This window comes from Nitratidesulfovibrio termitidis HI1 (assembly GCF_000504305.1).
GTDB classification, from domain to species: domain Bacteria; phylum Desulfobacterota; class Desulfovibrionia; order Desulfovibrionales; family Desulfovibrionaceae; genus Cupidesulfovibrio; species Cupidesulfovibrio termitidis.
Window position 1 is genome coordinate 1,650,135 of record NZ_KI632512.1, and the last position, 56,000, is coordinate 1,706,134.

Sequence of the window (56,000 nt, forward strand, 5' to 3'; positions counted from 1 at the left end):
CCGTCATCATGTACAAGGGTTCGCTGCTCACGCTGGCCAGCGTGGGCGGCTACTGGCTGGCCCGCTGGGTGTTTCCCTATGGCCGCCCCGACCAGTGGCTGACCGGTGACCGCGCGGTAACCCTTGCCGCAAGCGCCGGGGCCATGCTGTCGGAGCGCATGGGCGTTTCGCTGCCCGTCGGCCCCGGCACCGTGCTGGCCGTGGCCGTGGGCATGGCCTGCGTGAGCATGATCTGCCGCGCCCTGCTGATGCTGGGGGCCATGCTGGCCGTGGGGCTGGGCCTGTGATGAGGGGACGTTCTTACCCCGCATGCCGCGTCAGGCTTCGTGGCCTGCTTCGGGGCAGGACGGAAGAGTCCAGCCCCGAAGCAGCCCGCTTGCCTTCCTTGCCTGCGCGGCAACTCCGCCCCCTCATCCTGTGCGCGCTGCTTCTGCTCTGCGCACTCCCCGCCATCTCCCACGCCGTTACCATCCCGCCGGATGCCCAGCGCCACCGGGCCACGCTTACCCGTGAAGCCCGGTTCCGCTTCGGCATGGATGCGCCGGTGGCCACCTTTGCCGCGCAGATCCACCAGGAGAGCGAATGGCGCGCCGGGGCGGTTTCGCCCGTAGGCGCGCAGGGGTTGGCCCAGTTCATGCCCGGCACCGCCCGCTGGCTGCCCACCGTCATGCCCGATACGGGCCAGCCAGCGCCGTTCAACCCCGCGTGGGCCATCCGGGCGCTGGTGGCCTACGACTGGTGGATCCTGCAACGGGTGCGCGCCGCCACCCCGTGCGACCGGATGGCCAAGGGGCTGGCCGGGTACAACGGCGGCCCCGGCTGGCTGACGCGCGACGAGCGCAAGGCCGCCGCGCAGGGGCTGAACCCGGATGTGTGGTGGGGCAGCGTGGAAACCGTCAACGCGGGCCGCAGTCGCGCCGCCTTCCGAGAGAACCGGGGCTACCCCCGGCGCATCCTGCTGGTGCTGGAGCCGGTCTACATGGCGGCGGGCTGGGGCGCGGGTTCCTGCCCGGCGCAAGGGGGGCGTTCCTGATGTTCGACGCCATCACCGCCTTCCTTTCGCCAAAGCCCCGCCTGCTCGCGCTGGCCGCCGTGGCCGTGGCCCTGCTGGTGGCGCTGGCCGCCGTGGGGGTGCGTTGCGCCCTGGTGCAGGCCGAACTGCGCACCGAGCAGGTCACGCACGCCACCACAAGGGAACAGCTTGCCGCCGCCGTAACGGAGGGCAACCGCTGGGCCGCCGTGGCCCGGCAGGCCAACGCCACGGCGGACGCGCAGGCGGAATACGCCGCTGCCTGCATCGAACGGGAACAGAAAACCGCCACGGATGCCGCCGCCCGCGCGGCCATCCTTTCCACCGTCAAACCCCGCCCGCGCACCGATGCGGAGCGTCAGGAGGTTGTGGACGATGCCACGCGCATGGCCGCTGCTGATCGCCTCAATCGCCCTTGGTAGCGGCTGCGCGGCCCGGCCCGTGCCCGTGGTGCCCCCGGCCCCGGTGGTGGTGGGCGCAAAGCCCTGCATCGCGCCGCCCCGGCCCGCGCTGCCGCCCGTGGACCGGGCCATGCCCTTTGACGCGCCCGCCAACGTGGACGCGCTGCTGCGGCGCGACGACATCCACCGCACCTATGCCGAAGTGCTGGAAGCCGCGCTTGCCTGTTACAAACGCCAGATTCCGGAGGGTCGATGAACCCCGCAGACATCACCAAACTCGTGCAGGCCCTGCAAGTGATCGCAGGCATCCTGCAACAGCTCGGCGTGCCGGGCCTTGTGGCCATCATGCTTGCCGGGCCTGCCGCCGTGCTGATCACCGTGCTGGTTCTCGACCATTTGCGTGGCCGCAAGCAGGCCGAGCTGCTGGAAACCTACCGCAAGGACGTGGCCGCCATGGTGGCCGCGCTACAGGCCGAATCGGACAACCGGCGCGAAGAAGCGTCCGGCAGACTGGAAACCTACCGGGCCGACATGCAGACCGTGCTGCGCCAACTGGGCGAGCACCAGAAGGAAACGGCCCAGTATTACCGCGACAACGTGGAACTGGTGAAGGTGTACGAGCGCATGGCCAACGACCTGACCGACGTGGTGGTCAGCAACACCCGCACCATGGAGCGCGTGGTGAACCTGATCGAAAACAACATGAGCTGCCCGGCTGCACGGCAGGCCGCACGGGGGAACAAATGAGCGAACGCACCCAGTACATGGGCCAGCGTGTGGAGCTGCGCCAGCAGCGCCAGCGGGTGGCCCTTGATTGCGAGGCCCTGCGCGACCGGCTGCGCCTGGCGCTGCCCCTTGCGGAAGAAGTGTCCGCCATCGACCGCGAGGTGGTGGTGAACGCGGCCATGGCCCTGCACGAGCGCCTGGGCGAATTGCAGGGCATCGACCGCAAGCTGGCCATCCTCAACCGCGAACTGGGCGATTGACCCCGGAGCCACCATGGGCAGGGAGCACGAACCGGAAACCGTCTGGCGCGCGCAGGAGCTGTACTGCTCCGACCGCCTGACCTTCGAGGGCGTGGCGGCGGCCACCGGCGTGGCCGTCTCCACCCTGTGCCGCTGGGCGGACAGGTACGGCTGGCGCGAAAAGCGAGAGGAACTGGCCCGGGCCGAAAGCGAGATCCGCGCCGACAAGGTGCTGGCCCGGTCGAAAACGCTGAAGGCCCTGCTGAACAAGCCGGATGCGCAGAACGCCTTTGCCGTGTCCGCGCTGGAAACGCTGGCCCTGAAAGAGGCGGAGGCCGCCCGGCAGGGGCAGGCCCTGCCGGATGCCGCCACGGGCGAGCTGCCCGCCATCCGCACGCGGGCCGATGCCGTGGCCGCCGTGCGCACCGCCGTGGAGCGCCGCCTGTACATGCTGCTGGCCCGCCCGGAATCGGTGGACCTGCGCGCCCTGCAAGAGGTGCAACGCTGCCTGGACCTGCTGGCCACGCTGGAACGTTCCGTCGCGCCAGACGAGGACACGGCGGAAGCCGCGCGCACGCGGGGCATCCCTGCCGACATCGCCCAAACCCTGCGCGAAGCGTTGGGGCTCAAGTAGGAAACAACCATGTCCGCAGACATCCTGCTGGGCTACCAGCGCGCGTGGATAGACGACAAGCACCCCGTGAAGTGGTGGGAAAAGTCCCGCCGTATCGGCGCAAGCTGGGCAGAGGCGCTGGACGCCGTGCTGGCGGCATCGCTGGCGCGTGAGCACGGCGGGCAATCCACCTACTACCTGGCCTACAACAAGGACATGACCGAACAGTTCATCAAGGACTGTGCATGGTGGGCGCGCGCCCTGAACGTGGTGGCCGGGCAGATAGAGGACGGGCTGTGCCTGCTGGGCGACCCGGACCGCGACGTGCTGGTCTACCGCATCCGCTTCGCCAGCGGGCACGAGGTGGTCACCCTGCCGTCAGAGGCGCGCAGCCTGCGTTCCAAGCAGGGGCGCGTGGTCATCGACGAGGCGGCCTTCGTGGACAACCTGGAGGAGGTGCTGAAGGCGGCCATGGCCCTCTTGATGTGGGGCGGGCAGGTGCGCGTCATCTCCACCCACAATGGCGAGGAAAATCTGTTCAACGAGCGCATTCAGGAAATCCGGGCCGGTAAGTGGGACTATGCCCTGCACCGCACAACCTTGGACGATGCACTGGGCCACGGCCTGTACAGGGCCATCTGCCGCCAGCTCGGCACGCCGTGGTCGCCGCAGGCCGAAACCGCATGGCGCGCGGACATCGTGCATCGGCACGGCGACAACGCGGACGAGGAACTGTTCTGCATCCCCAAACGCAGCGGCGGCGCTTGGCTGCCCGGCGCGCTGATCGAAGGGTGCATGGCCGAGCAGGCGGCGGACGTGCCGGTGCTGCGCTGGCGGCCCCCGGTGGACACCTTTGTGGATGTGCCCCTGCCGCAGGCGGAGGCCATGGTGGCCGCGTGGCTGGAAGAACACGTGGCCCCGCTGCTGGCCCTGCTGCCCAAGGACCGCAACCACTACGTGGGCGGCGACTTTGGGCGTTCGGGCGACCTTTCGGTGTTCTGGCCGCTGACGGAACTGGTGGACCTGACCATGGCCACCCCGTTTCTGCTGGAACTGCGCGACGCCCCGTTCCGCACGCAGGAACAGATCCTGACCTACCTCATCAACGGATTGCCCCGATGGGGCGGCGTCTCCCTGGATGCGCGCGGCAACGGGCAGGCCCTTGCCGAATACGCCCGCCAGACGTGGGGGCCTTCCATGGTGGCCGAGGTGATGTTATCGGAGGGCTGGTATCGTGAGCACATGCCCCGCGTGAAGGCGCGCATGGAAGACCGCACCATCGTCCTGCCCCGCGATGCGGACGTGAAGGACGACCTGCGCAGCCTGCGCATGGTGCGCGGCGTGCCTAGGGTTCCGGAAACCCGCAACCGTGGCGGTAACGGCCAGCGCCACGCGGATTCCGCCGTGGCGCTGGCGCTGGTCCTGCATGCACAGGCCACGCTGGGGGCGGTAGAGCCGTGGGAAGTGGAGACGGTGGGGAGAGCACACATGTCCACTGCGTCTTTTGTATGATTTTCATACACTAAGAAAGGGATTTAGCGTGACTCAAAAATATACGAAAATGCCTTTTTATCGAACTCGTGCTGATTCAATTGGAGACTTGGTTGCAGCAGTGAGTATTTTTATAGCTTTTGTTTTTGTGTATTCGGTGATGTATGGAACATGGCTAATTGTCCTTCTCGGTGGAAGAATTCCATTCGGATACTTCTCTATTCAAGACTACGTTGCTGCAAATTTTTTTAGAGCTATAAATGGAACATTTATTCTTATTGTCTACGCAGTCGTCATATCAATATACATATCAAGCAAAAAACATGCTAGCATATTGAAATCTATAAATGAATTTTGCAGTGGTGGTATGTGGAATTTTTATTTGGCATTTGCATGGGGTATTTTAGGTTTTAGTATATTTGCTGGAAGTGCTTTTCTCACTGCAACATTTGCATCAAATGTAACTGTAGCCATAGCTCTGACGCTGGCTAAGCATATATTAAGACTGACAGGAGGGGGGAGGCGTTGGTTTTCATTCGTTTTTTCATCTCTTACGGTTATTCTTCTCGTTCTAACCACGTCATTCGCTGACGCATACACTATTGCGTTTAGAAGCGGAAAAGATTGCATTGTAAAGCTTGTCACAACCAACATTGAAGATCCAGAAACATTAAAAATTGTCATGTGCGGAGAGCGGTATACTGCCTTTTTTAGGACAAGCAGCATGACTTTAGTTGTTGTTAACAATGACAACATATCAAGCATTGAGATATTAGATCAAGACGGAATCATGTTTCTTGATGACACGTATCGCGAGACTTTAAAGCATTTCTATAAGCTCTTGAACCGTCATGGCGCATAGTAAATAAATACGGAGGTTAAAAATGTTATGCCTTGGAGACCATATACGCGTTTGGAGGGGAGCTTATTGGCATCATGGCATATACTGTGGAAGTGGAAATGTAATACACTACTCTGGAAAGAAATCGAATAATCCAGTAGTATGTCAGGTGAGTATCGAAAATTTTTGCGAGTCAAACCAGTGGTTTAAGGTTAACCATAAAATAAAAAATCAACCTATAGATATCGTAGGGAGAGCTATCAAGAGGCTTGGTGAGCCGCGCTATCATTTGCTATACAATAACTGTGAACATTTTGCGAATTGGTGCGTGACAGGAAAGCATACCAGTAAACAAGTTGCACTCGGTATAGTCGGATTGTTGGGCACATTTGCATTCGTTGTTTTCGTCAAGACAAAGTCTACAGAAAATAGAATTAACTCTGAATATTCATAGCGCGAACAACGATAACTCGTACGGCTTAGCATTGTTAATCAGCACACCGCCCACCACCTCCGGCATCCCCCTCCGCCATCGCATAGCCTCCTGTCCAAGCGACAGGAGGCTTTTTCATGTCCACCAATGAAGGCCCGCGCGGCCTGTACCTGCCGGATGGCTCGTTCCGCCCGTTCGATGCCGAGGCGCTGACCTCGGAACTGGCAACCCGCCAGCGGGCCGGGGATTTCCTTTCCCTTGCCGGGGGCTACCTCGGCATACTGCCGGACCCGGATCCGGTGCTGCGCACCCGCAACGACGACGTGGCCGTGCTGCACGACCTTGCCGCAGACGACCAGGTGACCACGGCCATGCTGGGCCGCAAGAACCGGGTGCTGAACCGGCGCGACTACGCACTGGCCCCCGGCCAGCGCAAGGGCAGCGATGCGGAACCGGACGCCGCCCAGCTGTGCGACCTGCTGACGGAAGACATGGAACGCTGGGACATGGCCGCCGTCATTTCCGGCATCCTCGATGCGCCGTTCTACGGCATGACGCCGCTGGAACTGCGCTGGGAAGCGCACGGTGGCTGGTGGCGGCTGGCAGAGGTCACCCCCCGCCCGCCGGAATGGTTCGGCTACAACGACCGCAACGAGCTGGTCTGGCGCGGGGCCAACATGGCCACGGGCGAACCGCTGCCCGTGGGCAAGTTCGTGGTGGCGCGCCACCACCCCACCTATCGCAACCCCTACGGGCTGCGCCTGCTGTCGCGCTGCCTGTGGCCCGTGGCGTTCAAGAAGGGCGGCATCACCTTCTACACCACCTTCGTGGAACGCTACGGCATGCCGTGGGCCGTGGGCGTGGCACCGGCAAAGGCCACGCGCGAAGACAAGCGGGCCATGGCCCAAGACCTTGCCCGCATGGTGCAGGATGCGGTGGCCGTCATCCCCTACGGGGCAGACGTGCGGCTGGAAACGGTGTCCGGGCAGGTGGGCGACCTGCACGACAGGTTCCTGCGCCGGTGGGACGCCTCCATTTCCAAGGTGCTCATGGGCCAGACCCTGACCGTGGAACTGGATGGCCGCAACGGCTCGCGCGCCGCGTCCGAAACGCACAAGGACGTGGCCGACGACCTTGCCGAGGCAGACCGCCGACTGGTGGAAGCCACCCTGAACGAAATCGCGTGGCTGTACGCGCAGGTCAACAGCCCGGCGGCGCTGGCCCCGGTCTTTGCCTACGACGAGCCGGAAGACCTTCAGGCGCGGGCGCAACTGGACAAGACCCTGTCCGAGGTGGGCGTGGTGTGGAAGAAACCCCACTTCGAGCGGGCCTACAGCCTGGACCCGGAGGAATTCGACGTGCGCGAACCGGCGGAGGATCCGGCCCGGCCCCCGTCCACACCCACGTCCGCGCAAGCAGACTCCCCCCTGTTCGCGTCCGCCCCCGCCGGTGCCCGCCCGTCCGCAACCGCAGCCGCGCAGGCCACCCTTGATGACGCCATCCAGCGGCACCTGCCCGCCGCCATGGCCGCCAACGCCGCCGCCGTCACGCAACTTGAGAAGGCCGCGCACGCCGCCGAAAGCTGGGAAGACCTGCAACTGCTGCTGGCCGAGCACCTTGGCGCGCACATGGGGCCGGACCAGTTGGAAGACCTGCTGGCGGAGATGATGCTGGCGTCCACGGCCTACGGGCGCGCGGCGGTGCAGGGCGAGGAGGCGTAGTATGCCCCGTTCCGCCACCACCGCCGCCCGCATCACCGTCGATCCGCTGCCGCCGCAAGAGGCGCTGTCCTTCTGGCGCGGCAAGGTGCCGGTCACGCCCGAAGCCTTCCGGGCCATGACAGACGCGGCCCGCACGCGGGCCTTTGCCGTTTCCGGCATGGCCCGGCTGGACAGGGTGGCGGCGCTGCAAACGGCGCTGGCCGATGCGCTGGAGAAAGGGGAATCGCTGGCCACGTTCAAGGGCCGCATCGGCCACATCCTGCAAGAGCAGGGCTGGTCCGGCACTGCGTGGCGGGTGGAAAACCTGTTCCGCACCAACGTGCAGCAGGCGTATCAGGCCGGGCGCTACGCCCAGCAACGGGCCACGGTGCAGGACCGCCCCTTCTGGCAGTACGACGCCGTGGGCGACCGGCGCACCCGACCAAGCCATGCCGCGCTGGACGGCATGGTCTACCCGGCGGACCACGAATTCTGGAACGCCAACTACCCGCCCAACGGCTTTCGCTGCCGGTGCGGGGTGCGTTCGCTGTCACGGCGGCAGGTGGAACGCGAAGGGCTGACCGTGCGGCGCGACATGCCCGGCCCCACGGTGTGGACCGACCCGGCCACCGGCATGGAGCACTTCGTGGCCATGCCCGGCGCGGACAGGGGCTTTGCAGTCAACCCCGGTCGGGACTGGCTGGCGGGGCTGGCCCCCGGCCCGCTCGATGACGGCGCGGTTACCTTTCCCCCGGCCCTCGTGCTGTGCAGGCGCGGCGGCCCCGCGTTTGCGGATGGTGACGACCCGTGCCGCCCCCCGCTGGCCAACCTGGACCCCCGCCACATCCTGCCCGTGACCAACGCGGACATCCTGCCGCGCGGCCTTGCCCCGGCGGACTACGTGCTGGCCTTCCTGAAGGAATTCGGCCTGACGGACATCAACGCCAGCACGGCCATCCGCCTGCCGGGCGTGAAGCTGCCCGTGGTCATCGGCAAGGGGCTGTTCATAGACAAGGCCACCGGCGACTGGAAGCTCTCCAAGAACGCCCGCGACCAGCACGTGCTGTTGCTGGCCCGCACCATCAAGTCCCCGTGGGAAATCTGGCAGGTGCCCGCCAAACTGTCGGGCAAGGCATGCACGACGCTCCGGATGATCCGGCTGTTTCGGGACGGCGAGAAGCAGGTGGGGGGATTCGGCGTGTGCAACCTGGTCAACGGGCGGGGCTGGGTGGGCACCACCGCCTTCATGCCCAAGGCCGACAGGTCGGAGCGGAGAATACTGGAATACCTCGAAGCCCAGCGCACCGGGGTGCTGCTGTACCGCGAGCCCTGAAACGAAAACGGCCCGGAAGTCACGCGGCCTTCCGGGCAGGCGGCACCCTTGCTTACGACCCCTGCTCGGTCAGGGCATTCAGGGTACGCCGCCACGACATTTCCACCTTTTCGGTAACGCGCCACGCACAAGGAGTCAACATGCCCACCCCCAACACCGCACAGGACGCCATCCCCCACGCCGCACAGGGCGCCGCCCCCCAAGCCAACCCGTGGATCCGCATCGCCCGCACCGGCACGTGGACCGACAGCCAGGGCACGCCGCGCACGTTCACCAGTGCGGACTTCGACGCCATCGTCCGCAACTACGACCCGCAGCAGGAAGAAGCCCCGCTGGTCATCGGCCACCCGGAAACCGATTCCCCGGCCTACGGCTGGGTGCGGGCGCTGCGCCGCACCGGGGCCGATCTGTTCGCACAGCTCGCACAGGTTCCGGAAACGGTGCGCGAAGCCGTGCACAGTGGCTCCTATCGGTACGTGTCCATGGCCCTGCACCCCGGCGGCAAGCGCCTGCGGCACGTGGGCCTGCTGGGCGGCGTGCCGCCCGCCATCAAGGGGCTGGGGCCGGTGCAGCTTGGCGACGGCTCGGACGCCATCGTCATCCGCTTTGCCGCCCACACCCCCGAACACCCCGCACCCGGAGGAACCCGCATGGATATGGAAGATCTTCAGAAGCGCATCGGCGCGCTGGAACAGCAGGTCAACAGCCTGACCACGGCCAACAACGAACTGAAGGACAAGCTGGCCGCCAGCGACAAGGCCCGCGCCGACGCCGACACGGCCAGAACCGCCGCAGAGGAAGGCAAGGCCAGCGCCGAACAGGAATTCGCCGCCTACAGGGGCGAACAGGCCAAAGCCGCGCGCACGGCCCGGCTGGAACGCCTGACCGCCGATGGCAAGGTCACCCCCGGCGAGCACAAGGACATCCTCCTTCAGGTGGAAGCCCTGTCCAGGGTGCCCGAACCCGTGGAGTTCAGCGACGGCGGCAAGGAAACGCTGGAGGAACGCTTCTGGAAGCAGCTGGAAGGCCGCACCCCCGCGCCGTTCCTGCAACCGGTTGCGCCGCCCGCCGGGGCTGGCCCGGCCTTCTCGGCCCCGACCGCTGCCGCCCCCGCCGACCTTTCCCGCAAGATCTAGCCGCAAGGAGGCACCCCCATGAGCCTGAACGAAGGCGTGCTCGGCACCTTTTCCTTCAAGGGCGACCACGCCCACACCATGGACCACCCGCCGGTGCTGTGCAGCGGCGCGGTGAAGCAGAACAACGGCATCTATCCCGCCGGGCTGGTGCTGATGCGCGACGGCGACGGCAAGCTGGTGCCGTGGGACGGCGCGGCCACCCCCACCGGGGTGTGCGACCTGCCGTGCGACACGGCCACCCTGCCCGCGTGCGTCTATCTGGCCCACGGCACCGTGCGGGCCGCCGTGCTGACCAAGGCTGGCGGCGCGGCGCTGACCGCCACGGAAACCGCCCTGCTCGCGCAGGCCACCATCCATTCCGTCTAGGCCCCCAATCAGGAGATTCCCATGCTGCTTTCGCTCAAGAACATCTTCACCCCGCAGGCCATCGCGGCCACGCTGACCAAACTGCCCGACCTTGCCACCACGGTGCTGGACACCGCCTTTCCCGACCGGCCCACCCACCCCTTTGCCGTGGTGGGCGTGGGCGAGCTGACCCGCATCGTGGGCACCGTGCCCGTGGTGCGGCGCGGCGGCCAGCCCGTGGCCGTGGGCGGCGAAGGGTACGACGTGCAGCTCATCGCGCCCAAGCCCGTCAAGCCGTCCATCGAAGTGACGGCGGCGGAGCTGAACGACCTCAGGCTGATTCTCGGCAACGCCGCCGCGCTGGAAACGTGGCGCACCAGCAAGGTGGATTCGCTGCGCCGCCTGGTGCGCGACACCACGGAGGCCATGGCATCCGTGGTGCTGTACACCGGCAAGGTGAACTGGCCCTCGCGCATCGATGGCGGCGGGCACGAAAGCTACGTCATCGACTACGGCCCGGTGCTCACCCACGCCCCGGCGGCCATGCTGACCGGCGATTCCAGGGCCAGCGCGGCCTACAACCTGCTGCTGGCCATGCGCACGGCCATCCGTCAGGCGGGCATCGGCGGCAAGGTGGCGTTCCATGCCGGGTCCGATGTGTTTTCCGTGCTGCTGGACATCTGCCAGGCGTGGACCAGCACCGCCGACGGCGGGCAGGGCCTGCGCGTGGAAATCGGCCAGGAGCAGGGCAAGCTGGTCATCGGCGGCTTTCCCGTCACCCTCATGGACGAGGCCTACCCCCATCCCGTCACCGGCCAGTGGACCAACAAGCTGGAACCCAAGGCGCTGGTGGCCTACGCCACCGACGTGCCCGGCAAGGTCTGGTACTGCGCCATCGACTCCATCAGCGCGGCCAACGCGGCCACGCCGTTCTACGTGGTGCCGGAGCCGCTGCCCGGCGATTCGGGCTTCCGCCTCATCGCCCAGTCCAAGCCGTTGCCTGCCCGCAACCCCAAAACCATCTGCAAGGCCATCGTGGTGGCTTAGGCGTGCGGGGCTTCCCGCCCGTCGGAAAAGCGGCGACCGCACACAGGCCCGCGCCAAACCCCTCACACTAGTCTGAAACCAGTCTGAAACACCCGGAACGGCCATGGAATACTGCACCCGCGAACACATCACAGACCTGTTGCTGGCCGACTACGTGGCCGTGGCCGAGGCGAAGAACCCCGGCATCGTGGAGCGCACCATCGCCGCCGTGTCCAGAGAGGTAACGGGCATGCTGGTGTGGCGCTATGTCACCCCGCTGCCGGAGGTGCCGGAGCTGCTGCGCTACATCACCTCGGTCATCGCGGCTTACCGCATCGTGCAGGCCATCACCTCGCTGGTGGATACCGAGGGCAGCACGGACAACGAATGGATTCCGCTGCAACGGCAGTGGAAGCACGTGACCACCATGCTGAACGACCTTGTGGACGGGCGGCTGAAGCTGCCGCCCCCGGCGGTGGAACTGAACCCCGACCGCGAGGAAGCCAGCGTGGCCGTGGTCACCCGGCCCCCGCTGTTCGATCTCAGGAGGTTCTGATGGGCAAGACCGGCGTGACCCTGAACTGGGGCGGACTGGACCGGGTGGTGGGCGGCGCGGCGCGCAGCCTTGCCGACCGGCGCGGGCTGCTCCGGTCCGTGGGCGAAACCCTGGTGTCGTCCACGGTCAAGCGGTTCCGGGACGGGGAAAGCCCGGAAGGCGACCCGTGGGATCCTTCCGCGCGGGCGCAGCAGGAAGGCGGCGTGACGCTGGTGGATACCGCCCGGCTGCGCAACTCCATCGGCTACGCCACCACGACCGACGCGGTTCTGGTGGGCACGTCGGTGGAATACGCGGCCATCCACCAGAAAGGCGGCCAGACCGGGCGCAACCATGCCGTGACCATGCCCGCCCGCCCGTTCATCGGCATTTCCGCCGAGGACAGGGCCGAAGTGGGCGACCTGCTGGCCAACCACATCGCCGCCGCGTTCGGAGGAAAGGGATGAGAACGCTGGCGCACGAGGTGATCCGGCAGGCGGCGGAAGCCGCCGGGCTGCCCGCCGACCGGGTGACCGGCCAGAGCGTGAAGGACAATGCCACGCTGCCACGCCCCCGCGTGGAGGTGCAGTACCTGACGGAAACATTCGCCCGCACCGGGCGCGTGCTGGACCGGCGGCGCGAGGTGACAGCCGCCCCGCCGGTCCAGCGCACCAGGCGCGAACTGTACACCGTGCGCCTGCCCGTGGTGGCCCATGTGCTGGCCGACGACGACGCATGGCTGGACGGCTTCTGCCCGGCCTTCGTGGCGGCGCTGCCGCGCGGGCTGGACGATGCGCGGGGGCTGTGGGTGGCGGTGCGCGTGCAGCGGGCGGAATATCAGGGCTACGCCGAGCGCCGCGTGGGCAACGCTGTGGTGGCCCCGTTCATCAAGCGTTCGCGCCTGTTCACCATAGACTTCACATGGCGGGTGGCCACCGAAGAGGAGGTCCGCCTGCTTACCGACATCAACATCGTTCCCCACGTGGGAGGAGGCAACTGACATGGCCAACACCGCGACCAAGAGCGCGACCCAAAGCACGCAGGACAAGACGGACAAGGCAACGACGCAGGACGCGCCCGACACCGCGCAGACGCAGGCAACCGCCAGCGATACGCAGCAGCAGGGCGGCCAGCAGGCCGCCTCCACGGGGCAGGAACAGGCCGCCACCGCCGAAAATGCCACCAGCGCGCCCGATGGCGATGACGCCGCAGCCACCACGGGGCAGGACCAGCCCGCGGCAACCCTGCATTCGCTGGACGAGCTGGCCACGCTGTACCGCGTGCCCAGTTGGCAGCAGGCGGCGCTGGCGCGCATGCAGGGCTGGGAGCCCGGCAAGCGCGTTGCCGCAGAAACCTACGAAGCGGCCCTGACCGCGCTGGGCGCACGTCCGCAGGGCGGGCGTTAGCCGTAAGGAGGCACCATGGGCGATGTACTGGAATATCTTGTGGACGGCACGTCGGGCCTTGCGCCCGGCGGCGTGGACGGCACGGCCATGATCGTGGGCGTGTGCTCCGGGGGCCAGCCCGGCAAGGGCTACCTGCTGGGCAAACGCAGCGACCTTGCGGGCCTGCTGGGCGTGGGGCCGCTGGTGGATGCCCTGCGCGACATCTTTGCCACCGGGGGGCAGAACCCCGTGGTCATCGCCGTGCCGGTGGCCGGGCAGCCCGCCGGGTACATCTCGCCGGTACGGCAAAGCGGCCCCGGCGCAGTTTGCGCCACCAGCGGCGTGCCGCAGGCCAACGCCGACGTGGTGGTGGAAGTGGTGGCCGACGGGGCCGTGGGCCTTGCGCCGGTGCGCATCTCTCCGGATGGGGGCGCGACGTTCGGCAGCCAGCAGGCATCGGCAACGCAGGTCACCATTGCGGCCACCGGCGTTACCCTGACCTTTCCCGAAGACGGCGAGCTGAAGGCGGGCACCGCCTACCGGTTCACCGTGCGCACGGCGGTGGGGCCGGTAACGCGCATCGGCGGCGGCCCGCAGATCACGCTGGCGGGCACCCCCAGGGCAGAGGCGCAGCTGGTGCTGGAAGTGGTCGGCGGCGGCGCGCGCAACGAGGGCACCTACCGCCTGTCGCTGGACGGCGGGGACAACTACGGCGCGGTGCGCACCATTCCGGTGGATGGCGCGGCCACGGCGGGCGACACCGGGGTGGCCATCACCTTTCCGGCTGGCGACTACCAGGGCGGCACCACCTACACGGCCACGTTGCAGGCCCCGGTGCCGTCCATCGTGGACGTGATGACCGCCATCGAACGCCCGCTGGAGCTGTACGACGTGGAGTTCGTACACATCGTCGGCCCGTCCGACCCGGTGGACTGGGCGGCGGCGCAGGCCAAGGCCGACGAGCTGTGGAACCTGCACCGGCCCACCTACTTCAAGATGGAAGGCCGTTTGCCCCGCGACGGCGAGGACATCAACGACTGGGCAGCCGTCATGCTGGCCGAGCGGGCCGCGTTTGCCGGGCGCTTCGTGCAGGTATGCACCCAGTACGGCGAGGTGGCCGATGCCACCGGCCAGCGCAAGCTGCGCAACTGGGGCGGCTTGCAGGCCGGGCGGGTGCTGTCCATCCCCGTGCAGCGGGCCACCGGGCGCGTGCGCGACGGGGGCATTACGCAGGGCACCCTGCCCGAAGGCTGGAACGAGGCGGTGCAGGCCGCGCTGGAAAAGGCGGGTTTTCTTACCGCCAAGATCTACGCCGGGCTGCGCAGCGCCTACTGGGGCGATTCGCGCACCATGGCCGAGGTGACCAGCGACTTCCAGTACGAGGAAGTGCTGCGCGTGGTGTTCAAGGCCGTGCGCAAGCTGCGCATCGCGGCGCTGAAATCCATGTACGACGAACTGGGCGACCCGCTGGTGCCGGAAAACGCGGGCGGGCTGGAATACCTGCGCACCAACCTTGAAACCGCGCTGACCACCATGACCGCCGCCGTGCCGCCGGAGCTGGCCGCCTACGTGGTGGCCATCCCGCCGGGGCAGGACTACGTGAACAACGGGGTGGCCGTGGAAACCACGCTCATCGGCATCCCCATCATCCGGCAGATCAGGCTGTTCGCCAACTACGCCTACGCGGGCAGTTCGTTCGACCCGCGCCTGACGGCAGCAGCCTAGGAGGCATGCATCATGGCCATCAACGGCAAGAACTACGACTGGGAAGACATCACCGTGCGCCTGCCGCAGGGCGAAACGGTGGGCATCACCGACATCAGCTACAAGGACGGCCAGGGCGTGGAGCCGCGCTACGGGCGCGGGGGCACCCCGCGCGGCTATGGCCGCAAGAACTACGAGGCGTCGGGATCGTTCACGCTGGACCGCGACGAATTCGAGCGGCTGAAGAAGGAACTGGCCAGCTCCGGCGCGGGCGGCATCTACGACCACACGCCGTTCCCGGTGGTGGTCAGCTACGCCAACAGCGACCAGCCCACCATTGTAGACACCCTGCCCGCGTGCAAGGTGACCAGCCACGACACCTCGTCCGCCCAGGGCGACGACAACGCCGGGCAGGTGAAGTGCGAGATCACCATCCTTTCGCCCATCCTGTGGAACGGCGTGCCCGCCAAGGTGGACCGGAAAGTGAGCAGTTTGACGGGGTAAGAGGAGGGAAGGACAGAGGGAGAAGAGAAAGGCCGGGGAAACCCGGCCTCGTCGTAACCATCCTCTTTTGTTGAAAATTACCCCTGAGTCATTGCGCATGGCTTTTAATTGCCCGCACTGTTTGATATGTGAAGACAAAATTAACCGGAGTGCGGACATGTCTACCACTATTATATATATTTCACGCCAAACGGATGCTGTATGGATTGATGTATGTGAAAGATTTGTTGAAAACTTCGAAGGGAGCAGTATTTCGTCTATAAGTAGTGGAAGCTATGTATCCATTCCGAAATCAGGGCCAATTTTTGAACTGATAAAAAATTCTGACAGCATGGTGATAAATCATTTGATCCTATTTCATGCTGGCGTATCAATTAACATAACACGAACTCAAGACCAACAATCACCGCATCCTTTTTTTGATAGAATTCATTATGAAATACAACACAACACAAAGCCAAACATTGAATTATTTATTGAAGGGTTAATATTCTTACAAAATGAATTAAAAGCTGTAAAAACTCCTGATATTGGAAAATTACAGAGTTCATCTGGCGGCGATATTCAAGGTGTATATGCTGTTCATTCTGAATCATTGCGTAGATTGGAATTGATGCTTTCTAATTTAACACAGGAAAATATTTCTTTTTTTGATAGATTGCAAAAGGAATTTTCTGAAAAAGAAACAGAGCTCACAGGAGTATTTAAAGACAAATCAATCGAACTTGACAAAGAAAGGAAAAAATTATTTGCTGAATTAGCATCAAGAAATAGAGAACTTGATGCACGAGCCAAAGAGATAAACAGCCTTGATAATACATCAGCACGACGAGAAATACACAAAGGGATTCTTGATGAAATCAAGAACAGATCAGAGAATTTCAATTTAACGACTTCGACGCAAAATAAAAGAATCGCAATTCATGCCCTATGCATATCTGCACTTATTTTTTTAGGAGCGATGCTATTCTACAACAACGCAGCATGGGGTACCGTTCTTTCAAAGTTTTCCGAAGCAGCTGCTATCGAAGGGGGATATTTTAAATCTCCAACTGCTTGGAGCGTTATATTTACATCAATAAAACAATTAACAATGACCGCAGGTGCGGCAGCAATTCTGATTTTTTATTTGCGTTGGATGAACGCATGGTTCTCGCAACATGCTGACGCTGAATTCAAATCCAAGCAATTCCAGCTTGATATGGACAGGGCAAGTTGGCTTGTTGAAACTGCCCTCGAATGGAATCGGTACCAATACGGACAGATACCTGATCTTCTTATGGAAGGATTAACGAGAAACATGTTTTCTGCCGATGTTTCAAAGAAAGAAACTGAAATCCAGCACCCTGCGGACATGCTTGCATCTGCTCTCTTGGGCACTGCTTCAAGAGTAAAACTAAAGACAGAGGGAGCAGAGATAGAGTGCGACGGAAAAAAACTAAGCAAGCAAATGGCAGATACAAAATAACAGAGAAATTTCCGCCGCCCTCCGGGGCGGCTTTTCATTTCCCCGCATATCTCCCACTGCCTCCGGCCCCGCCTTCCGGCCTCCGCTAGGGTAGCGGCGTAGCAGGTTCACCTGCCCAAACGCCAACCCGCATGGAGGCACCATGTCCGACCCCGCCAATACCTCGCAGACCGCTTCCGCCACCCCGGCAGACACCGAAGGGGCCGCCCCTTCCGGTCGTGCCTATGCCGCGTTCGAGCACAGCTGGACCGATCGCTGGGCCGACACGGAAGTGGCCGTGTCCTACCGTTTCGCCAAGCCCTCGCCCACGCACATCAAGCGGTTGCAGTCCACGGCGGCGCGCAACCCCGCGCAGGCGTCGCGCGCGCTGATTCTGGACGTGATCCACCCCGACGACCGCGCCCGGTTTCTCGCCGACGCAGACAGTTACCCCGGCCTTGTCACCACCATGAGCAGTGCGCTCATCAAGGCGGTGGGCCTCGGCGACCTGGGAAACTGATCGACGCCGCCCGCCAGCGGCTCGGCGGGCTCGGACAGTATGACGCCATGATCCGTCACTGGCTGCATGCCGAGCCCGCCGACGACTGGGAAGGCTGGGCCGGGCAGGTCGCGCAGGCCCTGTTTCTGGAAGAACGCCACATCAAGACCCTCGCCCACATCATGGGCGCACGAGCAAAAGCATAGGCCCGCCATGGAAGTGTTCAGCGTCTTCGCCACCATGTCCTTGCAGGACATGATTTCCGGCCCGCTCGGCCTCATCACCACAAGGATGAAGCAGCTTGCGCAGGCCGCAGACGGCCTTGGCGGGCGCATGGGCAAGCTGGCCATTTCCATGGCTCCGGTTGCCGTGGCCGCCGCCGTGCTGCTGGGCACGCTGGGCCTTGCCGCGCGAGAGGCCATCGCCTTCGAGAGTTCCATGGCCGACGTGGCCAAGGTGGTGAACTTCGAGAGTGCGGGCGAGCTGCAATCCATGTCCGACACCATCCTGGACATGAGCACCCGCATTCCCATGGCGGCGGACGGGCTGGCGGCCATCGTGGCCGCCGCCGCGCAAAGCGGCGTGGCCAAGGCCGACCTGACGGAGTTCGCCGAGCAGGCCGCCAAAATGGGCGTGGCCTTCGACCTGACCGGGGACCAGGCGGGCAAGATGATGGCCGACTGGCGGGCGGGCATGAATCTGTCGCTGCCGCGCGTCTACGCGCTGGCGGATTCGGTGAACCACCTTTCCAACAACATGAACGCCACCGCCCCGGCGTTGGGCGAGGTGATCCAGCGCGTGGGCGCGGTGGGCATGGCGTCGGGCCTTGCGGAAACGCAGGTGGCGGCGCTGGGCGCGGCGTTCCTTTCCGCCGGGGCCTCGCCCGAAATCGCGTCCACGGCGCTCAAGAAGTTCACGTCCACGCTGGTCAAGGGCACGGCGCTCAGCAAGGACGCGCAGGCGGCCTTCGGCTCGCTGGGCTTTTCGGTCACGCAGATGGCCAGGGACATGCAGACCGACGCGCAAGGCACGATCTTCAAGGTGTTGCAGGCGCTGGCCGACAAGCCCAGGGAATTGCAGATGTCCTTGCTCACCGAGATGTTCGGTGAAGAGGCGTTGGGGGCCATTGCCCCGCTGCTGGCCAACATGGGCAACCTGACGCAGGCGTTCGAGCTGGTGGGCGATGCCTCGGCCTATGCGGGCAGCATGCAGGCGGAATTCGACACCCGCAGCAAGACCACGGCCAACACGCTGATCCTGCTGGGCAACAAGATGAAGGCGCTGATGATCGTGGCGGGCAGCTACTTTCTGCCGGTCATCGGGCGGGTTGCCGAAGGTGTGGGCGGCTTCGTGGACATGCTGCGCGGCGCGGCGCAGACCGTGGCCGGGGAATTCGCGCTCAAGCTGCTGGCGGGCATCGCCACCGCCGTGGTGGCCGCCACGGCCCTGTCCGGGGCCATCTGGCTGCTGTCCGCCGCCGGTCCCATGCTGGCCAAGGCCCTTGGGCCGCTCAAGGCGGCGCTGCTGGGCCTGTCGTGGCCCATGTGGGCGCTCATCGCCGTGGGCGCGGCGCTGTACGTGGCCTATCGCACCAACTTCGGCGGCATGGCCGACACCATCGACAGCTGGTGGTCGCGCATCTCGCTGGTGTTCCGGGGCGTGGCTGCCGTGTTCGCCACCCTTACCGACGGCGTGGGCGAGATTCGCGGCCAACTGGCCACGGACATCCGCGCCGCCGGGCTGGAAGGACTGGTGACCGCCGTGGCCCGCGTGGTGTTCCGCATCCGCGAGTTCCTCACCGGCATGGTGGATACCGTGGCCCCGGTGGGCCAGCGCATGGCCGACATCCTTGGGCCGTCGTTTTCGGCCATTGCCGCCACGCTGGGGCAGGTTTTCGACGCGCTGGGCAGGATGACCGCCGCCCTGTTCGGGGCCGGTGCCGCCACTGATGCCTCCGGCTGGCAGCGTTTCGGCGAGGTGCTGGGCACCTTCGTGGCCGGTGCCGCCGAAGGGGTGGCCATTGCCGTGCGCGCGCTCATCGCGCCCATCGAAATGGCGGCGGGCGTGGTGCAGTTCTTCCTCGCCCTCATCAACGGAGTGAGCCTGTTCGACGCCGGGGCGGCGCTGCTGGGCACCTTTGCCGACGGCATCAAGTCCATGCTGGCCGTGCCCATGGAAGCCGTGCGCGGGGCCATGGACCTGATTGCCAAGCTGTTGCCGCATTCGGATGCCGACGCGGGGCCGCTGTCCACGCTGACCGCATCCGGTCGGGCCACCCTGACCACCATGGGCGAGGGCATGCAGGCCGCCGCGCCGGATCTTAACGCCGCACTGGATGACGCCCTGGGCGCGGCGGTGCCCCCCGGCACGCTGGAAGCCATGGCCGAGGTGGGCGTAACGCCCGCCAAGGGCCGCGAGGGCCGCACCGGCGGGCGCGGGGTGACCATCCACATCGGCAGCGTGAGCCTGCCGGGCGTGTCCGACGCGCAGGGCTTCGTGTCCGAATTGCAGGCCCTTGTGGCCGAGTACGACGGAGTGCCGGAAGGCGGTGCCGCATGAGCATGCTGACCTTCGAGGATGGCGTGGTGCGCCTTGGCGGGGTGGCCCTGCCGGGCATCCTGCGTGCCCAGCGCGTGGCCTGCGCCGTGCGCTTCGACGAGCAGAAGGTGGACGGCGTATCCGGCAAGCGGAAGACCCCCCTCGGGTGGGAAGACGCCGAGATCACGCTGACCCTCGACCTGCTCACCGACGACGACGCCACCTGCTACGACCGGCTGGAGACCATCAACGGGGCCTTCCGGGGCACGGACAGCCGCACGAACCCCAAGGTGCTGGAGGTGGCAAACCGCCACCTGCTGGCGCGGGGCATCCGGCGGGTGGTCTTCAGCCGCCTTGAAAGCGAGGAGGCGGACGCCGACGACACCCTGCGAGCCACGCTGGCCTTCGTGGAGCATGTGCCGCCCATCGTGCGGGTGGAACAGGCCGGGGCCAAGACCCCGCGCGCGGCAGAGGCCGCTGCACAGGGCAGCAGCGCCGCGCCGCAGCAGGAGGCATCGCTGCTGGTGGACGTGGCGGGCAGGAAAGCGAGAGGCAGCAGGTAATGGACATCACCGGCGTGGACATCATCGTGCGGATGGGCGGGCTGGAAGTGCTGTGCTCCCCACGGGCCGAGGTGGTCAGCCGCCGCCGCGCGGTCATCACGCGGGCCGAGGTGGAACTGCCCGACCCGGACGGCTCGGTACGGGCCGCCCTGGCTGTGGGCCAGCCCGTCTCGCTGAACTTCGGCTACCGGGGCGGCCCCATGCAGCAGTTCACCGGCACGGTGGACGGCTTTCGCCCAGCGGGGCCGGACGCGGTTGCCGTGCTGGCCGCCGGGCAGGAACTGGCCCTGTCGCGCACCACCATCACCGAATCCTTCCACGGCGAACCCGCCGACGCGGTGGCCCGGCGCATCCTGTCCCGCAGCGGGCTGGCGGTGGCCGCCGTGGAAATTCCGGACGTGACCCTGCCGCACATGGTGTTCGCCACCGTGCCCTTGTGGCGCGCTGTGCGGCAACTGGCGGAATCCATCCAGCGCGGGCACGGGCACAACCTTTCGCGCCACGCCCTGTGGCTGGGGGCCGACGGCCTGCGCTGGAGCGCGGGCGACGAACCCGGCCCCCTGTACACGGTGGCCACCGGCGAAAACCTCATCAATCACGAGGTGGCCACCACGCCGGGCGCGCTGGCCGAGGTGGAATCGGTACTGCTGGCGGGCCTTGCCCACTCCATGCCGTTCCGGCTGGAGGATGCGCGGCGCGGCGTCAGCGGGCAGTTTCGCGCACAGGAAGTGCGCCACGTGCTCACGCCCGGCGGCAACAGGACGTTCATCCGGTACGGAGCGGACCATGGCTGGGGGTAACGGCGGCGCGAACAGCGCCAACCTGCTGCAACTCATCCGCCGGGCGGTGGAGCTGTGCATGCCGGACCTGCGCCACTACTACCGCGTGACCCGCAAGGCGCGGGTGGTGGCGGCCTACGCCAGCGACGGGGCCTACTACGCCGACGTGCAGCCCCTGCGCAACGACGAAACCGACGACCAAGCCGAGCCGGTGGTGCCGCGCGTGGAACTGCCGGTGCTGTGGGGCGGCCCGGACCGGGGCGTGGTGTGCCCGCCCGTGGTAGGCACCCTGTGCGACCTTTCCTACTACGACGGCGACCCCAACTACCCGCGCATCAGCAACATCCGCTGGCAGGGGCACGGCGCGCCGCTGGCCGCCGTGGGCGAATTCGTCATTCAACTTGAGAAGGGTGTGGAGATCCGCATCGACACCGGCAAACGCATCGTGTCCACGACCCCGGCGGACTGGCTGGTGCAGGTGGGCGGCAACGCCATCGTGGAAGCGGCGGGCTCCATCACCTTGCAGGCCCCGGAGATCATCCAGCGCGGCAACGTGACGGGTGAAGGGCACGACGGCGGCAAGGGCACGGTGAGCGAGCACGCGGACCGCACGCTAACTGGCAGACTCCTTATCAACGGAAGTCTTGTCGTCAATGGCGACAGCGTTGTCAGCGGTAACAGCTTTTCCGGGAGTAGAAGCGGTGGCGTCATTTGAGTCGTCGAAGAAACACGAAAGTACCCCTAGACCGACACCGACTGCTACTCCAAATGCTGCACCTTTTGCGACCTCTGTGCCAATGTTTTTAGCTATTGCGATTTTCTCTTTGGATTCTTCTTTCTTGATCTCAATAACAGCATTTGCAACATCAGTTGCTGCTTGTCCTTCAACAGTTTCTATAGTCCTCTTTTTTGTAGACCTAGTTTTTCCTTCCGAAGTGAAGGACTCCTCACAAAAAGTTTCTATGGTGTACTTAGAATGTTTTTCATCGTCGCTCATAAAATTCTCCATATCAAGCAATCTTGAAAGGTGCGTTTTGAAATGAGCAGTAACGAAATGTGGGGCCAAGATATCGCCCTCGACGATACAGGCCAAGCGCGAGTTGCCGCCAGTGGAGAATTTATAATGACCGAAGGGGTGGAAACGGGCCTTCAGGACATCCGCCTGCGCCTGTTCACCCGGCTGGGTTCGCTCTTCTATGACCAGGGCTGGGGCAGCCTGATCCACGACTGGATTTTCGAGGAGAACACCGAGGGTGCCCGCATCGCCTTCGAGGCGGAGGTGACCCTGCGGGTGGAACTGGACCCGCGCGTGCAGGTGGGCAGCGTGCGCACCACGGTCTTCACGTGGGACGAGCGCACCGTGCAGGCCGAGGTATCCTGGACGTTCATCGGCGAGGACCAGCCCTCAAACCTCATCCTGCGCGCCGACAAGTCCGTGCGCGAACTGGTGGTGAAGGATGTCGACCCTGCGTCTGTCTAAATCGCTGGAGCAGATCCGCGCGGATATCTACGCCCGCATGGAAGCCGTGCAGGACGAGTACGCCGCGCAGGGCTGGCTGCCGCAGCGCCTGAACCTGAACAAGGGCATCGCGCGTGGCCTCATCGAACTGTTCGCGTGGGGGTTGTGGCAGCTCTACCAACTGCTGGAGCAGGTGTTCCAGCAGGCCGTGCCCGCCAACGCCACCGGCGACTTCCTCGACCTGCACGCGGAACAGATCGAACTGGCCCGCAAGCAGGCCACGCAGGCGCGGGGCACGGTGACCTTCCACCGGGCGGCCACGTCGGCCAGTGGCGGAACGGATACGCCCAACGTGCGCATCCCCGCCGGGCGCATCGTGCGCACGCTGCCGGATGGCCGGGGCATGGTCTACCGCTACGTCACCGAGGCCGACGCGGTGCTGCCCGCCGGGGCCGGTGCGGTGGCCGTCATGGCGCGGGCCGAGGAATACGGCGCGGCGGCCAATGCAGCCCCCGGCCAGATCGTGGAACTGGCCACGCCGGTGCCCGGCATCGGCGCGGTGAGCAACGCGGCGGGCTGGCTGGCCGAGGAAGGGGCCGACGCGGAATCCGACGCCCTGCTGCGCCGCCGGTACGCGCTGGCGTGGCAGGCGCGCGCGGGCATCACCAGCGCCGCGTACAAGGCGGCGGCCCTGTCCATAACCGGCGTGGTGGATGTGTACGTGGACGACCAGCACCCGCGCGGCGAAGGCACCGTGGATGTGGTGGTCAAGGGCGCGGCGGGCCAGCCCACCGAGCAGCTGTTGCAGGCGGTGCGCGCCGCCATCGCCACGCAGATCCGCATCAACCACGACGTGGTGGTGAAGGCCCCCGCGCCGGTGGGCGTGGACGTGACCATGGAACTGGAGCTGCTTTCCGGCGACGCGGACGCCACGGTGCTGGCCGCCCGCGCGTGGGTGGAGGCGCTGTTCGAGGGCGACCAGCGGGAGGTGCCTGCCTTCGGCATCGGGCACGACGTGGTGCGCGACCGCATGGCGGCGGGCATCGTCTCCATCGCCGGGGTGAAGCGCATCGACTGGGCCAGCCCGGTCGGCGACGTGGACATTCCCGCCGACGGGCTGGCCACCCTGAACAGCCTGACCGTGACCGCCCGCTGGGTGACGGAGGCGTGATGCGCAAGCAGCAGGCCGGAGTCAGGGCCGCCAGGACGGCGGCCAGCCGCGCAGCGCGAGCGCCGCAGGGGCTTTGCCCCGCAAGCGAGAGACCGTCCCGCATAGGACATGCGGGCGGACGGCATCTGGAGGACGCGTAAATGGCGGGCCTGTTCTGGTCATACTTCCGCGAGCGGCTGGCGTGGCCGTGGATCTTCCGTCCGGGGCCGCTGGCCGTCATCGCACGCGGGCTGGCCGACTACCTGGACACTGTGCGCGAGGACATCCGCTGGACGCGCGACCAGTGGATCGTGACCACGGCGGAACAGGCGCTGATGCAGGGCTACGGCGCATCGCGCGGCGCGCCGCGCACCCGGCACGATGACGACGAGCGCCACCGCCGCCGGGTGGAACGGGCCTACGCCTGGCACGCCATGGGCGGCACCGTGGAAGGGCTGCCGCGCATCCTTGAGGAATACGGCTACCCCGGCGGCAGGGTGCGCAACCTGCGCGACCACAACGCCGAGCTGTGGGCGCACTTCGACGTGGAGTTGCTGAACCCGCCCGCGCTGTTCGGGCAGGCCGACATCGAGGCCGTGCTGGATCTGGTCAACGAATACAAGCCCGCGCGCTCGGTGGTGGGGCTGGTGCAGTTCACCGGTCAGGGCGCGGCCCCGCTGGCGCTGGGGGCCGTGCTGACCACATCGGTTGTGGTCGAGCACGTGGTGGCCACCGGTTCCGAAGCGCCGTTCCCGCCCGCCCCGCTGCAAGCCGGGGTGGTGGCCGTGCAATACATTTTCGTCCGACACGAAGTACGCGAGGTTACGTCATGAGCGATGAGCTGAAAGGCATCTGGACCGCGAAGGGATTGGAAAAGCTGGCGGCGGCCTACGCCGGGGGCGCGCCCTTGGTGCTGCGGCAGATTGCCGTGGGCGACGGCGGGGGCAGCGTGCCCGCGCCCGCGCCCAGTTGGACCGGCCTTGCGGCGGAGAAGTGGCGCGGCAACGTCAACGCCGTCATGGTCAACCCCGACGCCCCCACCGAGGTGGTGGCCGACGTGGTGCTGCCCTTCAACGTGGGCGGGTTCTTCATCCGCGAATGGGGCCTGTTCGACGAGGCGGGCGACATGGTGGCCGTGGGGCCGCACGCGGAAACCTACAAGCCGCTGATAGCCGAGGGCACGGCGGTGGAAGTGACCGAACGCATCCGCCTGCCGCTGACCAACTCCGCCGCCGTGACCCTGACCATCGCCAGCGCGGCCATGGCCACCCAGCAGTACGTGCGCCAGTACGTGACGCAGGTGGTGGAAGGGCATGATGCGGCTTCCGACGCGCACGCCGGGCGGCTGGATGCGCTGGCTGAGGCGCTGGCCACCCACGGGCATGCCTATGCCACGGAGGAAACGCCGGGCTTCGTGCGCAGGGCCACGGACGAGGATGTCGAGGCCGGGGTGGGGAACGGGTATGTTTCCCCGCCGCAACTGGATGCAGCGCTGGCTTCAGTGGATGTGGTGGCCGCCCTGCGCGACATGCAGGCGGGTACCGTCCGCCTTTGGCCGTCGCTCACCGTGCCCGTTCTGGCGGATGGATTGCCGCTGGGCCTGCCTCTGGACGGTGCGGTGGTGTCGCTGACGACGTATCCGAGGCTGGCGCGCGTGCTGTGCCCGGTCGGGGACAATGCGTGGGCACCCGCTTGGTACCGCTGCACGGCTGGTGGCGTGCGCGACGTGGCGGGGACGTACATCAAGCTGGACGACTGGCGCGGCGGCTATCCGCAGGTGCTGGATGCGGGTGCCGCGCGGGCCAAATCCACGGTGCTGGTCAGCACCACGGCAGGTAGCGCCAACATTACCATCGTCAACAACCTGAGCGCCGGTGGCACGTTGACCACCCCCTACACCGGCAGCGACGGAATTTATCCCGGTCTGTCCGTGTCTGGTGCGGGCATCCCCGCAGGGGCTACCGTGGTGAGCGTGGCGGGCACCACGGTGACGCTGTCGATGGCGTGCACGGCGACAGGGGCCAGCGTGGAAGCGACGGTGACCGGGCGTGTTTTGGGCGATTGGCAAAGGGACGCCGCGCGAAGAATCATCGGCGGATTTAGTATCGGCACATTGATGGGGCCATCAGGGTCAGGCCCGTTTACCGTCGGCACTGTCAGCGGCCCGCGCATAAACGCGAGTACGGCAACCGACTCACGAGACTACCTTGGTTTCGATACCGCGCGCGTTGGGCCGGTAGCTCCCACTTCCCGTCCCGCTGGTCCCGTAGCTAACGCCATTATCCTCGTCTAGGAGACCGTCACCAATGATCACCGTGCACAACACCAACACAGAGGGCATCTACACCGGGCAGGCAGATATCCCCGACCGGTTTCCGGGGCAGGGATTGCCCGCGCAAACCTATTCCGATGGCCCGCCCGACACGCCGCTGCCGTCCGCATGGCACCGCTGGCAGCGCCAGGGCGATGCCTGGGTGGCTGTTGAGGACCACCGGGGCCGCGATGGCTGGTTGGCCGATGGCACCCCGCACACGGTGGCAGCGATGGGACCGCTGCCCGCCGGGTGGACCGATACAATGCCGCCGCCCGCGTTGGCCGAGGTCGTGGCGGGCAAGCAGGCAGCCATCCGCGCCGGGTATGACACGGCCCTTGCGGGCGTGCTGGCCGGTGCGGAGGCAACCGCCACCGGCGTGGCCGTGGGGTCCGCCCTGATGGCCGTCACCGACCCGCAGGGGCTGGAATATCTGGTGGACATGCTGACGGCGCGCCGCGTGTCGCTGGAACAGGCCCTGCTGGCCGCGCAGGCCGGTGTGGAACCCGTGGCCGCCGTGCTGGCCATTGTGGTCAGCTATCCCACGTAACTTGTTGAGCCGATTGCAATTGCAATCGGCTCAACAAGAATGTTTTTTGTGTTATATTGGCGTATGTTCGTCGAGCTTCCCGTCGCTATTCTGCGCCTTATTTGGAAGTCTTGAAATGCTGCATCTTGGGCTTCTTTCGGGAAGATATGCCAATATACTTTGCTTGCTTGCTCGAATCCTTCGCCCATCTTTTTCTATTAAATTCATTTCAAGTAGACTGTTTATATCCCTGCTCACAAGTTTTGATGTAGAATTAGCATATTCAAGTGCAATTCTTGTAGTTATCGTTTTTATTTCGTTCAACCCAACCCATCCATCGTCCTTCTTTACATCCGTAAGGTCAAGAACAAGCCTTCTTCTTCTGGTTGCAGTTTTTGAAGGTTGGTTTCTAAATTTTTCATGAACATGGTTTATCCACATTGCTGTCCATTGGTAATCTCTTATTCTTGATAGCTGCTCTGCTAATTGGTCAACATATCCACGCAATGCATACTCTATGAATGGAAATATACATCTCCTATCAGTTGATTCAGTTAATTTTCTGTAATATTCCGACCTCGTCGCGTTGTAATGATTGCTAAGTAGCTGGGCCGCTGGCGTTGGGACGCCCGAAGCGATGCATGTCTTTAGTTCAAGCAGGCGCGCAGTTCGACCGTTTCCATCTCCAAATGGATGTATCCACGCTATATATATATGCAAGACAATTGACTTTAGAATGCCAGAAGCGGTAGTCCACTCATCGCCAAGCGAAAATCTAGAGTCATTAAGCATTTCGCATGTTTTATCGAGAAGATATGTACAATCCTCCGGCGGGGCACCGATGTATCGCCCCACATTGACCTTATGCTGTCTAATCTCTCCAGGATGAACGCCCACATCAAGCGGGAGATCCTTTAATACAAATTTATTAAATTCACATATTTCCTGCGTCGTCAGGCAGTCTGAGTTGCCCTTTAAGACCCGAGTTGCAACTACATTGCAGGCATTAACAATATTTTCAACCTCTTGCCGCAAGTACTCTTTAGATCTTGGCAAGTCCAATTTACCTTCAATCTGTTGTAATACTTGCTCCTCAGATAGCGTATTCCCTTCGATGGCGGTGGTCGCTAGCGCCCCTTTCGCCAGATAGAGCCTGTGGAGTTCGTCCTCGACATCGGGCTTTAGAGGAACCCCAGCAATGTGCTCGCATTTCGATTGAGCCTCTCCCAGCAGCATAAGAACATTGTGATTGGCTCTGCTCATGTCCACGCTAAACGACAGCCATGGGTGACTTTTTTCATATGTTCTTGCCATTATTGTCCTCGTTTTTTTAAATAAAAACAGTATTTTGATCAAATATTGTCGCATTTTTTGTCTATTTAGATGTCCACAATTATGTCTCGGATGTTGTCTATGTCAAGTAACCTTTGATGGAAATATCAAATGAATGCTTTGCTGTCGTATCCAGACGGTATTCTCGCAACAAAAACACTTAACAATATAGTGAGATGGGCTATTCGAGGGCCGTTTCTGACAACCAGCCTCAAAGCACAGCCCCCGGCAGGGGAGAACCTGCCGGGGGCTACCGGGCGAATGGATAAGGGGAGAAAACTACCGCGCGGGGCCGGTGGACGGGACTGCCGCAAGCTGGTCCGGCGAAAGGGGCACCTCTTCCTGAAGGATGCGCGGCAACTTCACCTCGCCGGGGGAAATCTCCATGCGCTTGGCAATGGCGGCGCGCAGCGCATCTTCATCGGTATAACCGTCCTTCTGGTAGTGGCCGCGCAACTCACCCCACAGGCTGGCCATCTCGCGCTCCTGCGTCGTGGTGCCGCGCTTGCCCGCCGTCACGCGCCAGACCTTGCCGGTATCGCCGCCAGCGCCCTTGCCGTCCGGCGAATACTCCGCCGTGGCAAGCTGGGTGGCGGCATGTGGCCGCCGATTGGCCTGCGATTCAAGGATGACCTGCACAAGGGCGGCCCCGCCCGTCTCGGTGTAGTGCTTGGCCGCCGCAATGACCGTGGCTGCCATGTTCTGCCGCGAAAATTCGGACTGGTCGGCATCCGCAGGCACGATGCGATACCGCCAGCGTTTGCGGGATCCGCCGGACATGTCCTCTGACGACACCAGCATGTACGGCACTGGAGCAGGTAGCGCCGCAACTACACTGGCCGGTGCCGCCGATGCAGGGGCGGATGCAGAACCAGGCGACGTGGCCGAGATGGATGACGGCTTCGGCGGTGCATCGATGCCCATCGACAGCACGGCCATCAATCCGAAATACACCAGAAACGCCTTCACGCGCGTAGGTTTACCCCACCGCATGACCAACGCAGGCTTGAACAGTCCCACCAGCGCGGCAAACATCGCCGCCCCGGCCAACAATGTGAACACGGCAGACACAGCGGACATGGACCCTCCCCGTTGCGCATTGAATATACTCACCAATACATACACAACGAAAAGGGGCCAGGGCAACCCTGCCCAAGCCCCACCCACGCGCCCGCGCGTAGCAACCACAATGCCTGTCACCCAACTTGAGAACCGACCATTCTCAACTCACATGACGAAATTTCTCAACTATGGCGACGACTCACATTCCTATTCATATCCCCAAGGTTGGAAATAGGGTTGGAAAAATTTTCTCAACCCTATTCTGGAAAGCTCTTTTTATCATCCAACCACTTGATTTAATTTTGGCGCGCCCGGGAGGATTCGAACCCCCGGCCAAGAGCTTAGAAGGCTCCTGCTCTATCCACCTGAGCTACGGGCGCGTGACGAGAGGGGATTTTTCTAGCCGAGCCAGTGCCGCCGGTCAAGGGCAACGGGCAGGCAACGGCAAGGGCATGGACCGCACGGTCGCCATACAGGAGCAGGCCATCCGTCCGGCTCACCACCGACGCACCGGGCCATTACGTCATTTCCATAATGGTCCTGCTCCGGGCGTCCGGGCAATCCGCCTACGCAACCCTACGCCATCCGGACCGGCACCCTACCCGCCCGAAAGCACGCCACCTCTCCACCCCTGCCTTGCCTACGCAATCCGTCCCCCCGCTTGACGCGCCCCCTCCGGCGTCCTACCGAAAGAAATGCGCCCCTTCCGCATGGCCGGATGCCGGGCGCGCTTACGCCCCTTCTACAGGCACGCTCATCATGACATACGCATCTTCTGCATCTCCTTTCGCCACCTATGACGACGTACAAGCCCACCTGGACAGGCTGGGCATGTTCCACATGGACCTTGGCCTTGGCCGCATGGAACGCGTGCTGGACGCGCTGTCCCTCGCAGCGCCGCCCTTCACCGTGGCCCAGGTGGTGGGCACCAACGGCAAGGGGTCCACGTCCACCTTTCTGGCCGCCATCGGCACGGCACACGGGCTGCGCACCGGGTTGTACACCTCGCCGCACTTCGTCACCCCGCGTGAACGCATCCGCATCGACGGGGCCATGCTGGCCGCCGATCAGTGGCCGGGTCTGGCCAACCGGATCATGGCGGCGGGCGGCGATGCGCTGACCTATTTCGAATTCCTTACCGCTCTCGGCCTGCTGGCCTTCAGCGAGGCGGGCGTGCAGTTTGCCGTGCTGGAGGCGGGCCTTGGCGGCGCGCACGACGCCACCACCGCTGTGGCCGCCGACGTGGTCTGCGTGACGCCCATCGGGCTGGACCATCAAAGCGTGCTGGGCGCCACCATCGCCGCCATCGCCGCCGACAAGGCCGGAGCGTTGCGCCCCGGCGTGCCCGCCGTCACCGCGCCCCAGCCTGCGGAGGCCATGGACGAACTGCGCGCGGCGGCGGACGCCTGCGGCGCCACCCTGCACGATGCCGACGACGTGGCCAAACTGCCCGCCAAGGTGGAACTGGGCCTGGCCGGGCCGCACCAGCGCACCAACGCGCTGGTGGCTTTGGCTGCATGGACCACGCTGGCCAAGGCCAACGGATGGGAATCTCAGGAGGACGCCGTGCGCCAGGGACTGGCCGAGGCGTGGATTCCCGGTCGCCTGCAATGGGTGGAACGGCCCACCGCCGAACCGCACGGCGCAAATGGGCCAGATGGGCCAGATGGGCCGGACGGGCCAGATGAGCCAGATGGGGCGGACGAAACGGGCGCGCCGAACGCTTCCGAAATCCCTGAAACACCCGGCATGCCCGCCCTGCCCGCGCGCCTTGCCATCGACGGTGCCCACAACGCCCACGGGCTGGCCGCCCTGCGAGCGGCGCTGGCTGACCAGTGCGTGCGCCCCGTCGTGGTGATCTTCTCATGCCTGGCCGACAAGGATCTTGTGGCCATGGCGGAAGAGGTGCGCCGCCTAGCCGGGGGTGCCCCCGTGCTGGTGCCCACCATCCGCGACAACGCCCGCGCCGCGCGGGGCGAAGACTTGGCCGCCCTGCTGGGCTCCACCGCCCGCGCCGTGCCGGACATGGCCGCTGCGCTGGCCGAGGCCACCGCCCTTGCCCCGCAGGGTCCGGTGCTGTTGTGCGGCTCCTTGTATTTGCTCGGCGAGTTCTTTACACTTCGGCCCGATTGTCTGGAATCGCGGGGTGCTGGCAGCGCCTGCGAAGTGCCTGTGGATTCGTCAGACATGCCACCGGGCGCACATCCGGACACGCATCCGGACAGCGCCCCGGCAACACCTCCCGGGCCGCCGCACTCCGGCAACTGACAGGCCTCGCCCCGCATTCGCCGCATCGCCAGCAAGGAGCCCCACGTGTCGAACCTGTTCCGGTCCCTGCCCTCCATGGACGCCCTGCTCACCGCCCTGGCACATCCGGAACAGGCCAGGCCGGGAACGCCCGCCGCATCCGGCCTGGCCGCGCAGTTCGCACAGTCCGACGTGGCCGACCTGGCCGCGCTGCCGCGCCCGCTGCTGCGCGACCTGGTCAATGCCTTCCTTGATCAGTGCCGCGAGGCCATCCGCTCCGGGGACATCACCGACGCCGCGGCCCTCTCCACGCAGGCGCTGCTGCCCGCACTCATCGCGCATGTGCTGCGTGCGGCGCGCCCCCACTTCCGCCGCGTGCTCAACGCCACCGGCGTGGTCATCCACACCAACCTCGGTCGCTCACTGCTGGCGGAAGAAGCCACCGCCGCCGTGGCCGAGGCCTGCGCCAACTATTCCAACCTCGAATTCGACCTGACCACCGGCGAACGCGGCAGCCGCTACTCCCACGTGGAAGAACTGCTGTGCAAGGTCACCGGGGCAGAGGCGGGCCTTGTGGTCAACAACAACGCCGCCGCCGTGCTGCTGGTGCTGGACACCCTGTGCAAGGGCGGCGAGGTGGTGGTTTCGCGCGGGCAGTTGGTGGAAATCGGCGGCAGCTTCCGCATCCCCGAAGTCATGGAGAAAAGCGGCGCGGTGCTGCGCGAGGTGGGCGCCACCAACCGCACCCACCTGCGCGACTACGAAAACGCCATCAACGAGCACACCGTGGCCCTGCTGAAGGTGCACACCTCCAACTACCGCATCACCGGCTTCCACAAGGAAGTGCCCCTGGCGGAACTGGTGGCCCTGGGCCGGGCGCGCAACCTGCCGGTCATCGAAGACCTTGGCAGCGGCAGCTTCCTGGACTTCACCCCGTGGGGCCTGCATGGCGAACCCACGGTGCGCGAGGTGGTTTCCGACGGGGCCGACGTGGTCAGCTTTTCGGGCGACAAGGTGCTGGGCGGCCCGCAGGCCGGGCTTATCGTGGGGCGGCGCGAGATCATCGCGCGCATCAAGCGCAACCCGCTCAACCGCGCCCTGCGCATCGACAAGATGACCCTGGCAGCGCTGGAGGCCACCCTGCGCCTGTACCTGGACCCGGAACTGGCCCGCCGCAAGGTGCCTACCCTGCGCATGATGACCGCCCCGGCAGACGAACTGGCCCGGCGGGCGCGCAAGCTGGCAACCCGGTTGCGCACCGCGCTGGGCGATGCGGCCGCCATCGGCCTTGCCCCCGGCGTGTCGCGGGTGGGGGGCGGCTCCTTTCCGGAACGCGACCTTCCGACCACACTGGTCAGCGTGGCCCCGACAGGCGGTTCCGCCACCGCGTTGAAGGAACGGCTGCTGGACACCGATCCGCCATTGGTCGGCAGGCTGGAGGATGACACCTTCCGGCTGGACCCGCGCACCCTGGACGATGCGGAATTTCCCCTGGTGGCCGCCGCGCTGGCCCAGGCGTTGGGCCTGCCCGGCGCACCCGTTGCGGCGCGGCCCGGCAAACGCCCGCCGCGCGTCCGACGCGGGTAGCAACGTCCCATACGGCCCGGCCCAACTGTCCATCCCACAGGCCGCCCTACCGGCTGCCGACATAGGAGACCCTATGCAGCAAGGCGAATTCAAGGAACTGGCCCGCAAGCGCATCCTGGTCACCGGGGGCGCGGGTTTCATCGGCTCGCACCTGTGCCGCCGCCTGCTGGATCGGGGCGCGGAAGTGCTGTGCGTGGACAACTTCTTCACCGGCTCGCGCGACCATGTGCAGGAAATGCAGGACCACCCGCGCTTCGAGCTGCTGCGCCACGACATCACTTTTCCGCTCTACGTGGAAGTGGACGAAATCTACAATCTGGCCTGCCCGGCGTCGCCCATCCACTACCAGTTCGACCCGGTGCAGACGACCAAGACCTGCGTGCACGGCTCCATCAACATGCTGGGGTTGGCCAAGCGGGTCAAGGCGCGCATCCTGCAAGCCTCCACCAGCGAGGTCTACGGCGATCCGGAAACCCACCCCCAGACCGAAGACTACTGGGGCCGGGTGAACCCCATCGGCCCGCGCTCGTGCTACGACGAGGGCAAGCGCTGCGCCGAAACCCTGTTCAGCGACTACCACCGCCAGCACGGGGTGCCCATCCGCATTGCGCGCATCTTCAACACCTTCGGGCCGCGCATGCACCCCAACGATGGCCGCGTGGTCAGCAACTTCATCCTGCAGGCCTTGCAGGACAAGCCCATCACCATCTACGGCGACGGCAGCCAGACCCGTTCGTTCTGCTACGTGGACGACATGGTGGATGGCCTGACCGCGCTGATGCACGCCCCGGACAACGCGGACGACGCGCACCTGCCGGTGAACCTCGGCAACCCCGAGGAGCGCACCATCCTGAATCTTGCCGAGATCATCATCGAGTTCGTCAACTCGCGCTCGACCATCGACTTCCGCCCGCTGCCGCAGGACGACCCGCGCCGCCGCCGCCCGGACATCGCGCAGGCAAAGGAAAAGCTGGGCTGGGAGCCCAAGGTGAGCATGGAAGAGGGGCTGCGGAAGACCGTGGAGTATTTCGAGGGGTTGCTGAGGTCGCGGCGGGAAGAAGGGGCGGAGGTGTAACGTCATTACGTGAGGGAAAAGAGAGGTCGCGCGCTCTTGGGTACGGCCTCTACGAAGACAGTTCTGCCTTTTTGAGCACCCTCGATTTCGTTATGCCTCCGGCGGGCAAGGGGCCATTAAGCGATGGCCCCTTGCATCCCCGCGCTCCGGGGGCTCCGCCCCCTGGTCCCCCGGCGCTCGCCGCGACGCATGTGCCGCCGCCAAAGCCCGGCGTCACACGCTTCTACGCACATCACATTTCCTTTGAACCCCACATGGGTGCCCCGGCCCCACGGACACGGCGGCCCGCATCCGCAACGCCGGAGCTTCCGCCGTCGCAAGGCCTCCGGCGGCGATCTCCGGCTGCGGACGCGTATCACCGCATGCAGGTAGCCCCAGCCCTTTTGGGGTGTCAGGTCGCGTGGCAAAGGTCCAGCCAGAGTGTGCGCAGACAAGAAGCCTCGAACGCCAGGGAGTCTAGCAGGGGACACCGACAACATCGCGTGCGTAGAAGCGTGTGACGCCGGGCTTTGACGGCGGCACATGCGTCGCAACGGGCGGATGGATAAAGACACCCAAGTGAAGTCGGGGCAACGGGAGATTCGCGCGCATCGCATTCCCGTCGGCAGATCGCCCGAAGGCGCCTTACGCCGAAGGGAAGCTGCCGACGAAAGGAGTGCGGCGCAGGATACGTCGGGGGGTCCAGGACTTCAGCCGTTAGGCGAGCGCGAAGATCGACCCGAAGGGCGCGAAGCGTGGCCGTTGGCGAGCTTGCGAGCCGTACGGCCATCGTACGCAACGCGCGAGTCTTACGGATGAAGATAGCAGAGCTGGCGAAGCGCCCCCGGAGCGCGGGGATGCAAGGGGCCGCCGCTATGCGGCCCCTTGCCCGCCGGAGGCATAACGAAATCAAGGGGAGTCAAAGGGGCAGGACTGTCTTCGTAGAAGCCGTACCCATCGAAGGGCATCCCCCCTCATTCCCCGCCGGAGGCATAACGAAATCAGGCGTGGTCAACAGTGCACGACTGGCTTCGTAGAAACCGGGTACAACCGCGCACGACATATCCCTCCCTTCCCCCTCTGCGTCCGCTCCCATACCCTATTACCCCCGCCAACAGCCCCCCCCCTGTTGCCCCCCGCCGCAAGAGATATTACCTAGTCCTTCGCCGCGTTGCGCAACACAACGCCCCACCCGCAAACCTTCGCGGTCTCGCCGCCGCAGCACATACGGGCATCTTCCCCGAAAGGAACATCCACATGGACAAACTCGACTTCGAGACCACCAGTTGCTGGGAAGCCTACGCCAGCGACGAGCATCAGACCGCCATGCGCGAACTGGCCGACCGCTACGTGGACTTTCTGTCCCGCTGCAAGACCGAGCGCGAAACCGTGGACTACGTGGTCACGCGGCTGCGCGCGGCGGGCTACACGGAAAACTTCGCCCACGACAAGGTCTACCGGGTGTTCAAGGGCAAGACCGTGTTCATCGCCCGCAAGGGCCGCGCCCCGCTGTCGCAGGGCGTGCGGCTCATCGGCGCGCACGCGGACACCCCCCGCCTGGACCTGAAGCAGCGCCCGCTGCTGGAACAGGCGGGCATCGGCCAGGCCAAGACCCACTATTACGGCGGCATCCGCAAGTACCAGTGGCTGGCCCGCCCGCTGGCCCTGCACGGCGTGGTGGTGAAGGAAAACGGCGAATCGGTACGCATCACCCTGGGCGAAGACCCGGCGGAACCGGTGTTCACCATCGCCGACCTGCTGCCCCATCTGGCCCAGAAGCAGGCCGGGCAGACCATCGCCGACGCCTTCGAGGGCGAGAAGCTGAACATCGTGCTGGGGCACCGGCCCATGCCGAAGCCGGTGACGGAAGAAATCGCCGGTGATACTGCCACCCCTGCCGATGCACCCGCATCCGCGCCCGAAGCCGCCAACGGCAACGCCACCGCCGCCGACTGCACCGCCAAAAAGGACGCCCCCAAGGATCCGATCAAGGCGCGCATGCTGGCCCTGCTGCACGAAAAGTACGCCATCCGAGAGGAAGACCTGTACTCCGCCGAATTGCAGGCCGTGCCCGCCGGACCCGCCCGTTACGTGGGGCTGGATGGCTCCCTCATCGGCGGCTACGGGCAGGACGACCGCATCTGCGTGTTCGCCGCGCTGGAAGCCCTGCTGGCGGCGGAAAACCCGCAGCAGCCGCAGTGCGTGCTGTTCTGGGACAAGGAGGAGATCGGCTCCGAAGGCTCCACCGGGGCCAAGTCGCGCTTCTTCGAATACTGCATCGAAGACCTCATCGCCGCGTGGCAGCCCGCCGCCCGCTTCAGCGACGTGATGCTGGCCACCCGCGCCCTGTCCGCCGACGTGCACGCCGCCATCGACCCCGACTGGCAGGAACTGCATGAAAAGCTCAACGCCGCCGTCATTGGCCACGGCCCGTGCTTCTGCAAGTTCACCGGGCACCGCGGCAAGTACGAGGCCAACGACGCCCACCCGGAATACGTGGGCTGGCTGCGCGGCGTGCTGAACGGCAGCAAGATTCCGTGGCAGATGGCGGAACTTGGCCGCGTGGACGGCGGGGGCGGCGGCACCGTGGCCATGTATCTTGCCGCCTACGGCATGGACATCATCGACTTCGGCCCGGCGGTACTGTCCATGCACAGCCCGTTCGAACTGTCCAGCATGGCCGACCTGTACGCCACGCGTCTTGCGTACACGGCGTTTCTGGAAAAGTAGCCACAGCACGACACAATCCATTCCGCGCGCCGGTCGTCCCCATCTCCAAAAGGAACCTTGCGGGGCCGACAAGGACCGGCGCGCGGGCGTTTTTCGCCCCCTCGTCTTGCCGTGCCCGCGCCCTGCCCCCAGGCCGCCCGGCGTCCGGTGAACATCCGGCGGGCATCAAACCGACATCCGGCCAACACGGCCCGCCCCACTACCGCGCCCTTCGCGCATAGCCCAAGGAGACCGCCATGCTCGACTTCACCTTCCACATGCCCACCCGCATCATCTTCGGCGCGGGCAGGCTGGCCGAGCTTGGGCGCACCCGCCTGCCGGGCCGCAAGGCGCTGGTGGTGGTCAGCGCGGGCGGCTCCATGCGCCGCACCGGGCATTTGGACAAGGTCCTGGCCCTGTTGGGGCAGAACGGATGCGCCACGGTGACCTTCGACAATATCCAGCCCAACCCCGTGCTGACCCACGTGGACGAGGGCGCGGCCCTGGCCCGCGCCGAGGGCTGCGACTTCGTGCTGGGCCTTGGCGGGGGCAGCACCATCGACTCCGCCAAATCCATCGCCCTGGCCGCCGCCAACCCCGGCTCATACTGGGACTACATCCAGAGCGGCACCGGCGGGCGCAAGCGGCCCGAACGCCCGGCCCTGCCGGTGGTGGCCATTCCCACCACGGCGGGCACCGGCACGGAAGCCGACCCGTGGACGGTGATCACCCGCGAGGACACCAACGAAAAGATCGGCTGGGGCGACGATTCCACCTACCCCGCGCTGTCCATCGTGGACCCCATGCTGATGGTCAGCGTGCCCCCGGCGGTAACGGCCATGACCGGCATGGACGCCTTCTTCCACGCGGCGGAAGCCTACCTTTCCACGGCGCGCCAGCCCTCCAGCGACCTGCTGGCGCTGGAGGCGGTCAGCCTGATCAGCCAGTTCCTGCCGCAGGCGGTGCAGGACGGAAGTTCGGTGCAGGTGCGCACCATGCTGGCGTGGGCGTCCACGGCGGCGGGGCTGTGCGAGTCGCTGTCGTCGTGCATCTCGCACCACTCGCTGGAACACGCCCTGTCGGCCCACCACCCGACCCTGCCGCACGGCGCGGGGCTGGTCATGCTGTCCCTGCCCTACTTCGAGGTGATGGCCCGCTTCCAGCCCAAGCGCTGCGCCGACCTTGCCGTGACCATGGGCGAGGACATCGAGGGCATGGAACTGCGCGAACAGGGGCTGGCCTTTGTCACGGCGCTGCGCAAGCTCATTGCCGCCGTGGGGCTGGATGGCCTGAAGATGTCCGACTACGGGGTGACCCGCGAGGAGATACCCACCCTGGCTCGCAACGCGCGCGAAACCATGGGCGGGCTGTTCGCCGTCACCCCGGTGGACCTGCGCGAGGATGCGGTGATTGCGATTTTCGAGAAGGCGTACCGGTAAGGGGGGCAGTGGGACGAGGCAGGCTTCCGTAAGCGCGGGCACACTGCGGGCAGAATCCGTCTTTTGCCACCGGGCGGCGTTGGCCCGGCTTTTTTGATGCTCACGTACAGAAGTACAGCTGTGCTTTCGCCATCCGTAAGACTCGCGCGCTACGCTCGCCTAACGGCTGCCGATCTCCGCTCAAAAAAGCCGTGCCGCCTTGTCCGGCGGGCAAAACTCGTAATTCCTTGCATTGCGCCCGCACACGCCCCCGCGACGGAAGACCGTCGCGGGATAAAAGGAAAAAAGCATTTCAACTGAAGCATAAAGCCGAATGCTGGCGAAGCCCTATGCTGCGTGTCCGCGGCCTCACGTCCCACTCCACCCCAACCGCAATTTCCTGCAATACCCCACTGGCGAAACCCGGCAGACTTCACCTACAGGCACGGTTCCCCCTTTCTTACCCGCACATCCCCACCGAACCGCCCGCGCACAACCTAACATCCCGAACAACCACGGACCCGGCATGCGACAGCCCCTCGAAAACGTGCGCTACTGGCGCAGCAACGACCTGGATGGCCTGGAAACCAACCGGGTGCTCCGCAGCGCGCACACCTTCCCCAAGCACACCCACGACCAGTACGCCGTGGGCCTGATGGAGGAAGGGGCCAACTACTGCCATGGCCGCGCCCGGCGCAGCTCCGTGGTGGTGGGCGGGCAGATATGCCTGTTCAACCCCGGCGAGGTGCACAGCGGCGAGCCGGAACGCGGCGTGCCCGCCACCTACCGCATGTTCTACGCAGACCCGCACTGGCTGCATCGCGTGGCCGTGGAACTGGGCGGACGCGACGCAGGCCCGCCCGACTTCCGTAGCCTTATCGTACCCGATGCCGACGTGCTGCGCGCCTTTCTGCGCCTAAGTGATCTGGTGGCCGAAGGCGCGGAACTGCTGGCCCGCCAGTCGGCCATGGTGGGCGCGTTCTCGCTGGTGCTGGCCCGCCACGGCGGGGTACGGCCCGAAGCCGTGACCGCCCGCGACGGCAACGTGGCCGTGCGCAGGGTGCGCGCCTACCTTGCCGAACGGATGGCGCACAGGGTCTCGCTGGAAGACCTGGCCGAAACCACCGGCCTCAGCCGGTTCCACATGCTGCGGGTGTTCCGCGACGCCACGGGCATGACCCCGCACGCCTACCACACCCAGTTGCGCGTGGACCGCGCAAAGCTGCTGCTGCGCCGGGGCTGGGCCATGGCCGACGCCGCGCAGGAAACAGGCTTCGTGGACCAGAGCCACTTTGCCAACACCTTCCGCCGCTACGTGGGGGCCACGCCGGGGCAGTACCTGTCGCGCTGAGACGCGCCTGCCGCCAGTTCCTCCGGCCATCCTGCTGGAAACGGCCCGGACTGACACCCCGCCGCACACGGCATCCGCACGCGCCCATCTTCGCCATCCCCGCCTGCCCTTTCCCCTGACGTCACCGCAATTTCTTGCAAAAACTCCGTGCAAGACGCACCGCCTTGCAACGCGGTACACCCGGCGCACACCATAACTCACGGAGACGCCTTCATGTCCGATGCAGTATCCTGCGCCACAACCGACCCAACCATCCCCGACACCACCGGGGCTCCCGACCTTTCGAACCCTACCCCCGACCTTTCCGGCCATGCCCCCGCCCGTGCCTCGCTGCTGCTGCCCGCGCTGGCGGCCTTGGGCGCGGTAACCCTGTGGGGCCTGTCCTTTCCGGCCATGAAGGTGGCCGTGCAGGCCCTTGGCCCCATGCCGCTGATGTGGGCGCGCATGATGGTGGCCATGGCGCTGCTGGCGCCCTTCACCGCCCGGCTGTTCCCGTCCCGCGCCATGGCCGTGGCTCCTTCCGGCACGCAGGTGCGGCGGGGTTTCTGGAGCGGCGTACCCCGGCGGCACAAGCTGCTGCTTCTGCCCACGGTTCTGCTGCAACCCTGCCTGTATTTTCTGTGCGAATCCAATGCGATGCAGATGACAACAGCCTCGCAGGCCGGGGTCATTTCCGCCTCGGTGCCGTTGCTGGTGGGCGCGGGGGCATGGTTGTTCCTGGGCGAACGGCCTTCGCCCCGGCTGTGGGTGGGGGTGGCGTTCTCGTGCGGGGGGGTGGCCTGGCTGACCCTGTCCGGCGGGGCGGGCACCGAATCCGCACCCGACCCGTTGCTGGGCAACCTGCTGGAACTTCTGGCCATGGCCTGCGCGGCGGGCAACATGGTGCTGGTGCGCAGGCTGTCCGCCCATGGAGAGCACGACGGCTTTCGCTGGAACCCGTGGACGCTCACGGCGTTGCAGACCCTGGCCGGGGCGCTGTTCTTCGCGCCGGGCGCGTACGCGGTGCTTGTCGGGGCGGGGCAATGGCCCAGCAATGTGGTGCTGGCGGTAATCTACCTTGGAGCAGGGTCGTCACTGGGCGCGTTCGGGCTGTTCAACTGGGCCACCAGCCATCTGCCCGCCAGCAGCGTGGGGGCCTTCATCAACCTGGTGCCGGTGACCGCCGTGGGGTTCGGCTGGCTGTGGCTTGGCGAAACCCTGAACGCCACCCAGATGCTGGCCGCCGCCGTGGTCATGGTGGGGGTGGCGCTGGGCACGGGCCGCCGCCGGCAACCTTCGTCATCCCTTTGATGCGAAAACGGGGCGCGAAGGAAATACCTTCGCGCCCCGCCTGATTTTCGAACGCATCCGGGGTCGTGGAAAAAACAGGTCGAGGTGGCTTTGCCATCACCCCTATTCGTAGGGAACGATCTCGCGCCGTGCCGTCCACGAACAGGGCGGGCGGATGCCATGGGCACGTACCCTGTCCAGCACGGCGGCAGGCGGGCCGAACAGCACCTGCCGCCCCCCGTCCAGCACCAGCATCAGGTCGGCCATGTCCACCACCGGCTCCAGTTCATGCACCGAAACCACCTGGGTCAGCCCGGCGGAACGGTTGCGTGACAGGATGTCGCGCAGCTCCAACGCCGCCGGGTGGTCCAGCCCGCTGAACGGCTCATCCAGCAGCAACAGGCCCGGCGCGGCAAGCAGGGCGGCGGCCAGACACAGCTTGCGCTTCTGCCCGTAGGACAGGGTGTGCACCGGGCTATCCCAGTGCGCGGCAAGGCCGAACCGGCCCGCCGCCGCACGCGCGGCGGCCAGGGCGACCGCGCCTTGCGGGGTATGCGCAGGCGGTGCGACAAGCAACAAATCTTCCGCCACCGTGGCCCCCAGCATCTGCATGTCCGCGTCCTGCAGCACCAGCGCGGCATGGCGGCGCAGTGCAGCTTCCGCGCCGGGGCACTGGTGCCCGGCCACGTCCAGCGTGCCGCCTTCCGCCCGCAGCAACCCGGCCAGCAGTTGCAGCAGGGTGGTCTTGCCGCTGCCGTTGACCCCGCACAGGCACAGCAACGCGCCGGGCGGCACGGAAAATTCCGCCCCGTCCAGCGCGGGGCCAGCCCCCGCCGGGGTACCGGGATGGGTGTAGCGCAACCCCCTGGCGACAATCATCGGGACAACAGCCTTCGCACGGCCAGAAACCGCCATGCGGCCACGGCCAGCACAACCTTCACCACATCGCCGGGCAGAAAGGGCAGCACGCCCACCGCCACGGCGCGTGCCGCATCGATATCCAGCACTTGCATCAGCCGGGCCGCACCCGCCAGATAGGCCACGGCCAGCCCGGCAAGGCAGCAGCACAGGGCCAGCGCGACATGGGGCCAGCGGATGGCGGCATCCCGCGTTTCACGCCCCCTCAGCCCGCCGAATCCGGCAATGCAGGCCATGCAGGCGAACCCGAACAGATAGCCCCCGGTGGGCCCCAACAGATGGGCGAACCCGGCCTTGCCGCCGGAAAACACCGGCAACCCCATCACTCCGGCCAGCACGTACAGCAGCATGGCCCCGGCTCCGCGCGCGGGACCGAGCACCAGGCCGGCCAGCGCCACGAACAGGGTCTGCAAGGTCACCGGCACCGGCCCCACGGGCAGCATGACCATGGCCCCCACGGCAATGAGCGCGGCCATCAGGGCCGTCCAGACAAGGCGGTGCAGGCCCGCCAGCGGGGCGTCGTGCATGGGTCTCCCGTCCGCGTCCGCGCGGGGTTGTGGTGTGCGTCCGCACCATAGGGCCACGCCCCGCGCCGGTCAACGAGGGGCGCGGAGGCGGCGCTACAATGACCGTGTATTCGAACCTGACAAGGTCATCTCCGCCCCCGCAAACGAGGCCCCGCCTTTCAGCGTCCCCCCAACCCGACGCCCGCGCACTGACGGCATGGAGCGCAGACCTCACAGCCTGACGCAGCATCACGCCCCTCCCCCGCTCCATACCGCGCTGGACGGCGATGAACGTCCCTGCTATGCACCCGGCCAGTCAACCATCCCTTCAGGAACCGCCATGTCAGTCCCATCATCCCCTTCGTCCGGATCTGCATCATCCCCCTGCCGCCCCGACACCTATGCGCCCGTGGTCGAGGTGCATGCCTGTGGCCGCGCCTGGACGCTGGAGCGCCACGCCGACCTCGAATCGCTGTGGGAAGAACTGGCCGCCTGCGATACCCCCAACCCCGTGGCGAAGACCACCGGCACGGCGGATGCGGCCCGCGCCGCCTTCGTGGACGACGAGCGGCTGCCCTACTGGACCGAGTTGTGGCCCGCCAGCCTTGGCCTGGCGGAATGGCTGGCCGAAAACCGCGCCGCCCTGCAAGGCCGCCGTTGCCTGGACCTGGGCTGCGGGCTGGGGCTTACGGCCATCATCGGGCAGTGGCTGGGCGCGCGGGTCATCGGCATGGACTACGAGGAAGAGGCCCTGCGCTTTGCCCGGCTGAACGCCGCGCGCAACAGCGTGGCGCAACCCCTGTGGACGGTGATGGACTGGCGCGTGCCCGCCGTGGCTGCCCGCTCGCTGGACATGGTCTGGGCGGGCGACATCATGTACGAGCGCCGGTTCGTGGCACCCGTCAGCGACTTTCTGGACTATTCCGTGGCACGCGACGGGGTGGTCTGGGTGGCGGAACCGGGCAGAAACGTGTACGCTACCTTCCGCGAAACACTGGAGGCCCGTGGCTGGACCACGCGCTGCGCCCGCACCATGCAGGTGGACGCGCTGTATCGGCAGGCCGAACGTGTCACCATACATCTCTGGGAGATGCGCCCCGCGCGCGCCTAGAGGGTGCCCCTCTGAAAGACATTTTTCGGATATCCCCCGCCTCCGGGCCGCCCGTTCACCGCAGGACACCGCCACCGCAACCACAGGAGCCGTTATGGGCCGCACCATCCGCTTCGGCGTCTCCCTTGATTCCGACCTGCTCGAAAAATTCGATGCGTTGTGCGACGACCGCTGCTACCAGACCCGGTCGGAAGCCATCCGCGACCTGATCCGCAACACCCTGGTCCAGCAGGAGTGGGAAGACACGGACCGCGAAATCGCGGGCACCCTGACCATCGTGTACGACCACCACAAGAGCGATCTGGCCCAGCGGCTGACCGAAATCCAGCACGATCACCACGGCATCATCATCACCTCGCTGCACGTGCACCTGGACCACCACAACTGCCTTGAAGTGCTGGTGCTGAAAGGCCCCGGCGTGGAAGTGCGCGCGCTGTCGCAGCGGCTCATCTCCACCAAGGGCGTGAAGCACGGCAAGCTTTCGCTTACCACGACCGGCCAGGACCTCACCTAAGGATTTTTCAGGCATCACATGGAAGACGTACAGAACAGCCCCGCGCAAGTGGCCATGCCCATCGACCGCGTGGGGGTGAAGAACCTCAAGCTGCCCCTGGTGGTCAGCGATCGCGCCCAGGGCCGCCAGCACACCGTGGCCACCGTGGACATCGGCGTGGACCTGCCCGCCGAGTTCAAGGGCACGCACATGAGCCGCTTCGTCGAGGCGCTGGAGAACTGGTCCGAGGAACTGGACTACCACTCCATGAAGCGCCTGCTCGAAGACGTGAAGGAACGGCTGCACGCCCGCAAGGCCTACGCGCTGTTCCGCTTTCCCTACTTCGTGCGCAAGGGCGCGCCCGCAACGGCCAGTTCGGGCCTTGTATGGTACGAATGCCGCCTGACCGGCGAACTGGGCGACGGCAAGCCCTCGTTCCTGCTGGAACTGGAAGTGCCTGTGATGACCGTGTGCCCGTGCTCCAAGGCCATCAGCGACGAAGGGGCGCACAGCCAGCGCGCGGTCGTGCGCATGTCCATCCGCATGACCGGGTTCAGCTGGATGGAAGAGTTCATCGACCTGGCCGAGGCGGCGGGTTCGTCACCCGTGTACACCCTGCTGAAGCGCGAGGACGAGAAGTTCGTCACCGAGGACGCCTTCGCCCATCCGACGTTTGTGGAAGACGTGGTGCGCGCGGCGGCCCAGCGCCTGGAAGCCCACCAGCACGTGGCCTGGTTCCGGGTGGAGGTGGAAAGCTTCGAATCCATCCACTGCCACAACGCCTTCGCCAGCATCGAGCGAGAGGTGCGCAAGGGGTAGCCCCCCCTGCCGCCGGATGCGATGTTCGCGCCGCCCTCCTCTCGCGGCACATCGTTCAATCCGTCCGCACAGCAGGCATCCCCGGCAACCCGCCGGGGATGCTTTTTTTCATGCGCCCGCACCGGCCACGAACCGCCACGCGCGATTCTCCCCCGCCGCCCCCGTGACAGGCGGCGTGATCGGTTTTAGTATCTGTCTTGGGGACGGGGACAGGAGACGGGGGGAGACCGCCTCCGCGCAGGAGACACGCCATGATCGACGGATTCGGCACACCGCTCAGCGCACTGGATGCCTTCGGCACGTCCATGGCCGTCACGGCCAACAACGTGGCGAACATGAACACGGACGAATTCCGTGCCTCAGACGTGCGCCTGCAAACCGGTCCCCCGGAACAGGGTGGACAGGTCCAAAACGGGCAGGAGCAAGGCGTGCAGGTGGCGGAAATCCGCCAGAGCACCACCGAAGGCCCCCTGCGCATGGACCTGCGCCGCGTGGTGAACGAGGACGGCAGCGTCTCCGTGGAACAGGGCATCGTCGAAGGCAGCAACACCGACGTGGCCAAGGAAATGGTGACCATGCTCACGGACCAGCGCGCCTTCGAGGCCAACGCCGCCGTGGTGCGCGCACGGGATGACATGACGGGGATACTCGTCGACCGCTTCGTCTAGCTTCCGAAACCCTTGCCCGCCAACCGGGCCGTGCTTATCCTGAAAGGAAGGAAAAGAGGAAAGGCAGGAGAGCGGAAGGCCCGCTGCAACCGAGGGGCATCGCCCCGCAGTCCACCGGCGCATGCGCCGGGTAGAGCCAAGGCAACATGCGCGCCGCGCACCCGCAGGGGTATGCGGCGCGCTTCTTTTTCGCCTTTTCCGTCTTCTTGGGGATGGCGCTACAGCAGTTCCAGCCCCCGCAACAGCACCACGGCGCCGAACAGCGTCAGCGCCGAAAGCAGGGTGCTCACCACGATGGCCCGCGAGGTGTCGCGCGCGCCCGCGCCGTAGCTTTCCGCCACCACGTAGGCCACCGCCGCCGTGGGCATGGCCGCGAACAGCACCCCCATGCCCAGCCACTGCCCGCGCACCCCGAACGCCCACAGGCACAGCCAGGTCAGCGCCGGGTGGGCGAACAGCTTCACCACGTTCACCACCACCTGCCGGACCAGCGGCGAAAGGGCCTGCGGGTCGCATTCGCCGCCGTCCCCAGAGCCGCTCCCCACGCCGTCGGGCGGACAGCCCGCCCCTTCTGCGGTCAGCTGTGCGGCCAGCACCATGCCAATGCCGAACAGCGCGCACGGCGAGGCCGTGGCCCCCAGCATGGAGGCCATGGCGGCCACCGGGCGGGCCAGCCCCAGCCCGGAAAGACTCACCGCCACACCGGCCACCGAGGCCAGCAGGATCGGATTGCGGCCAAGGGCCATGGCCACCTCGCGCAGTACCCGCAACGACAGGCCGCCCCCCCTGCGAATGGCCTCCAGCCGGGCCATGGTCACCAGCAGCACGGCAAGGCAGAGCACGGAGACCATGCCCCCGGCCAGTACCGCGTCGTCGCTGCCGGGCACCAGCGCGGTGACAATGGGCAATCCGAGAAAGGCACTGTTGGGAAAACTGGCGGCCTGGGCCAGCACGGCCACGTCCGGCCCGTGACGCCGCCCCCAGCGCGAACACAGCAGATAGCCCAGCGCAAAGGCCAGCAGCATGCCCGCCACGGTACCCGCGGCAAAGCCGCCGCGCGCCAGTTCTTCCGGCGTCTTGCGGGCCACTGCGTAGAACAGCAGCGCAGGCAGCGATACCCGGAACACGAACTGGTTCAGGGCGGCAGGGGTGCCCTTGGGCAGGCTGCCCATGCGCTCCACGCACATGCCCAGCACGATGATGCCGAACACCGGGACCAGGGCGGAAAGAATGTCGAGCACGGAAAACTCCCGGGCGGACTGGCTACCGCCCGACTTTGGCAAACCTTGGTCGACGTTGGCAGGCATTGGTCGGCCCCTTGTGGACTCATGGCGGACCCACGGCAGACCGGATGCGCGGCAACGACTGCCGATGAAGGGGACTTCTTCAAGCATACGGCGGCACGGCCACGCGGGCAAGGTACGCACCTGCCGGATACCGTCCCCCTGCTCAACTGTCCCCTATTCAATTGTTCCCTGCTCAGCAGGCCGATGCATCTGCCGGCACTCCCTGCTCCCTGCCCGGCCAGCACGCATCCGTGCCCTGCATGCCCGGGCGCGAACATGCAGGGCGTGCGCAGCCGCACGTACCGCCGCACCTGTGTGGACGAATGATGATGCATGGTGGCCCTTGCCCCGACCCGGCGCGCCGAAGCCGCTTTTTTTGCCCCTATACTTGACTTCGCGTCAGCGAATTGACACTGATGTAGCCAAGCGTGCCATGTCGCCCGAGTTCCGGATTGCAAATGCAGGAGCCGCCGGGGCTTTCGGGCCGTGTGCACACGCGCACGGGCAACTGTCCGCAGGACAGTCCGGGTTGGTCCTGCCAGGCGCCACCGGACTGCGTGCCGACCGGCAAGCCGGGCAAAGCGCGCATCGGGGTGGCACGGGGGGAGCGGGACACATTCAGTGAGCCTTCCGGGAGAGGGAATGGATCTCGACACCAGCGGCATCATTGGCCAAAGCACATCGCTCAGGGACGTCTTCCGCATTCTGGCCAAAGTGGCCCCCACCGACAGCACCGTGCTCGTCACGGGCGAATCGGGCACCGGCAAGGAACTTCTGGTGCGCGCGCTGCATTCCAACAGCCAGCGCCGGTCCATGCCCTTCGTGCCCATCAACTGCGGTGCCATTCCCAAGGAACTTCTGGAATCGGAGCTCTTCGGCCACGAAAAGGGCGCCTTCACCCATGCCATCCGTTCGCGGCCTGGCCGGTTCGAACTGGCCGACGGCGGCACCATCTTTCTGGACGAAATAGGCGAGATGGACCTGACGTTGCAGGTCAAGATCCTGCGCGTGCTGCAAGAGAAGGAAATCGAGCGCGTGGGCGGCGCGGGGGTGAAGAAGGTGGACGTGCGCATCGTGGCCGCCACCAACCGCGACCTCGAGCGCGAGGTAGCCGCCGGGCGCTTCCGCGAAGACCTGTACTACCGCCTCAACGTCATCCCCCTGCACCTGCCCGCCCTGCGCGAGCGCGGCGGCGACATTCTGGTGCTGGCCGAACATTTCATGCGCCGCTTCTGCGAACGCAAGGGCCGCCGCTGCCTTGCGCTGGCGTCCGACACGCGCAAGGTGCTGGCCGCCTATTCGTGGCCGGGCAACGTGCGCGAACTGGAAAACTTCATGGAGCGGCTCAGCATCCTCGCCGACGACGACGTGGTGCCCCCTGCCGACCTGCCCCGCAAGATACTGGACGAGGTGGGCGACATCGTCTCCCTGCCGGAACCGACCCCGCCCGACCCGCTGCCCGTTGTCGCAGGCGCCGTTTCCGGCGGCATGCCTGCCGGATTCAGCTGGCCCACCATCACCGACCTGCGCGACAAGGGACTGAACCTCAAGGATTTTCTGGATACCGTGGAAGAACGCCTGCTGGACGAGGCCCTGACCATGGCCGAGGGCGTGAAGAACCAGGCCGCGGAAATTCTGGGCATCAAGCGCACCACGCTCATCGAGAAGCTGAAGAAGAAACGCACCGACTCGTGACCGCCGCCTGCCCCCGACGCTCCCCCCCGACGCGCCGCCCGGACGCGCCACCCGAATGCCGGGGGACAGACGCCAGGGTACGGACGCCGCCGGGATCCGGGCGGGCTGCATGCGCCTGACGGGCGGGGCGCACCCGGACCACATGGGTCGCTCCAGTGCGGAACAGACGGGACAAGATGGCCCAGACAGCACGGGCGGGGCGCAGGTGTCCACCGTTGCACGTTTTTTGCTAAGGCTTAGTGCCCGCGTCGGTTTTTTCCCGCCGCCATGCCGGGCGGCATGCCGTTCCCGCCGCATGCCCATGTACGCGTACATGCACAGGATTCTTGCGTGAAACGACCCTCCGCCGCCGGTCTTGCCCGGCTGCTCCTCATCGCGGCCCTTGCCGGGCCGCCCGCCACGGCCGCGCATGCGGCCTCGTGGCAATGGAGCGGCCTGCCCGACCGCGAGCGGGTGACCATCACCCTTGACAGCCCCGGCGACGTGGATGTGGCCCGCACCGGGCGGCAGACCCTGTCGCTGACGTCGCGCGCCGTGGGCGCGGCCCCCGCGCGCATGGGCGGGGCCGACCCGGCAGGCGCGGCGCTGGTGGGCGAGGTTGCCCCGCAGCCCGGCGGACTGCGCATCGACACGCGCACCCCGGGGTTCGGCTACGTGGTCACCCGCCCCGCCCCCGACAGGGTGGTGGTGGACATCTTCCGCGACCCCATGGGTGAACGGTGGACAGCCTCCGACGGCGGCCAGCCCCAGGCCCAGGCGGCAGGACAGCCAGAACAGGCAGCGCCCCCGGCTCCCGCTCCGGCGCAACCCGCCGTCCCCCCTGCCGTCTCCCCCGCGGACCAGCCCCCCCGAGCAGCCCAACCTGCCCCGGCGGCAACGCCCGCAACTCCCGCACCGGCGCCCTCCCCGGCCCCCGTGCCCGCGCAAAACGGCGCCCGGCAGCTGCGCGTCGTGGAACGCACTCTCACCGACGGCCCCGACCAGACTCCGCAAACCGCGCCCACGGGCGGGGTTACCGGCAAGCTTTCCTCCGGTCCGGGCACGGCGGCCCCCGCGCAGGTCACCGGACAAATCGGGGGGCAAATCGGGGGGCAAACAGCCGCCACGCCCCCGGCCCAGCCCGCCCCGCAGGCTTCTGCCCAGCCGCCGGAACAGCCGCGCAGCTTCTTTGCCGTGCCCTATTCCGTTCGGGCACGCATCAATCCCGGCGGCCCTTCCGAATGGCCCGAAGAAGCGGCAGCCTCCGCCCAGGCCACGGCCCCCGCGCCGGTGCCCTCGCGCGGAGAGGCCGGTCCCGCCGCCACCGCTGCACAGGACGGGCAACCCGCCGCGCCGCAGGCGGTGGCCCAGGCGACCTCACAGATGGGCCAGACGGGGCAGCCCGCTCAGCCGGAGCAGGCCACGGATCAAGCCCCGGACCAGGCCCCGGACCAGGCCAAGGACCAGGGCGAAGCGCGCAAGTCCGCCTCTCCCCGCCCCGAAGGCCCCACGCCGCCACCGCAGCCCGATGGCCAGCCCACGCCCCCGGTAACCGGCAACGCCACCTCGCCGCAGGCCGAGGCGGCTGGCAAGACCGAGTCCAATGCCACCAACGCCACCCAGGTGGTGTACGTGGACGAAAAAGGCAATCCCGTTCCCCCGCCGCCGGTCCCGGCAGACCTGCTGGAGCAGGCCAAGACTTTCATGGTCAACGCCGACTATCCCAAGGCCATGGAACTGCTGGAAACCCTGAAGCACCTGCCCGACACCCCCAAGGACATGTACGAGGAGGTGCTGTACCTCATCGGCGACGTTCTCTACGCGCAGAACAAGGACAACCTCCTTCCCGCCTTCGACAAGATCGTCACGGCCACCAACGAGGCCATGAACTACAACCTGAAGTCGCACCGGGTGCCGCAGGCCCTGCTGCGCCTCGGACTGCTGAACACGCGCATCGGCAACTCGCAGGAGGCCGAAGGCTACTTCAACCTGCTGCGGCGCCAGTACCCGCACGACGAAAACGCCGCCCTGGCCATGTACTATGCAGGTGAAGAGGCCTACAAACGCGGCGACTACCAGAAGGCCGCGGACAAATTCCAGTCCATCGTGCAGGACTTTCCGGAAAGCAAGTACGTGCGCGAAGGCTCGGTCAGCCTGGCCCGCACCCTGTACAAGATGGGCTACTATCAGCAGGCCGCGTCCATCCTGGACTTCGTGGACAAGCGCTGGGGCCGCTTCTACCTGGAATATCCGCAACTGCTCACCGTGGCCGCCGACGTGGCCGACCACCTGGGCAAGCTGGACGATGCCCGCGCCAACTACTGGCTGTACTACAACCTCAACCCCGACGCGGACGACATCGACACCGTGCTGGCCCGGCAGGGCGACATCCTGGCCAGGCAGAAGCAGCCCGAGGCCGCCCGGGTGCTCTACGAAGAGGCGGTGCGCCGCTTCCCGGACAAGGACGGCGGGCTCATCTCGCTGATGCGCCTTGCGGAAGAAGGCATCCACGACACGCCGAGCATCGCCGAGATGGTCTCGGTGTTCCAGCGGCCGGACAACACCCGCCCGGTGCAGGCGTACACCACCATCATTTCCGGCCACCCGCAAAGCCCGCTGGTGCCGCTGGCCCGGCTGAAGCTGACCATGTGGTACCTGTGGAACCGCCAGTTCCCAGAGGCGCTGGCATCCGCCGTGGAGTTCGCCCAGGCCCACCCCGGCAGCGACATGCTGCCCAAGGTGCGCGAAATCGCGTTGCAAAGCTTCACCCAGATGGTGGCCGAAGCCGTGCCCGACGGCAACTATGGCCGCATCCTGCAATTGTGGGAACAGTACCCGCTGATTCAGGAGAACGAGAAAGACCTGTCGGTGGACACCCACGTGGCCATCGCCCTCAGCTACGCCAACACCGGCCAGCCCCAGAAGGCGCTGGAGATGCTGGACGGCTTCCTGAAGGGGCCGAAGGATCCCAGGCACGGTGAAACCGTGCTGGCCCTGGCGCTCAAGGTATATCTGGAAACACAGAACTGGCAGCGCATCGCCGACGTGATGCAGGGCGTGTCCGGGTGGAGCCTGTCCGACCCGGTGCAGAAACAGGCGGACTACGCGCTGGCCCTGGCCCAGGAAAACCTGGGGCACCCCGACCTGGCCGAGCCCCTGTGGCAGCGCCTGTACGACCGCAAGGACCTGCCCCAGGAGCAGCGCGCCTACGTGGGCTACTTCCTGTCGCGCGACGCCGAGCGCAACCGGGAACTGGAAAAGGCCTACCTGCTCACCCGCGAGACCCTGTCCGACTTCCTTGCCGTGGCCCAGGCCAGCCCGGAAAAGGAAGACACGCCGCGCATCAAGGAATGCCTGCTCTCGCTCATGGACATCACCGAGGCGGCGGGCCGCCTGCGCGAATCGCTGGACTGGACCGACCAGTACGCCAGGTACGTGCCCGATACCGACCCCGGCTACGCGGCCATGCGCTATCGCGTGGCGCGCCTGCAGCGCAAGATGGGCAACACGGACGCCTGGAAGGCCACCCTGGAAGACCTGGCCCGGCGCGACCCGCAGTCGCTGTATGGCCGCATGGCCGCGTCCGAACTGCGCACCACCGACGTGACCAAGGGCCTTTCCGGCTTCACCGGGGGCGCACAGCCGTAGCGGAAGCCCGCTCCGCCATCCCGGCCCCCCGATCCGCAGCGGCCCGCAGCGGGCGGACAGCGGGCGGATAGAGGGCAGGCGCAACGTCCGGTTCCGACCCGCCATCCCGGCCCCATCCTGAGCGTATCCTACGGCCCCCATTTCCGCTGTTTCCGTTTTATCGCGCATCTGGCATAGCTTGGGTACGGACCCACGGGCGTGGTCCGCGTCCGTACGAATCGCCGGGCAAGCCGCCGCTATCCCCTGATATATCACCGGACAGGCTGCCCCTTTCCGCCCTTTCCGCCCTTTCCGCCATGTCCGCCGCTACCCGCAGGAGGCCGCCATGCATGACAGGCATCTGGACACCGGACACGCCATCGACCGCAACCCCGTGGTGGCGGGCATGTTCTACCCGGACGACCCCGACCTGCTGCGCCACACGGTGCGCGAACACCTTGCCGCCGCCCCGCGCGACGCCGCCCCCACCCTGCTGGCCATGGTGCCCCACGCGGGCTACGTCTATTCCGGCGAGGTGGCCGGGCAGACCCTGGGCGCGGCCAACCTGCCCGACACCATCGTGCTGCTGGGCCCCAACCACACCGGGCTTGGCGCGTCGCTGGCCGTCTGGCCGGGCGGCCACTGGCACACCCCCCTCGGCCCGGTGCCCGTGGACGAGGAACTGGCCGACGCCCTGGCCGAATCGGGCGCGGGCTTTACCCGTGACACCGCTGCCCACGTGCGCGAGCACTCCATAGAGGTGGTCCTGCCCTTCCTGCAGGAATACACGCCCGACCTTTCCATCGTGCCCGTGGCCGTGGCGGAGCCGGACCCGCAAGCCCTGCGCGAGGCATCGCAGGCCCTGGCCGGGTCACTGCGCCGCCTGGAGGCCGCCGGACGGCGGGTGGCCATGGTGGTGTCCTCGGACATGAGCCACTACGTCACCCACGCCGACGCAACCCGGCTGGACCGCCTGGCCCTGGCCCGCATCGAGGCCCTGGACCCCCTTGGCCTGTACGCCACCGTGCGCGACCGGGGCATCTCCATGTGCGGGGTGCTGCCCGCCGCCCTGGGGCTGCTGGCCGCGCTGGACCTGGGCGCCCAGACCGCGCGGGTGGTGGCCTATGCCACCTCGGGCGAGGTCAGCGGGGATATGCAGCGGGTGGTGGGGTATGCGGGGGTGCTTGTGGCCTGACAGGCTTCGGTGCGACACGCACCGCATCCACCTGCGGAAACATTTTTCTGTCAGCCTCCGGCGGGCAAGGGGCTACGCCCCCTGCACCCCCACAAAGGAATGTAGCAATCCGGTCTGTTAGGCACGTGAGCGAACAGGAAGGCGCATTCAACTGCACGTCGGATACCGACAGGGCACGCGTAATCAGCCATACTGGCCTTACATGATGGGGGTGCAGGGGGCGAAGCCCCTTGCCCGCGCCGGAGGCGTAAAAAATACGCCCTCACCCGCCCCCACCTTGTACCTTACGGCACGAACGGTCGGGCATATTGACGGCGGGCGGCAGCGGTGTCATTTTCCGCCCGGCACGGGCGACGCTCCCGCGCCCACCGGTGCGCCGCGCGCTGCGCGCGGCCCGGCAGCCTTTCCGCGCCATGCAACGGAGCTCCCGTGACCACGCACTATCGTCTCGAAGAGACCACCCCCGGCGCCCAGTGGGACGCCTTTGTCGAGGCATCCCCCAACGGGACCATCTTCTCGCTGTCCGCGTACCTGGCCGCCGTGCGCCAACCCAGCCGCCTGTACTGGTGCATGAACGGCAACGAACGCCGCGCCGCCGTGGCCGTCACCGAATCGGCGGACGGCACCTGCGCCGTGCAGCATGATTTCGTCATCCACAACGGCATTCTCTTCGCGCCGCCCGCCAACAAGCAGAACCGCTCCACGGTGCTGTCCGAACGGTTCGAAATCGCCGCGGACGTGGCCGCCGCCCTGTCGCGCCGCTACACGCGGGTGGAACTGGCCCTGTCGCCGCAGGTCACCGATATCCGCCCCTTCCTGTGGCACAATTACGGCAAGGACGACGCCCCCCACTACGTGGCCGACGTGCGCTACACCGCCTACGCCAGCCTGGCGGGCTTTGCCGATGCCGCCGCGCCGGAAGACGTGCCCCTGTTTCCGGAAATTTCCTATTCGCGTCGGCAGGAAGTGCGCAAGGCGCTGAAGACCGGCGTGCGCACCACCGAAGACGCCACACCGGAAGACCTTGCCGCCTTCTACGCCCTGACCATGGGCCGCCAGGACATCGAGGTGGAGCGCGAACGTCTGGACGAACTGCGCGACCTGGCCGCCGCCGTGCTGGCGGGGGGCTTCGGTCGGCTGTTCGCCACCCGCACCCCGGAAGGGGAACTGGCGGCCATGGCCCTGTTCGGCATGGACAGCAAGCGCGCCTACTACCTGTTCGGCGCGGGCGACCCGCACCTGCGCAACACCCCCTGCGGCACCGCCGTACTGTGGGACGCCTTTGGCCAGCTGGCCCGGGCGGGGGTGACCGAAGTGGACCTGGAAGGGGTGAACAGCCCCCGCCGGGGCTGGTTCAAGCTCAGCTTCGGGGCGGACATCCTGCCCTACTACCAGTTGGTCAAGGAGGGTTCGGAACCGGCGGAACCGGCGGAACTGTCAGTACCTGCGGAACCGAACTGACAAGACCGGCAGATCAGGCAGATTTGGCAGGCCAGGAGCAGTCACGCCCGCGTTGACGCGCGGCCCGACGCCGCCCCGCGTTTCCGCAAAATGATCGAAGGGCGGGGGCCTGTGCCCCCGCCCCTTCATGCGAAGCAAAACCTGCACCGTGGCGCCCGCCGTCAGGTGACCGTCATCCGGTGACCGCCGTCCGGTGACCGCCATCCGGTGACCGTCATCCGGCACGCACCACGAATGGCTGCGGCTACGCCTCTTCTTCCTCCAGCGTGTACCCGGCGCTCTCCACGGCTTCGCGCAGCATGCGCGTATCCACGCACACCGCAGGGCCATAGGTGATTTCGCCGGTGGCCAGGTTCACGTTCACTTCCTCGATCCCGGCCTTGGTCTGGATGGAAGTGGTCACGGTGGCGGCGCAGTCCGGGCTTTGCAGCCCCTTCACCTTGTACTTCTTCATGGGAAATCCTCCCCGCGTGGGCGGCATGCCGCAGGCGCGGCGCACGATGTGAAGGGAAACGCCGGGGCAGCCACCGGCGCGCGACGACACTTCGTCTTCAATGCCGAGACTATACCGCTTTTATCCTACTGTGCAAGTAGGATTTGCCCCCTTGCGCACCCCCCGTGAATGCCTTACCTCAAGGAACCACCGGATTCGGGACGAACAGACGGATTCAAGGCCTCAGGACCGCCCCCGATTCTCAGCATGCCCCCGATGCCCATGGTCACCTGACGCACATGGTCACCTGACGCACATGGCCACCTGATTCATCTGCGCCACCTGCCAGCGGCACGTAGCCGCGCCCCCTCACCGCAACCCCCGCACCCCATGCTTGAACTGGACTTCACCACTTCCGGCTACGTCTACATGGCGCTCATCTGGGCGTGCGTGGGCATTGGCGCGGCGGTACTGGCCCGGCGTCAGGGCCGCAACCCCCTGTTGTGGTGCGCGGCCTGCCTGATCGCACCCATCGCCCTGTTCTACCTGGCGGGCGAGCACAGCGGCCGCGAGGACGCGCGCACCAAGGCCCGGCGCGAACAGGCCCAGGCAGCCGCCGAGGGCAACAACGCCGAATAGCCCGACGCCGCCCCCCTTTTCATCCACCCGTGCCGGGCGCACCCCGGCCTTGCACAAGCATACCACCGGACCATGAGCGACCGTACTTTTCATATCCTGACCTTTGGCTGCCAGATGAACGTCAACGATTCCGACTGGCTGGCCAGGGCACTTGTGGCGCGCGGCTTTACGGAAGCCCCCCTGGGCAAGGCCCGCGTGAACATCGTCAACACCTGCTCGGTGCGCGACAAGCCGGAGCAGAAGGTCTACAGCGTGCTCGGGCGCATCCGTCAGGCCACCCGCAAGCTGCCCGACGCCTTTGCCGTTGTGGGCGGCTGCGTGGCCCAGCAGATCGGCTCCGGGTTCTTCACCCGCTTTCCGCAGGTACGCCTGGTGTTCGGCGGCGACGGCTCGTCCATGGCTCCCCAGGCCATCGAACGGCTGT

58 protein-coding genes and 1 tRNA gene (2 of these 59 cut by a window edge) are annotated in these 56,000 nt (G+C 66.1%); 51 read left to right on the forward strand and 8 right to left on the reverse strand.

Annotated features, from left to right (window positions below; all coding sequences use genetic code 11):
* From DESTE_RS06725 to DESTE_RS06840, 28 genes are all read left to right on the forward strand, one after another.
* Positions 1-287, forward strand: partial view of a putative holin gene (locus DESTE_RS06725; RefSeq protein WP_245590765.1) — the 3' portion only. Its footprint begins 58 nt before the window's first position; 287 of the gene's 345 nt are visible here — the last part of the coding sequence; its start codon lies beyond the left edge, outside the window; it ends in the stop codon at positions 285-287.
* On the forward strand, positions 287-1,033 hold the full coding sequence (locus DESTE_RS06730; protein ID WP_156925284.1) for a transglycosylase SLT domain-containing protein: 747 nt from the start codon (positions 287-289) through the stop codon (positions 1,031-1,033). The genes DESTE_RS06725 and DESTE_RS06730 overlap by 1 nt, the downstream gene beginning before the upstream one ends.
* Positions 1,033-1,452 (forward strand): hypothetical protein, encoded by a 420-nt coding sequence (locus DESTE_RS06735; RefSeq protein ID WP_035066299.1) that lies wholly within the window; start codon positions 1,033-1,035, stop codon positions 1,450-1,452. Before DESTE_RS06730 ends, DESTE_RS06735 begins: the two co-directional genes overlap by 1 nt.
* The gene (locus DESTE_RS06740; protein WP_035069911.1) at positions 1,406-1,687 is read left to right on the forward strand and encodes a hypothetical protein; all 282 of its coding nucleotides are present in this window, start codon (positions 1,406-1,408) and stop codon (positions 1,685-1,687) included. The genes DESTE_RS06735 and DESTE_RS06740 overlap by 47 nt, the downstream gene beginning before the upstream one ends.
* Positions 1,684-2,178, forward strand: coding sequence for a hypothetical protein (locus DESTE_RS06745; protein WP_035066302.1), 495 nt, complete (start codon positions 1,684-1,686; stop codon positions 2,176-2,178). The genes DESTE_RS06740 and DESTE_RS06745 overlap by 4 nt, the downstream gene beginning before the upstream one ends.
* A complete protein-coding gene (locus tag DESTE_RS06750; protein ID WP_007523635.1) occupies positions 2,175-2,417 on the forward strand; it encodes a hypothetical protein in 243 nt (80 codons plus the stop codon). The genes DESTE_RS06745 and DESTE_RS06750 overlap by 4 nt, the downstream gene beginning before the upstream one ends.
* A gap of 13 nt (positions 2,418-2,430) precedes the next feature.
* A complete protein-coding gene (locus DESTE_RS06755; protein WP_035066306.1) occupies positions 2,431-3,030 on the forward strand; it encodes a hypothetical protein in 600 nt (199 codons plus the stop codon).
* Positions 3,031-3,039: 9 nt separating this feature from the next.
* Complete coding sequence (locus DESTE_RS06760) at positions 3,040-4,521, forward strand: hypothetical protein (protein WP_035066310.1); 1,482 nt, start codon at positions 3,040-3,042, stop codon at positions 4,519-4,521.
* Between the two features lie 28 nt (positions 4,522-4,549).
* Positions 4,550-5,362: a hypothetical protein gene (locus DESTE_RS17925; protein ID WP_156925285.1), complete on the forward strand. Its 813-nt coding sequence runs from the start codon at positions 4,550-4,552 to the stop codon at positions 5,360-5,362.
* Positions 5,363-5,384: 22 nt separating this feature from the next.
* A complete protein-coding gene (locus DESTE_RS18680) occupies positions 5,385-5,795 on the forward strand; it encodes a lecithin retinol acyltransferase family protein (RefSeq protein ID WP_084559393.1) in 411 nt (136 codons plus the stop codon).
* Between the two features lie 116 nt (positions 5,796-5,911).
* A complete protein-coding gene (locus tag DESTE_RS06765; protein ID WP_035066314.1) occupies positions 5,912-7,495 on the forward strand; it encodes a DUF935 domain-containing protein in 1,584 nt (527 codons plus the stop codon).
* Position 7,496: 1 nt separating this feature from the next.
* Positions 7,497-8,807: a phage minor head protein gene (locus DESTE_RS06770; protein ID WP_035066317.1), complete on the forward strand. Its 1,311-nt coding sequence runs from the start codon at positions 7,497-7,499 to the stop codon at positions 8,805-8,807.
* Positions 8,808-8,947: 140 nt separating this feature from the next.
* On the forward strand, positions 8,948-9,943 hold the full coding sequence (locus DESTE_RS06775) for a hypothetical protein (RefSeq protein ID WP_051384356.1): 996 nt from the start codon (positions 8,948-8,950) through the stop codon (positions 9,941-9,943).
* An 18-nt stretch (positions 9,944-9,961) separates the two neighbouring features.
* The gene (locus DESTE_RS06780) at positions 9,962-10,309 is read left to right on the forward strand and encodes a hypothetical protein (protein WP_035066319.1); all 348 of its coding nucleotides are present in this window, start codon (positions 9,962-9,964) and stop codon (positions 10,307-10,309) included.
* A 21-nt stretch (positions 10,310-10,330) separates the two neighbouring features.
* Positions 10,331-11,335: a major capsid protein gene (locus tag DESTE_RS06785; RefSeq protein ID WP_035066322.1), complete on the forward strand. Its 1,005-nt coding sequence runs from the start codon at positions 10,331-10,333 to the stop codon at positions 11,333-11,335.
* A gap of 103 nt (positions 11,336-11,438) precedes the next feature.
* A complete protein-coding gene (locus DESTE_RS06790; protein WP_035066326.1) occupies positions 11,439-11,870 on the forward strand; it encodes a DUF1320 domain-containing protein in 432 nt (143 codons plus the stop codon).
* Positions 11,870-12,316, forward strand: a complete 447-nt coding sequence (locus DESTE_RS06795) for a phage virion morphogenesis protein (RefSeq protein ID WP_035066327.1) — start codon at positions 11,870-11,872, stop codon at positions 12,314-12,316. The genes DESTE_RS06790 and DESTE_RS06795 overlap by 1 nt, the downstream gene beginning before the upstream one ends.
* Positions 12,313-12,849, forward strand: coding sequence for a hypothetical protein (locus DESTE_RS06800; RefSeq protein ID WP_035066330.1), 537 nt, complete (start codon positions 12,313-12,315; stop codon positions 12,847-12,849). Before DESTE_RS06795 ends, DESTE_RS06800 begins: the two co-directional genes overlap by 4 nt.
* A 1-nt stretch (position 12,850) precedes the next feature.
* Positions 12,851-13,255: a hypothetical protein gene (locus DESTE_RS06805; protein ID WP_035066332.1), complete on the forward strand. Its 405-nt coding sequence runs from the start codon at positions 12,851-12,853 to the stop codon at positions 13,253-13,255.
* A gap of 15 nt (positions 13,256-13,270) precedes the next feature.
* On the forward strand, positions 13,271-14,959 hold the full coding sequence (locus DESTE_RS06810) for a DUF2586 domain-containing protein (protein WP_035066334.1): 1,689 nt from the start codon (positions 13,271-13,273) through the stop codon (positions 14,957-14,959).
* A gap of 12 nt (positions 14,960-14,971) precedes the next feature.
* A complete protein-coding gene (locus tag DESTE_RS06815; RefSeq protein WP_035066336.1) occupies positions 14,972-15,442 on the forward strand; it encodes a hypothetical protein in 471 nt (156 codons plus the stop codon).
* Positions 15,443-15,599: 157 nt separating this feature from the next.
* Positions 15,600-16,910 carry a hypothetical protein gene (locus DESTE_RS17930; protein ID WP_156925286.1) on the forward strand — a complete coding sequence of 437 codons (1,311 nt, stop codon included), beginning with the start codon at positions 15,600-15,602 and terminating at the stop codon, positions 16,908-16,910.
* Between the two features lie 142 nt (positions 16,911-17,052).
* Positions 17,053-17,409 (forward strand): DUF6848 family protein, encoded by a 357-nt coding sequence (locus tag DESTE_RS06820; RefSeq protein ID WP_035066338.1) that lies wholly within the window; start codon positions 17,053-17,055, stop codon positions 17,407-17,409.
* A gap of 47 nt (positions 17,410-17,456) precedes the next feature.
* Complete coding sequence (locus DESTE_RS18185; protein ID WP_198015336.1) at positions 17,457-17,594, forward strand: hypothetical protein; 138 nt, start codon at positions 17,457-17,459, stop codon at positions 17,592-17,594.
* Between the two features lie 7 nt (positions 17,595-17,601).
* The gene (locus DESTE_RS06825; RefSeq protein WP_035066339.1) at positions 17,602-19,947 is read left to right on the forward strand and encodes a phage tail tape measure protein; all 2,346 of its coding nucleotides are present in this window, start codon (positions 17,602-17,604) and stop codon (positions 19,945-19,947) included.
* Entirely contained in the window at positions 19,944-20,489 is a 546-nt protein-coding gene (locus DESTE_RS06830; protein WP_035066340.1) for a hypothetical protein, read from the forward strand. Before DESTE_RS06825 ends, DESTE_RS06830 begins: the two co-directional genes overlap by 4 nt.
* Positions 20,489-21,289, forward strand: a complete 801-nt coding sequence (locus tag DESTE_RS06835; protein WP_035066341.1) for a hypothetical protein — start codon at positions 20,489-20,491, stop codon at positions 21,287-21,289. Before DESTE_RS06830 ends, DESTE_RS06835 begins: the two co-directional genes overlap by 1 nt.
* Positions 21,276-21,983, forward strand: coding sequence for a hypothetical protein (locus DESTE_RS06840; RefSeq protein WP_035066342.1), 708 nt, complete (start codon positions 21,276-21,278; stop codon positions 21,981-21,983). Before DESTE_RS06835 ends, DESTE_RS06840 begins: the two co-directional genes overlap by 14 nt.
* Here DESTE_RS06840 and DESTE_RS17935 read toward each other — a convergent pair.
* Positions 21,882-22,265, reverse strand: a complete 384-nt coding sequence (locus DESTE_RS17935) for a hypothetical protein (protein ID WP_156925287.1) — start codon at positions 22,263-22,265, stop codon at positions 21,882-21,884. The two genes, DESTE_RS06840 and DESTE_RS17935, sit on opposite strands and share 102 nt — an antisense overlap.
* A 126-nt stretch (positions 22,266-22,391) precedes the next feature.
* Here DESTE_RS17935 and DESTE_RS06845 point away from each other — a divergent pair, with 126 nt between their 5' ends.
* The 5 genes from DESTE_RS06845 (at position 22,392) to DESTE_RS06870 (ending at position 26,738) form a co-directional block, all read left to right on the forward strand.
* A complete protein-coding gene (locus DESTE_RS06845; protein ID WP_245590766.1) occupies positions 22,392-22,748 on the forward strand; it encodes a GPW/gp25 family protein in 357 nt (118 codons plus the stop codon).
* Complete coding sequence (locus tag DESTE_RS06850; protein WP_035066346.1) at positions 22,726-23,898, forward strand: baseplate J/gp47 family protein; 1,173 nt, start codon at positions 22,726-22,728, stop codon at positions 23,896-23,898. The genes DESTE_RS06845 and DESTE_RS06850 overlap by 23 nt, the downstream gene beginning before the upstream one ends.
* Positions 23,899-24,038: 140 nt before the next feature.
* Positions 24,039-24,710, forward strand: a complete 672-nt coding sequence (locus DESTE_RS06855; RefSeq protein WP_035066348.1) for a phage tail protein — start codon at positions 24,039-24,041, stop codon at positions 24,708-24,710.
* Positions 24,707-26,170 carry a phage tail protein gene (locus DESTE_RS18350; protein WP_245590767.1) on the forward strand — a complete coding sequence of 488 codons (1,464 nt, stop codon included), beginning with the start codon at positions 24,707-24,709 and terminating at the stop codon, positions 26,168-26,170. The genes DESTE_RS06855 and DESTE_RS18350 overlap by 4 nt, the downstream gene beginning before the upstream one ends.
* Positions 26,171-26,183: 13 nt before the next feature.
* Complete coding sequence (locus tag DESTE_RS06870) at positions 26,184-26,738, forward strand: hypothetical protein (protein WP_035066350.1); 555 nt, start codon at positions 26,184-26,186, stop codon at positions 26,736-26,738.
* 51 nt (positions 26,739-26,789) lie between these two features.
* Here DESTE_RS06870 and DESTE_RS17580 read toward each other — a convergent pair whose 3' ends face one another.
* On the reverse strand, positions 26,790-28,031 hold the full coding sequence (locus DESTE_RS17580) for a Fic family protein (protein WP_084559394.1): 1,242 nt from the start codon (positions 28,029-28,031) through the stop codon (positions 26,790-26,792).
* 297 nt (positions 28,032-28,328) lie between these two features.
* Positions 28,329-28,829 (reverse strand): DUF4875 domain-containing protein, encoded by a 501-nt coding sequence (locus tag DESTE_RS18190; RefSeq protein ID WP_198015337.1) that lies wholly within the window; start codon positions 28,827-28,829, stop codon positions 28,329-28,331.
* On the opposite strand from DESTE_RS18190, the gene DESTE_RS18195 reads away from it, so the two are divergent.
* Complete coding sequence (locus tag DESTE_RS18195) at positions 28,828-29,346, forward strand: hypothetical protein (protein WP_198015338.1); 519 nt, start codon at positions 28,828-28,830, stop codon at positions 29,344-29,346. The genes DESTE_RS18190 and DESTE_RS18195 overlap by 2 nt on opposite strands.
* A 68-nt stretch (positions 29,347-29,414) precedes the next feature.
* On the opposite strand, the gene DESTE_RS06880 is transcribed toward DESTE_RS18195, so the two are convergent.
* A tRNA-Arg gene (locus tag DESTE_RS06880) sits at positions 29,415-29,491 on the reverse strand.
* Positions 29,492-29,870: 379 nt separating this feature from the next.
* Here DESTE_RS06880 and DESTE_RS06885 point away from each other — a divergent pair.
* The 7 genes from DESTE_RS06885 to DESTE_RS06915 all read left to right on the forward strand — a co-directional run bounded on the left by DESTE_RS06885 (position 29,871) and on the right by DESTE_RS06915 (position 40,767).
* On the forward strand, positions 29,871-31,379 hold the full coding sequence (locus tag DESTE_RS06885; RefSeq protein WP_035066355.1) for a bifunctional folylpolyglutamate synthase/dihydrofolate synthase: 1,509 nt from the start codon (positions 29,871-29,873) through the stop codon (positions 31,377-31,379).
* 45 nt (positions 31,380-31,424) lie between these two features.
* Positions 31,425-32,945, forward strand: coding sequence for an L-seryl-tRNA(Sec) selenium transferase (gene selA / locus DESTE_RS06890; RefSeq protein WP_035066357.1), 1,521 nt, complete (start codon positions 31,425-31,427; stop codon positions 32,943-32,945).
* 73 nt (positions 32,946-33,018) lie between these two features.
* Positions 33,019-34,020, forward strand: a complete 1,002-nt coding sequence (locus DESTE_RS06895) for a UDP-glucuronic acid decarboxylase family protein (protein ID WP_035066359.1) — start codon at positions 33,019-33,021, stop codon at positions 34,018-34,020.
* A gap of 1,236 nt (positions 34,021-35,256) precedes the next feature.
* A complete protein-coding gene (locus tag DESTE_RS06900; RefSeq protein WP_035066360.1) occupies positions 35,257-36,729 on the forward strand; it encodes an aminopeptidase in 1,473 nt (490 codons plus the stop codon).
* Positions 36,730-36,965: 236 nt separating this feature from the next.
* The gene (locus DESTE_RS06905; RefSeq protein ID WP_035066362.1) at positions 36,966-38,147 is read left to right on the forward strand and encodes an iron-containing alcohol dehydrogenase; all 1,182 of its coding nucleotides are present in this window, start codon (positions 36,966-36,968) and stop codon (positions 38,145-38,147) included.
* Positions 38,148-38,652: 505 nt separating this feature from the next.
* Entirely contained in the window at positions 38,653-39,477 is an 825-nt protein-coding gene (locus DESTE_RS06910; protein ID WP_035066364.1) for an AraC family transcriptional regulator, read from the forward strand.
* Between the two features lie 213 nt (positions 39,478-39,690).
* Positions 39,691-40,767 carry a DMT family transporter gene (locus DESTE_RS06915; RefSeq protein WP_035066366.1) on the forward strand — a complete coding sequence of 359 codons (1,077 nt, stop codon included), beginning with the start codon at positions 39,691-39,693 and terminating at the stop codon, positions 40,765-40,767.
* 102 nt (positions 40,768-40,869) lie between these two features.
* On the opposite strand, the gene DESTE_RS06920 is transcribed toward DESTE_RS06915, so the two are convergent.
* Positions 40,870-41,625 (reverse strand): ATP-binding cassette domain-containing protein, encoded by a 756-nt coding sequence (locus DESTE_RS06920; RefSeq protein ID WP_035066368.1) that lies wholly within the window; start codon positions 41,623-41,625, stop codon positions 40,870-40,872.
* Positions 41,622-42,191 (reverse strand): biotin transporter BioY, encoded by a 570-nt coding sequence (locus DESTE_RS06925; protein WP_035066370.1) that lies wholly within the window; start codon positions 42,189-42,191, stop codon positions 41,622-41,624. Before DESTE_RS06925 ends, DESTE_RS06920 begins: the two co-directional genes overlap by 4 nt.
* A 319-nt stretch (positions 42,192-42,510) precedes the next feature.
* On the opposite strand from DESTE_RS06925, the gene DESTE_RS06930 reads away from it, so the two are divergent.
* From DESTE_RS06930 to DESTE_RS06945, 4 genes are all read left to right on the forward strand, one after another.
* Positions 42,511-43,281: a class I SAM-dependent methyltransferase gene (locus DESTE_RS06930; protein WP_051384357.1), complete on the forward strand. Its 771-nt coding sequence runs from the start codon at positions 42,511-42,513 to the stop codon at positions 43,279-43,281.
* 94 nt (positions 43,282-43,375) lie between these two features.
* Positions 43,376-43,795: a nickel-responsive transcriptional regulator NikR gene (gene nikR / locus DESTE_RS06935; protein WP_035066372.1), complete on the forward strand. Its 420-nt coding sequence runs from the start codon at positions 43,376-43,378 to the stop codon at positions 43,793-43,795.
* Positions 43,796-43,813: 18 nt separating this feature from the next.
* Positions 43,814-44,593: a GTP cyclohydrolase FolE2 gene (folE2, locus tag DESTE_RS06940; RefSeq protein WP_035066373.1), complete on the forward strand. Its 780-nt coding sequence runs from the start codon at positions 43,814-43,816 to the stop codon at positions 44,591-44,593.
* A gap of 251 nt (positions 44,594-44,844) precedes the next feature.
* On the forward strand, positions 44,845-45,261 hold the full coding sequence (locus tag DESTE_RS06945) for a flagellar basal body rod protein FlgC (protein WP_035066375.1): 417 nt from the start codon (positions 44,845-44,847) through the stop codon (positions 45,259-45,261).
* Between the two features lie 218 nt (positions 45,262-45,479).
* On the opposite strand, the gene DESTE_RS06950 is transcribed toward DESTE_RS06945, so the two are convergent.
* On the reverse strand, positions 45,480-46,502 hold the full coding sequence (locus DESTE_RS06950) for an AEC family transporter (RefSeq protein ID WP_035066377.1): 1,023 nt from the start codon (positions 46,500-46,502) through the stop codon (positions 45,480-45,482).
* A gap of 687 nt (positions 46,503-47,189) precedes the next feature.
* Here DESTE_RS06950 and DESTE_RS06955 point away from each other — a divergent pair.
* The 4 genes from DESTE_RS06955 to DESTE_RS06975 all read left to right on the forward strand — a co-directional run bounded on the left by DESTE_RS06955 (position 47,190) and on the right by DESTE_RS06975 (position 54,504).
* A complete protein-coding gene (locus tag DESTE_RS06955; protein ID WP_035066379.1) occupies positions 47,190-48,242 on the forward strand; it encodes a sigma-54 interaction domain-containing protein in 1,053 nt (350 codons plus the stop codon).
* 330 nt (positions 48,243-48,572) lie between these two features.
* Positions 48,573-51,869 carry a tetratricopeptide repeat protein gene (locus DESTE_RS18540; protein ID WP_035066383.1) on the forward strand — a complete coding sequence of 1,099 codons (3,297 nt, stop codon included), beginning with the start codon at positions 48,573-48,575 and terminating at the stop codon, positions 51,867-51,869.
* Positions 51,870-52,194: 325 nt separating this feature from the next.
* Positions 52,195-53,043 (forward strand): AmmeMemoRadiSam system protein B, encoded by an 849-nt coding sequence (amrB, locus tag DESTE_RS06970; RefSeq protein ID WP_035066384.1) that lies wholly within the window; start codon positions 52,195-52,197, stop codon positions 53,041-53,043.
* A gap of 429 nt (positions 53,044-53,472) precedes the next feature.
* Positions 53,473-54,504, forward strand: coding sequence for a GNAT family N-acetyltransferase (locus DESTE_RS06975; RefSeq protein WP_035066386.1), 1,032 nt, complete (start codon positions 53,473-53,475; stop codon positions 54,502-54,504).
* Between the two features lie 244 nt (positions 54,505-54,748).
* On the opposite strand, the gene DESTE_RS06980 is transcribed toward DESTE_RS06975, so the two are convergent.
* On the reverse strand, positions 54,749-54,958 hold the full coding sequence (locus tag DESTE_RS06980) for a heavy-metal-associated domain-containing protein (protein ID WP_012612461.1): 210 nt from the start codon (positions 54,956-54,958) through the stop codon (positions 54,749-54,751).
* A gap of 369 nt (positions 54,959-55,327) precedes the next feature.
* Here DESTE_RS06980 and DESTE_RS06985 point away from each other — a divergent pair, with 369 nt between their 5' ends.
* Positions 55,328-55,576, forward strand: a complete 249-nt coding sequence (locus DESTE_RS06985; RefSeq protein ID WP_035066389.1) for a hypothetical protein — start codon at positions 55,328-55,330, stop codon at positions 55,574-55,576.
* Positions 55,577-55,648: 72 nt separating this feature from the next.
* On the forward strand, positions 55,649-56,000 hold the beginning of the coding sequence (locus DESTE_RS06990) for a MiaB/RimO family radical SAM methylthiotransferase (protein ID WP_035066390.1). The gene runs 1,160 nt beyond the window's last position; the window shows 352 of its 1,512 coding nt (coding positions 1-352); it begins with the start codon at positions 55,649-55,651; the stop codon falls past the right edge of the window.

Bases quoted from the DNA above. Each gene is read 5' to 3' on its own strand.
- DESTE_RS06775 (WP_051384356.1), top strand. From the start codon at position 8,948: ATGCCCACCCCCAACACCGCACAGGACGCCATCCCCCACGCCGCACAG.
- DESTE_RS06745 (WP_035066302.1), top strand. From the start codon at position 1,684: ATGAACCCCGCAGACATCACCAAACTCGTGCAGGCCCTGCAAGTGATC.
- DESTE_RS17580 (WP_084559394.1), bottom strand. From the start codon at position 28,031: ATGGCAAGAACATATGAAAAAAGTCACCCATGGCTGTCGTTTAGCGTG.
- DESTE_RS06785 (WP_035066322.1), top strand. From the start codon at position 10,331: ATGCTGCTTTCGCTCAAGAACATCTTCACCCCGCAGGCCATCGCGGCC.
- DESTE_RS06895 (WP_035066359.1), top strand. From the start codon at position 33,019: ATGCAGCAAGGCGAATTCAAGGAACTGGCCCGCAAGCGCATCCTGGTC.
- DESTE_RS06945 (WP_035066375.1), top strand. From the start codon at position 44,845: ATGATCGACGGATTCGGCACACCGCTCAGCGCACTGGATGCCTTCGGC.
- DESTE_RS06740 (WP_035069911.1), top strand. From the start codon at position 1,406: ATGCCACGCGCATGGCCGCTGCTGATCGCCTCAATCGCCCTTGGTAGC.
- DESTE_RS06730 (WP_156925284.1), top strand. From the start codon at position 287: ATGAGGGGACGTTCTTACCCCGCATGCCGCGTCAGGCTTCGTGGCCTG.
- DESTE_RS18185 (WP_198015336.1), top strand. From the start codon at position 17,457: ATGATCCGTCACTGGCTGCATGCCGAGCCCGCCGACGACTGGGAAGGC.
- DESTE_RS06930 (WP_051384357.1), top strand. From the start codon at position 42,511: ATGTCAGTCCCATCATCCCCTTCGTCCGGATCTGCATCATCCCCCTGC.
- DESTE_RS06790 (WP_035066326.1), top strand. From the start codon at position 11,439: ATGGAATACTGCACCCGCGAACACATCACAGACCTGTTGCTGGCCGAC.
- DESTE_RS18195 (WP_198015338.1), top strand. From the start codon at position 28,828: ATGTCCTCTGACGACACCAGCATGTACGGCACTGGAGCAGGTAGCGCC.
- DESTE_RS06905 (WP_035066362.1), top strand. From the start codon at position 36,966: ATGCTCGACTTCACCTTCCACATGCCCACCCGCATCATCTTCGGCGCG.
- DESTE_RS06820 (WP_035066338.1), top strand. From the start codon at position 17,053: ATGTCCGACCCCGCCAATACCTCGCAGACCGCTTCCGCCACCCCGGCA.
- folE2 (WP_035066373.1), top strand. From the start codon at position 43,814: ATGGAAGACGTACAGAACAGCCCCGCGCAAGTGGCCATGCCCATCGAC.
- DESTE_RS17935 (WP_156925287.1), bottom strand. From the start codon at position 22,265: ATGAGCGACGATGAAAAACATTCTAAGTACACCATAGAAACTTTTTGT.
- DESTE_RS06985 (WP_035066389.1), top strand. From the start codon at position 55,328: ATGCTTGAACTGGACTTCACCACTTCCGGCTACGTCTACATGGCGCTC.
- DESTE_RS17930 (WP_156925286.1), top strand. From the start codon at position 15,600: ATGTCTACCACTATTATATATATTTCACGCCAAACGGATGCTGTATGG.
- DESTE_RS06955 (WP_035066379.1), top strand. From the start codon at position 47,190: ATGGATCTCGACACCAGCGGCATCATTGGCCAAAGCACATCGCTCAGG.
- DESTE_RS18190 (WP_198015337.1), bottom strand. From the start codon at position 28,829: ATGTCCGGCGGATCCCGCAAACGCTGGCGGTATCGCATCGTGCCTGCG.
- DESTE_RS06795 (WP_035066327.1), top strand. From the start codon at position 11,870: ATGGGCAAGACCGGCGTGACCCTGAACTGGGGCGGACTGGACCGGGTG.
- DESTE_RS06760 (WP_035066310.1), top strand. From the start codon at position 3,040: ATGTCCGCAGACATCCTGCTGGGCTACCAGCGCGCGTGGATAGACGAC.
- DESTE_RS06780 (WP_035066319.1), top strand. From the start codon at position 9,962: ATGAGCCTGAACGAAGGCGTGCTCGGCACCTTTTCCTTCAAGGGCGAC.
- DESTE_RS06855 (WP_035066348.1), top strand. From the start codon at position 24,039: ATGGCGGGCCTGTTCTGGTCATACTTCCGCGAGCGGCTGGCGTGGCCG.
- DESTE_RS06920 (WP_035066368.1), bottom strand. From the start codon at position 41,625: ATGATTGTCGCCAGGGGGTTGCGCTACACCCATCCCGGTACCCCGGCG.
- DESTE_RS06770 (WP_035066317.1), top strand. From the start codon at position 7,497: ATGCCCCGTTCCGCCACCACCGCCGCCCGCATCACCGTCGATCCGCTG.
- DESTE_RS06900 (WP_035066360.1), top strand. From the start codon at position 35,257: ATGGACAAACTCGACTTCGAGACCACCAGTTGCTGGGAAGCCTACGCC.
- DESTE_RS06825 (WP_035066339.1), top strand. From the start codon at position 17,602: ATGGAAGTGTTCAGCGTCTTCGCCACCATGTCCTTGCAGGACATGATT.
- DESTE_RS06815 (WP_035066336.1), top strand. From the start codon at position 14,972: ATGGCCATCAACGGCAAGAACTACGACTGGGAAGACATCACCGTGCGC.
- DESTE_RS06915 (WP_035066366.1), top strand. From the start codon at position 39,691: ATGTCCGATGCAGTATCCTGCGCCACAACCGACCCAACCATCCCCGAC.
- DESTE_RS18680 (WP_084559393.1), top strand. From the start codon at position 5,385: ATGTTATGCCTTGGAGACCATATACGCGTTTGGAGGGGAGCTTATTGG.
- DESTE_RS06755 (WP_035066306.1), top strand. From the start codon at position 2,431: ATGGGCAGGGAGCACGAACCGGAAACCGTCTGGCGCGCGCAGGAGCTG.
- nikR (WP_035066372.1), top strand. From the start codon at position 43,376: ATGGGCCGCACCATCCGCTTCGGCGTCTCCCTTGATTCCGACCTGCTC.
- DESTE_RS06835 (WP_035066341.1), top strand. From the start codon at position 20,489: ATGGACATCACCGGCGTGGACATCATCGTGCGGATGGGCGGGCTGGAA.
- DESTE_RS06810 (WP_035066334.1), top strand. From the start codon at position 13,271: ATGGGCGATGTACTGGAATATCTTGTGGACGGCACGTCGGGCCTTGCG.
- DESTE_RS06735 (WP_035066299.1), top strand. From the start codon at position 1,033: ATGTTCGACGCCATCACCGCCTTCCTTTCGCCAAAGCCCCGCCTGCTC.
- DESTE_RS18350 (WP_245590767.1), top strand. From the start codon at position 24,707: ATGAGCGATGAGCTGAAAGGCATCTGGACCGCGAAGGGATTGGAAAAG.
- DESTE_RS06830 (WP_035066340.1), top strand. From the start codon at position 19,944: ATGAGCATGCTGACCTTCGAGGATGGCGTGGTGCGCCTTGGCGGGGTG.
- DESTE_RS06765 (WP_035066314.1), top strand. From the start codon at position 5,912: ATGTCCACCAATGAAGGCCCGCGCGGCCTGTACCTGCCGGATGGCTCG.
- amrB (WP_035066384.1), top strand. From the start codon at position 52,195: ATGCATGACAGGCATCTGGACACCGGACACGCCATCGACCGCAACCCC.
- DESTE_RS06750 (WP_007523635.1), top strand. From the start codon at position 2,175: ATGAGCGAACGCACCCAGTACATGGGCCAGCGTGTGGAGCTGCGCCAG.
- DESTE_RS06910 (WP_035066364.1), top strand. From the start codon at position 38,653: ATGCGACAGCCCCTCGAAAACGTGCGCTACTGGCGCAGCAACGACCTG.
- DESTE_RS06850 (WP_035066346.1), top strand. From the start codon at position 22,726: ATGTCGACCCTGCGTCTGTCTAAATCGCTGGAGCAGATCCGCGCGGAT.
- DESTE_RS06805 (WP_035066332.1), top strand. From the start codon at position 12,851: ATGGCCAACACCGCGACCAAGAGCGCGACCCAAAGCACGCAGGACAAG.
- DESTE_RS06885 (WP_035066355.1), top strand. From the start codon at position 29,871: ATGACATACGCATCTTCTGCATCTCCTTTCGCCACCTATGACGACGTA.
- DESTE_RS06870 (WP_035066350.1), top strand. From the start codon at position 26,184: ATGATCACCGTGCACAACACCAACACAGAGGGCATCTACACCGGGCAG.
- DESTE_RS06925 (WP_035066370.1), bottom strand. From the start codon at position 42,191: ATGCACGACGCCCCGCTGGCGGGCCTGCACCGCCTTGTCTGGACGGCC.
- DESTE_RS06845 (WP_245590766.1), top strand. From the start codon at position 22,392: ATGACCGAAGGGGTGGAAACGGGCCTTCAGGACATCCGCCTGCGCCTG.
- DESTE_RS06980 (WP_012612461.1), bottom strand. From the start codon at position 54,958: ATGAAGAAGTACAAGGTGAAGGGGCTGCAAAGCCCGGACTGCGCCGCC.
- DESTE_RS06840 (WP_035066342.1), top strand. From the start codon at position 21,276: ATGGCTGGGGGTAACGGCGGCGCGAACAGCGCCAACCTGCTGCAACTC.
- DESTE_RS06800 (WP_035066330.1), top strand. From the start codon at position 12,313: ATGAGAACGCTGGCGCACGAGGTGATCCGGCAGGCGGCGGAAGCCGCC.